The 55,121-nt window shown below is 45.5% G+C and carries 59 protein-coding genes and 2 tRNA genes; 1 reads left to right on the forward strand and 60 read right to left on the reverse strand.

The window, feature by feature from the left end; genetic code table 11:
• Positions 1–381: 381 nt before the first annotated feature.
• The 47 genes from lysS to metG all read right to left on the reverse strand — a co-directional run bounded on the left by lysS (position 382) and on the right by metG (position 44,850).
• The gene (gene lysS, locus G9F48_RS18715) at positions 382–1,881 is read right to left on the reverse strand and encodes a lysine--tRNA ligase (RefSeq protein ID WP_014416740.1); all 1,500 of its coding nucleotides are present in this window, start codon (positions 1,879–1,881) and stop codon (positions 382–384) included.
• An 89-nt stretch (positions 1,882–1,970) separates the two neighbouring features.
• On the reverse strand, positions 1,971–2,972 hold the full coding sequence (gene dusB, locus G9F48_RS18720) for a tRNA dihydrouridine synthase DusB (RefSeq protein WP_014304210.1): 1,002 nt from the start codon (positions 2,970–2,972) through the stop codon (positions 1,971–1,973).
• A gap of 21 nt (positions 2,973–2,993) precedes the next feature.
• Positions 2,994–3,203, reverse strand: coding sequence for a helix-turn-helix domain-containing protein (locus tag G9F48_RS18725; protein ID WP_003150668.1), 210 nt, complete (start codon positions 3,201–3,203; stop codon positions 2,994–2,996).
• The gene (folK, locus tag G9F48_RS18730; RefSeq protein ID WP_165409944.1) at positions 3,155–3,658 is read right to left on the reverse strand and encodes a 2-amino-4-hydroxy-6-hydroxymethyldihydropteridine diphosphokinase; all 504 of its coding nucleotides are present in this window, start codon (positions 3,656–3,658) and stop codon (positions 3,155–3,157) included. Before folK ends, G9F48_RS18725 begins: the two co-directional genes overlap by 49 nt.
• Positions 3,655–4,017 (reverse strand): dihydroneopterin aldolase, encoded by a 363-nt coding sequence (folB, locus tag G9F48_RS18735; RefSeq protein WP_094247301.1) that lies wholly within the window; start codon positions 4,015–4,017, stop codon positions 3,655–3,657. Before folB ends, folK begins: the two co-directional genes overlap by 4 nt.
• A complete protein-coding gene (folP, locus tag G9F48_RS18740) occupies positions 4,010–4,867 on the reverse strand; it encodes a dihydropteroate synthase (RefSeq protein WP_003150672.1) in 858 nt (285 codons plus the stop codon). The genes folB and folP overlap by 8 nt, the downstream gene beginning before the upstream one ends.
• A complete protein-coding gene (gene pabC / locus G9F48_RS18745) occupies positions 4,848–5,732 on the reverse strand; it encodes an aminodeoxychorismate lyase (RefSeq protein WP_165409945.1) in 885 nt (294 codons plus the stop codon). Before pabC ends, folP begins: the two co-directional genes overlap by 20 nt.
• A complete protein-coding gene (gene pabA / locus G9F48_RS18750; RefSeq protein ID WP_063637075.1) occupies positions 5,729–6,316 on the reverse strand; it encodes an aminodeoxychorismate/anthranilate synthase component II in 588 nt (195 codons plus the stop codon). Before pabA ends, pabC begins: the two co-directional genes overlap by 4 nt.
• Positions 6,317–6,322: 6 nt before the next feature.
• A complete protein-coding gene (pabB, locus tag G9F48_RS18755; RefSeq protein WP_024084798.1) occupies positions 6,323–7,744 on the reverse strand; it encodes an aminodeoxychorismate synthase, component I in 1,422 nt (473 codons plus the stop codon).
• Between the two features lie 167 nt (positions 7,745–7,911).
• The gene (cysK, locus tag G9F48_RS18760; protein ID WP_004264603.1) at positions 7,912–8,838 is read right to left on the reverse strand and encodes a cysteine synthase A; all 927 of its coding nucleotides are present in this window, start codon (positions 8,836–8,838) and stop codon (positions 7,912–7,914) included.
• A 75-nt stretch (positions 8,839–8,913) separates the two neighbouring features.
• Positions 8,914–9,804: a peptidyl-prolyl cis-trans isomerase gene (locus tag G9F48_RS18765; protein ID WP_015388785.1), complete on the reverse strand. Its 891-nt coding sequence runs from the start codon at positions 9,802–9,804 to the stop codon at positions 8,914–8,916.
• A gap of 45 nt (positions 9,805–9,849) precedes the next feature.
• Entirely contained in the window at positions 9,850–10,725 is an 876-nt protein-coding gene (hslO, locus tag G9F48_RS18770; protein WP_004264606.1) for an Hsp33 family molecular chaperone HslO, read from the reverse strand.
• A gap of 10 nt (positions 10,726–10,735) precedes the next feature.
• Positions 10,736–11,512 carry a type III pantothenate kinase gene (locus G9F48_RS18775; protein ID WP_165409946.1) on the reverse strand — a complete coding sequence of 259 codons (777 nt, stop codon included), beginning with the start codon at positions 11,510–11,512 and terminating at the stop codon, positions 10,736–10,738.
• 148 nt (positions 11,513–11,660) lie between these two features.
• On the reverse strand, positions 11,661–13,580 hold the full coding sequence (gene ftsH / locus G9F48_RS18780; protein WP_060561972.1) for an ATP-dependent zinc metalloprotease FtsH: 1,920 nt from the start codon (positions 13,578–13,580) through the stop codon (positions 11,661–11,663).
• Between the two features lie 97 nt (positions 13,581–13,677).
• On the reverse strand, positions 13,678–14,217 hold the full coding sequence (gene hpt, locus G9F48_RS18785; protein ID WP_004264611.1) for a hypoxanthine phosphoribosyltransferase: 540 nt from the start codon (positions 14,215–14,217) through the stop codon (positions 13,678–13,680).
• Positions 14,214–15,632 (reverse strand): tRNA lysidine(34) synthetase TilS, encoded by a 1,419-nt coding sequence (tilS, locus tag G9F48_RS18790; protein WP_165409947.1) that lies wholly within the window; start codon positions 15,630–15,632, stop codon positions 14,214–14,216. The genes hpt and tilS overlap by 4 nt, the downstream gene beginning before the upstream one ends.
• A gap of 104 nt (positions 15,633–15,736) precedes the next feature.
• A complete protein-coding gene (locus tag G9F48_RS18795) occupies positions 15,737–16,738 on the reverse strand; it encodes a protein kinase domain-containing protein (protein ID WP_165409948.1) in 1,002 nt (333 codons plus the stop codon).
• Positions 16,704–17,441 carry a VWA domain-containing protein gene (locus tag G9F48_RS18800; RefSeq protein ID WP_004264624.1) on the reverse strand — a complete coding sequence of 246 codons (738 nt, stop codon included), beginning with the start codon at positions 17,439–17,441 and terminating at the stop codon, positions 16,704–16,706. Before G9F48_RS18800 ends, G9F48_RS18795 begins: the two co-directional genes overlap by 35 nt.
• Before the next feature lie 67 nt (positions 17,442–17,508).
• Positions 17,509–19,998 (reverse strand): stage II sporulation protein E, encoded by a 2,490-nt coding sequence (gene spoIIE / locus G9F48_RS18805; protein ID WP_004264625.1) that lies wholly within the window; start codon positions 19,996–19,998, stop codon positions 17,509–17,511.
• Positions 19,999–20,207: 209 nt separating this feature from the next.
• A tRNA-Glu gene (locus G9F48_RS18810) sits at positions 20,208–20,279 on the reverse strand.
• 9 nt (positions 20,280–20,288) lie between these two features.
• A tRNA-Met gene (locus G9F48_RS18815) sits at positions 20,289–20,365 on the reverse strand.
• Between the two features lie 157 nt (positions 20,366–20,522).
• Positions 20,523–20,909: a S1 domain-containing RNA-binding protein gene (locus G9F48_RS18820; protein WP_004264630.1), complete on the reverse strand. Its 387-nt coding sequence runs from the start codon at positions 20,907–20,909 to the stop codon at positions 20,523–20,525.
• 80 nt (positions 20,910–20,989) lie between these two features.
• Entirely contained in the window at positions 20,990–21,367 is a 378-nt protein-coding gene (gene divIC, locus G9F48_RS18825; RefSeq protein WP_004264632.1) for a cell division protein DivIC, read from the reverse strand.
• 17 nt (positions 21,368–21,384) lie between these two features.
• The gene (gene yabQ, locus G9F48_RS18830) at positions 21,385–22,020 is read right to left on the reverse strand and encodes a spore cortex biosynthesis protein YabQ (protein ID WP_004264635.1); all 636 of its coding nucleotides are present in this window, start codon (positions 22,018–22,020) and stop codon (positions 21,385–21,387) included.
• A complete protein-coding gene (yabP, locus tag G9F48_RS18835; RefSeq protein WP_004264638.1) occupies positions 22,017–22,319 on the reverse strand; it encodes a sporulation protein YabP in 303 nt (100 codons plus the stop codon). The genes yabQ and yabP overlap by 4 nt, the downstream gene beginning before the upstream one ends.
• Before the next feature lie 78 nt (positions 22,320–22,397).
• Positions 22,398–22,658 (reverse strand): RNA-binding S4 domain-containing protein, encoded by a 261-nt coding sequence (locus tag G9F48_RS18840; RefSeq protein WP_004264639.1) that lies wholly within the window; start codon positions 22,656–22,658, stop codon positions 22,398–22,400.
• A 1-nt stretch (position 22,659) separates the two neighbouring features.
• On the reverse strand, positions 22,660–24,135 hold the full coding sequence (mazG, locus tag G9F48_RS18845; protein WP_165409949.1) for a nucleoside triphosphate pyrophosphohydrolase: 1,476 nt from the start codon (positions 24,133–24,135) through the stop codon (positions 22,660–22,662).
• On the reverse strand, positions 24,125–25,705 hold the full coding sequence (locus tag G9F48_RS18850) for a putative polysaccharide biosynthesis protein (protein WP_165409950.1): 1,581 nt from the start codon (positions 25,703–25,705) through the stop codon (positions 24,125–24,127). Before G9F48_RS18850 ends, mazG begins: the two co-directional genes overlap by 11 nt.
• A gap of 168 nt (positions 25,706–25,873) precedes the next feature.
• On the reverse strand, positions 25,874–26,410 hold the full coding sequence (gene spoVT / locus G9F48_RS18855) for a stage V sporulation protein T (RefSeq protein ID WP_004264646.1): 537 nt from the start codon (positions 26,408–26,410) through the stop codon (positions 25,874–25,876).
• A gap of 136 nt (positions 26,411–26,546) precedes the next feature.
• Positions 26,547–30,080 (reverse strand): transcription-repair coupling factor, encoded by a 3,534-nt coding sequence (gene mfd, locus G9F48_RS18860; RefSeq protein ID WP_165409951.1) that lies wholly within the window; start codon positions 30,078–30,080, stop codon positions 26,547–26,549.
• Positions 30,081–30,149: 69 nt separating this feature from the next.
• Entirely contained in the window at positions 30,150–30,380 is a 231-nt protein-coding gene (locus G9F48_RS18865) for an anti-sigma-F factor Fin family protein (RefSeq protein ID WP_004264650.1), read from the reverse strand.
• Between the two features lie 61 nt (positions 30,381–30,441).
• Positions 30,442–31,008, reverse strand: a complete 567-nt coding sequence (pth, locus tag G9F48_RS18870; RefSeq protein WP_004264652.1) for an aminoacyl-tRNA hydrolase — start codon at positions 31,006–31,008, stop codon at positions 30,442–30,444.
• 84 nt (positions 31,009–31,092) lie between these two features.
• Positions 31,093–31,701 (reverse strand): 50S ribosomal protein L25/general stress protein Ctc, encoded by a 609-nt coding sequence (locus G9F48_RS18875; RefSeq protein ID WP_165409952.1) that lies wholly within the window; start codon positions 31,699–31,701, stop codon positions 31,093–31,095.
• Positions 31,702–31,785: 84 nt separating this feature from the next.
• Positions 31,786–32,739, reverse strand: a complete 954-nt coding sequence (locus G9F48_RS18880; RefSeq protein ID WP_165409953.1) for a ribose-phosphate diphosphokinase — start codon at positions 32,737–32,739, stop codon at positions 31,786–31,788.
• Between the two features lie 21 nt (positions 32,740–32,760).
• The gene (gene glmU / locus G9F48_RS18885; protein WP_004264658.1) at positions 32,761–34,131 is read right to left on the reverse strand and encodes a bifunctional UDP-N-acetylglucosamine diphosphorylase/glucosamine-1-phosphate N-acetyltransferase GlmU; all 1,371 of its coding nucleotides are present in this window, start codon (positions 34,129–34,131) and stop codon (positions 32,761–32,763) included.
• A gap of 191 nt (positions 34,132–34,322) precedes the next feature.
• A complete protein-coding gene (gene spoVG, locus G9F48_RS18890) occupies positions 34,323–34,616 on the reverse strand; it encodes a septation regulator SpoVG (protein WP_004264660.1) in 294 nt (97 codons plus the stop codon).
• A 195-nt stretch (positions 34,617–34,811) separates the two neighbouring features.
• Entirely contained in the window at positions 34,812–35,192 is a 381-nt protein-coding gene (gene ridA / locus G9F48_RS18895; protein WP_004264663.1) for a 2-iminobutanoate/2-iminopropanoate deaminase, read from the reverse strand.
• Positions 35,189–36,046, reverse strand: a complete 858-nt coding sequence (purR, locus tag G9F48_RS18900; RefSeq protein WP_004264666.1) for a pur operon repressor — start codon at positions 36,044–36,046, stop codon at positions 35,189–35,191. Before purR ends, ridA begins: the two co-directional genes overlap by 4 nt.
• Before the next feature lie 55 nt (positions 36,047–36,101).
• On the reverse strand, positions 36,102–36,971 hold the full coding sequence (ispE, locus tag G9F48_RS18905; protein ID WP_004264668.1) for a 4-(cytidine 5'-diphospho)-2-C-methyl-D-erythritol kinase: 870 nt from the start codon (positions 36,969–36,971) through the stop codon (positions 36,102–36,104).
• A 143-nt stretch (positions 36,972–37,114) separates the two neighbouring features.
• Positions 37,115–37,303 carry a small, acid-soluble spore protein, alpha/beta type gene (locus G9F48_RS18910; protein ID WP_011996172.1) on the reverse strand — a complete coding sequence of 63 codons (189 nt, stop codon included), beginning with the start codon at positions 37,301–37,303 and terminating at the stop codon, positions 37,115–37,117.
• A gap of 162 nt (positions 37,304–37,465) precedes the next feature.
• The gene (gene veg / locus G9F48_RS18915; RefSeq protein WP_003218330.1) at positions 37,466–37,726 is read right to left on the reverse strand and encodes a biofilm formation stimulator Veg; all 261 of its coding nucleotides are present in this window, start codon (positions 37,724–37,726) and stop codon (positions 37,466–37,468) included.
• Positions 37,727–37,937: 211 nt separating this feature from the next.
• Positions 37,938–38,813, reverse strand: coding sequence for a sporulation peptidase YabG (gene yabG, locus G9F48_RS18920; RefSeq protein ID WP_070081260.1), 876 nt, complete (start codon positions 38,811–38,813; stop codon positions 37,938–37,940).
• 172 nt (positions 38,814–38,985) lie between these two features.
• Positions 38,986–39,867: a 16S rRNA (adenine(1518)-N(6)/adenine(1519)-N(6))-dimethyltransferase RsmA gene (gene rsmA, locus G9F48_RS18925; protein WP_156736131.1), complete on the reverse strand. Its 882-nt coding sequence runs from the start codon at positions 39,865–39,867 to the stop codon at positions 38,986–38,988.
• The gene (rnmV, locus tag G9F48_RS18930; protein WP_004264696.1) at positions 39,857–40,420 is read right to left on the reverse strand and encodes a ribonuclease M5; all 564 of its coding nucleotides are present in this window, start codon (positions 40,418–40,420) and stop codon (positions 39,857–39,859) included. Before rnmV ends, rsmA begins: the two co-directional genes overlap by 11 nt.
• 135 nt (positions 40,421–40,555) lie before the next feature.
• A complete protein-coding gene (locus tag G9F48_RS18935; RefSeq protein ID WP_156736130.1) occupies positions 40,556–41,881 on the reverse strand; it encodes a G5 and 3D domain-containing protein in 1,326 nt (441 codons plus the stop codon).
• A 134-nt stretch (positions 41,882–42,015) separates the two neighbouring features.
• A complete protein-coding gene (locus tag G9F48_RS18940) occupies positions 42,016–42,783 on the reverse strand; it encodes a TatD family hydrolase (protein WP_032868379.1) in 768 nt (255 codons plus the stop codon).
• Positions 42,784–42,858: 75 nt separating this feature from the next.
• Positions 42,859–44,850 (reverse strand): methionine--tRNA ligase, encoded by a 1,992-nt coding sequence (gene metG, locus G9F48_RS18945; RefSeq protein WP_053573816.1) that lies wholly within the window; start codon positions 44,848–44,850, stop codon positions 42,859–42,861.
• A 482-nt stretch (positions 44,851–45,332) separates the two neighbouring features.
• Here metG and abrB point away from each other — a divergent pair, with 482 nt between their 5' ends.
• Positions 45,333–45,623 (forward strand): transition state genes transcriptional regulator AbrB, encoded by a 291-nt coding sequence (gene abrB / locus G9F48_RS18950; protein WP_169510469.1) that lies wholly within the window; start codon positions 45,333–45,335, stop codon positions 45,621–45,623.
• Between the two features lie 49 nt (positions 45,624–45,672).
• Here the strand turns inward: abrB and rsmI are convergent, their stop codons facing one another.
• The 13 genes from rsmI to G9F48_RS19015 form a co-directional block, all read right to left on the reverse strand.
• The gene (gene rsmI / locus G9F48_RS18955; protein ID WP_165409954.1) at positions 45,673–46,554 is read right to left on the reverse strand and encodes a 16S rRNA (cytidine(1402)-2'-O)-methyltransferase; all 882 of its coding nucleotides are present in this window, start codon (positions 46,552–46,554) and stop codon (positions 45,673–45,675) included.
• The gene (locus G9F48_RS18960; protein ID WP_007409921.1) at positions 46,529–46,828 is read right to left on the reverse strand and encodes a GIY-YIG nuclease family protein; all 300 of its coding nucleotides are present in this window, start codon (positions 46,826–46,828) and stop codon (positions 46,529–46,531) included. The genes rsmI and G9F48_RS18960 overlap by 26 nt, the downstream gene beginning before the upstream one ends.
• Complete coding sequence (locus G9F48_RS18965) at positions 46,815–47,558, reverse strand: tRNA1(Val) (adenine(37)-N6)-methyltransferase (RefSeq protein ID WP_004264717.1); 744 nt, start codon at positions 47,556–47,558, stop codon at positions 46,815–46,817. The genes G9F48_RS18960 and G9F48_RS18965 overlap by 14 nt, the downstream gene beginning before the upstream one ends.
• A gap of 60 nt (positions 47,559–47,618) precedes the next feature.
• A complete protein-coding gene (gene yabA, locus G9F48_RS18970) occupies positions 47,619–47,978 on the reverse strand; it encodes a replication initiation-control protein YabA (protein ID WP_004264720.1) in 360 nt (119 codons plus the stop codon).
• Between the two features lie 14 nt (positions 47,979–47,992).
• Complete coding sequence (gene ricT, locus G9F48_RS18975; RefSeq protein WP_004264723.1) at positions 47,993–48,820, reverse strand: competence/sporulation regulator complex protein RicT; 828 nt, start codon at positions 48,818–48,820, stop codon at positions 47,993–47,995.
• 2 nt (positions 48,821–48,822) lie between these two features.
• On the reverse strand, positions 48,823–49,812 hold the full coding sequence (holB, locus tag G9F48_RS18980) for a DNA polymerase III subunit delta' (protein WP_138091485.1): 990 nt from the start codon (positions 49,810–49,812) through the stop codon (positions 48,823–48,825).
• A gap of 11 nt (positions 49,813–49,823) precedes the next feature.
• Positions 49,824–50,264 (reverse strand): YaaR family protein, encoded by a 441-nt coding sequence (locus tag G9F48_RS18985; RefSeq protein ID WP_004264730.1) that lies wholly within the window; start codon positions 50,262–50,264, stop codon positions 49,824–49,826.
• A gap of 12 nt (positions 50,265–50,276) precedes the next feature.
• The gene (gene darA / locus G9F48_RS18990) at positions 50,277–50,606 is read right to left on the reverse strand and encodes a cyclic di-AMP receptor DarA (protein ID WP_004264734.1); all 330 of its coding nucleotides are present in this window, start codon (positions 50,604–50,606) and stop codon (positions 50,277–50,279) included.
• 70 nt (positions 50,607–50,676) lie between these two features.
• Entirely contained in the window at positions 50,677–51,315 is a 639-nt protein-coding gene (gene tmk, locus G9F48_RS18995) for a dTMP kinase (protein WP_156736128.1), read from the reverse strand.
• A complete protein-coding gene (locus G9F48_RS19000) occupies positions 51,312–52,745 on the reverse strand; it encodes an aminotransferase class I/II-fold pyridoxal phosphate-dependent enzyme (protein ID WP_165409955.1) in 1,434 nt (477 codons plus the stop codon). The genes tmk and G9F48_RS19000 overlap by 4 nt, the downstream gene beginning before the upstream one ends.
• Before the next feature lie 77 nt (positions 52,746–52,822).
• On the reverse strand, positions 52,823–53,941 hold the full coding sequence (locus G9F48_RS19005) for a toxic anion resistance protein (RefSeq protein ID WP_165409956.1): 1,119 nt from the start codon (positions 53,939–53,941) through the stop codon (positions 52,823–52,825).
• Between the two features lie 15 nt (positions 53,942–53,956).
• A complete protein-coding gene (locus G9F48_RS19010; protein WP_014304187.1) occupies positions 53,957–54,571 on the reverse strand; it encodes a 5-bromo-4-chloroindolyl phosphate hydrolysis family protein in 615 nt (204 codons plus the stop codon).
• A 148-nt stretch (positions 54,572–54,719) separates the two neighbouring features.
• Positions 54,720–54,914, reverse strand: a complete 195-nt coding sequence (locus tag G9F48_RS19015; RefSeq protein ID WP_004264749.1) for a sigma factor G inhibitor Gin — start codon at positions 54,912–54,914, stop codon at positions 54,720–54,722.
• Between the last annotated feature and the right edge of the window lie 207 nt (positions 54,915–55,121).

Raw genomic sequence — 55,121 nt, forward strand, 5'->3', positions numbered from 1 at the left:
TATTAGGCACGCCGCCAGCGTTCGTCCTGAGCCAGGATCAAACTCTCCGATAAAGTAGTTTGACTGACTACGCACATTGCTGCGCGATTTATTTAAAACTTTGAATTAACAGGTACGTTTTGTCTTGTTTAGTTTTCAAAGATCATTTTACCTTTCGTTCAAGCGACTTTATTATTATATCTTATCAATCTCTTGAAGTCAACAACTTTTTAAATTTCTTTTTTCGTCAGCGCCTTGTTTAGCGGCAACGAATAATAATATACCACCTCGCAAATAATAGTGCAATAGTTTTTTTAAAAGAAAATCAAAAAAGTTTTACGAGCGGCTTGTTTCTAAAAAAGCGCCGTACTGCGATAAGCAGAAACGGCGCCTTCCCTTTTATTAGCGTTGTCTCATTTGAGGGAATAATAAAACGTCTCTGATAGACGGAGCATTTGTTAACAGCATGACAAGGCGGTCGATACCGATACCCAATCCCCCGGTCGGCGGCATGCCGTATTCAAGAGCTTCAACGAAGTCTTCATCCATCATATGCGCTTCATCGTTTCCTTCTTCTCTTTCTTTTAATTGCGCTTCAAAGCGTTCCCTCTGGTCAATAGGGTCATTCAGCTCCGTAAACGCATTAGCGTGCTCACGGCCGACGATAAACAGCTCAAAACGGTCTGTAAAGCGAGGGTCCTCCGGATTTTTCTTAGCAAGAGGAGAAATCTCTACAGGGTGGCCGTAAATAAATGTAGGCTGAATGAGTGTTTCTTCAATTTTTTGTTCGAAGAATTCATTGATGATATGACCCACCGTCATTGAGTTTGTGATCTCGATACCATGCTCTTTTGCATGACCGCGCGCTTCTTCAACAGTCATCTCATTCCAGAAATCTACGCCTGTCGCTTCTTTGACCGCATCTACCATGTGGAGTCGTTTCCACTCAGGTTTCAGATCAATCTGCTCTTCGCCGTACTGGATTGTGGTGCTTCCAAGCACTTCCTGCGCAATATGTGCTACGAGGTTTTCCGTAAGACTCATAATATCTTTATAATCGGCGTACGCTTCATACAGCTCGATCATCGTGAATTCAGGGTTATGGCGTGTAGAAACACCTTCGTTACGGAACACGCGGCCGATTTCGTAGACTTTTTCCAATCCGCCGACAATCAGGCGTTTCAGGTGCAGTTCAATCGCAATACGCATATAAAGCGGCATGTCGAGCGCGTTATGGTGCGTGATGAACGGGCGTGCAGACGCTCCTCCCGGTATGCTGTGCATCGTAGGTGTTTCAACTTCTAAGTATCCATGGTCATCTAAGTATCTTCTCATCGCTTGGATGATTTTGCTGCGTGTGATAAACGTTTGTTTGCTGTCAGGGTTTACGATGAGATCGAGATAGCGCTGGCGGTAACGCTGTTCAACGTCTTTTAACCCATGATATTTATCAGGAAGAGGACGCAGTGCTTTTGTCAGCAGTTCAAAAGATGTCGCTTTGACAGAAAGCTCGCCTACGTTTGTTTTGAAAACTTTCCCCGTGATGCCGATAACGTCTCCGAGGTCTGAAGATTTAAAGATTTCATATTGTTCTTCGCCGACACTGTCTTTTCTTACGTAAATTTGAATTTGACCTTCTAAGTCCTGCAGATGCGCAAAGCCGGCTTTCCCTTTTCCGCGCTTTGTCATCATACGGCCTGCAATGGTCACTTCGATCGCTTTTTCTTCCAGTTCTTCTTTAGAAAGCTCCTGGTAGGCGTCAATGATCTGCTGAGATTGATGCGTTCTCTCGAAACGTTCGCCGAAAGGGTCAATGCCGTTTTCTCTCAGCTGGTTCATTTTATCTCGTCTGACTTGCAGCTGGTCGTTCAATTCCTCATGATTTTGCTCTTCTTGACTCATTGGTATCACTCCGTTACATTTTGATTTCACGAAAAAGCAGAAAAACTGCCAGCGGTAAGCTGGCAGTGAGCAGCAATAGAGGGTGTATATTAACCTACTTTTGCATCTTGAAGCTCTTTTGCCTCTGCTTCGGCGGTAAATGCATCTAAAAGCTGCACAAATTCTTCACGCGTCTCACATTGGTTAATTTCATTGCGTACATTCGCATTGCCTCTGACACCTTTCAGATACCAGGCAGCGTGTTTTCTCATTTCTCTGACTGCCACATTTTCGCCTTTTAACTTAATCAGGCGGTCTAAGTGCAGTTTGCATACCGACATTTTTTCACGGACTTTCGGCTCGTCTTTTAACTCACCGGTTTCAAGGTACTGCACCGTACGGTAAATCATCCACGGGTTGCCGAGTGCGGCCCGGCCGATCATGACGCCGTCAACTCCTGTTTCCTCAAGCATGCGTTTCGCGTCCTGAGGCGTTTTGACATCACCGTTTCCGATGACGGGAATGGAGACGGATTGCTTCACTTCTTTAATGATATCCCAGTTCGCAGTGCCTTCATACATTTGCACTCTTGTGCGGCCGTGAAGGGCAACGGCTTTTCCGCCGGCACGTTCAACGGCTTGGGCGTTTTTCACGGCATAAATGTGATCTTCGTCCCAACCCATTCTCATCTTCACTGTAACCGGCTTATCAACAGCATCTACTACTGCGGATACCATTTCATAAATCTTATCAGGATCGAGAAGCCATTTGGCGCCCGCATCACATTTTGTAATCTTTGGTACGGGACATCCCATGTTAATATCAATAATATCAGCAGTCGTGTTTTGATCTACAAACTTCGCCGCTTCCACAAGGGTTTCCTTTTTTCCTCCAAAAATCTGAAGGCTGAGCGGTTTTTCACGTTCATCAATGTAAAGCATCCCCATTGTTCTTGCGTTGTTGTAAAGAATCGCTTTGTCACTGACCATTTCAGCGCATACTAATCCGGCTCCGAATTCCTTTACAGTCAATCTGAACGCTGAGTTGCAGACACCGGCCATAGGGGCAAGCACAACCCGGTTTTTCAATTGAATATCACCGATTTTAAACATTTTTCCCCTCCTTTCATTTGTCTATTTTTCAGGCGGGGCCAATTCGTCCGCACTTATATTTAAAACATCTGCCGCATCTTGAATGATGGCATCTGACGGCAATCGGTTTCCGCGTTCAATTTCACCGACAATAGAAACTGATATACCTAATGCTTTTGCAAATCCTTCTTGAGTATAACCTTTCAGCTTTCTGAATGCACGAATTCGCCTACCCCAGATTTCTGCTTCCATACTCTTACACCTTCTTGGTTTGTTTCAGCGCTTATCTTGATATGATCCGCCTGCGGACATATTTCTTTTAACGGCGCAAGGACAAATAAGCGCTCATACATTCTCGGATGCGGAACAATCAGCCGCTCTGTTTCAATATTTTCACGATTATACAGCAAAATGTCAAGGTCTGCCGTCCGCGGTCCCCAGCGAATCTCTCTCGTTCTGCCTAATTCAGCTTCAATGCTCTGCGTTACATCAAGAAGTTCAAAAGGAGATAACGACGTTTTCACTTCAACCGCCATATTGAGAAACTGATCTTGATCCTCATAACCCACGGGATCTGTTTCATATATGGAGGACACCTTTGACACCGTCACGCCATGATGCCGGCTGAGCATGGCAACTGCCTGGCGCAAATAATGTTCACGGTCGCCCATATTGGAACCGAGGCCGATATATGCCGTATTGTTCATGATTTCTTTCTCGTCATTTCTATGGCTACTGATTTATAATGGCCGGGAATCGGCGGGTCAGGCTTAACAACCTTTACCGTACATTGCCGCACCGGCTCAAATTTCTCAAGGACGGTGTCTGCGATCCGTTCCGCAAGAGTCTCGACCAAATTAACGGGCTCGCCCTCAACGATGCCGCGGCAGACACTGTACAATTCCGCATAGTTAATGGTATAAGAAAGGTCATCCGTTTTTCCCGCTTTGCTCAAATCCAGTTCGGCAGTCAGGTCTACTTTGAAGCGCTGGCCGAGTTTGTTTTCTTCTTCGAACACGCCGTGATATCCGTAAAACTCCATACCTTCCACATATACTTTATCCATAATGTGCGCCTCCTTTGTTCAGCATAGCATCCATCATCTTAGTCATTCTTGCGATCTCTTTGACATCGTGCACCCTCACAATGTCGCAGCCTTTTTGGACGCCAAGGCATACTGTCGCTCCCGTTCCCTCGGCACGTTCTTCAGGGGGAAGGTCAAGCACACGGCCGATGAACCTTTTTCTCGATGTAGCCAGGAGCAGCGGATAACCTAACCCGCTGAACACCTCCAGCTTGTTCATGACAGCCAGATTGTCCTCATAGTTTTTCGCAAAGCCGATCCCCGGATCCAGAATCATGTTTTCATCTGTGACGCCGGCTTCTGCGGCAATTTTTACGCTTTCCATTAAGTCTGCAAGCATATCAGGAATAAGATCGTTGTAGTTTCTTTCCATACGATTATGCATTAAGATAATCGGAACCCCGTGTGCGGCGGCTACTGACGCCATGTCAGGGTCACCTTTCGCCCCCCAGATGTCATTAAGGATAGAGGCTCCCGCTTTGACCGCTTCGTCTGCCACGGACGCTTTGTACGTATCGATTGAAAGCGGAATGTCCAGCTCGCTTGTGATCCGTTCTATGACGGGGATGACTCGTGACATTTCCTCATCAGCCGACACGAGTGATGCGCCGGGCCTTGTCGATTCGCCGCCGATATCTATGATATGCGCCCCTTCTTCAGCCATCTTCGCCGCATGCAGAAGCGCCCTTTCCGTACTGTCGTATTTGCCGCCGTCTGAGAAGGAGTCTGGCGTTACATTTAATATCCCCATAACGAGCGTCTTCTCTTTATAGGACAGAGCGCCTTTTTTTGTATGAATCAGTTTAGGCTGTTCAATTGTTTGCTGCGCCATTTTGTTCCTCCTCCTGTACATTCATTTTGTTTATTTCCTGCTGATACTGCTTACAGAGCAATTGCACCGTTTTTCCGCTCATTCCGGGCAGCGGAACTTCCTCTATTTTAGAAAACGGGATGATTTCAAGCACGGAGTTTGTCAACCATGCTTCATCTGCTTCAAGCATTGATTGAAAACGGAATCGGCCTTCGGTGACTTCTGTCCCCTGCCGTTTCAATTCATCAATGACAAACTGTCTTGTTACCCCATCGAGAATTCCCGTATCCAAAGATGGCGTAAAGACCTTGTCTCCTTTTCGCCAAAACACGTTGGAGACAATGCCTTCCGCGACATCTCCTTCTCCGGTCAGGAAAATCCCTTCAAGATTAGGATCATTCCCGATCTCCCGTTTAGCGTACATGTTGTTTAAATAGTGATGGGATTTTAACCGGAAATGTCCTTCAGGCGTATTTCTCCGGACAGAGAGAAGCCTGCCTTCTTTTTGAACAGGCAGAGTTTCCGGATTGAGCCGGTTGACGAAACAAAGGACGGTCGGCTTTTCATAAGTCTGCGCGGCAAACCCCTTATCGCTGACGCCTGCCGAGATGTTAAGCCGGACACGCGCGCTGCCGTCCTTTATGTCATTGAGGTGCAACAGTCTCCGAAGCATATCAAGCAGCTCCTGTTCGTTCACCTCATATGCAATCTGCAGATCCCGAAGCGCCCTGTTGAGCCTGGCGACATGCGCATCCGGCAGAAACGGCCGGCCGCTGTAAAGCCTGAACGTCTCGAACGCGCCGAGCCCGTACAGATAACCATGGTCAAAAGGAGAAAGCGCCGCTTCTTTCTCCTCTATATATTGACCATTCAAATATATAATCACACCGACACTTCCTTTTTGCGGTGTGTCTCTATAAAGTTTCTGAGCATCTCTTTGCCGAAGGAGGTCATGATGGATTCCGGATGGAACTGAACACCTTCAACAGGCAGCTCATGATGGCGGATTGCCATAATTTCTCCTTCTTTGGTTTGAGCGGATACCGTAAAACAATCCGGCAGCGTGTCCGCTTTGACAATAAGTGAATGGTACCGGGTGGCGACCAGCGGATTTTGCAGGCCTTTAAAAATCGTCTGCCCGTCATGCATAACTTCTGACGTTTTGCCGTGCATGAGCCGCTCTGCTCTGACGACATCGCCGCCGAATACTTGCGCAATCGACTGATGCCCGAGACATACGCCGAAAATAGGAATACTGCCGGCAAAATGTTTGATGGCTTCGAGGCTGATCCCCGCTTCATCAGGACTGCACGGTCCGGGAGAAATCATTAAGAAGTCCGGACCCAGCTCTTCAATCTGCTCAATCGTAATCTCGTCATTCCGTCTGACGATCAGTTCCTCCCCGAGCTCACCCAAATATTGAACCAAGTTGTACGTAAATGAATCATAATTGTCAATCATTAAAATCATCTCTGCTCACCTCGTCTGATTTTTTGTCTCTTCTTCACTCAGCTCTAACGCCTTTTTCATCGCAAAAGCTTTTTTGAACGATTCCTTGTATTCATGCTTCGGAACCGAATCAATAACCACTCCTGCTCCGGACTGCATAAAAGCATGTCCGCCGGCTGCATAGATCGTCCGGATCACAATGTTAAACTGCAAATCTCCGTTGAATCCGAACCAGCCTATAGATCCAGTATAAAGCCCCCGTCTTGTCGGCTCAAGCTCTTCTATAATTTCCATCGTTCTCACTTTGGGCGCTCCCGTGATGGTGCCCCCCGGGAACACCGCATGAATAATGTCTGTCGCGTCATATCCGTCCTGCAGCTCTCCCTGTACGTTTGACACGATATGCATGACGTGGGAATACTTTTCGATCGCCATAAACTCGTTAACCCGCACGGAACCGTAGCGCGATACGCGCCCGAGATCATTACGCTCAAGATCAACAAGCATGACGTGTTCCGCACGTTCTTTTTCGTTGTGAATTAATTCATCAGCCAAAGCCTTGTCTTCAGCATCGTCTTTTCCTCTTGAACGCGTACCCGCGATCGGTCTCGTTTCAAGCTTCTTCCCCTTCTTTGTCACCAATAGCTCCGGCGACCCGCATATCACTTGAAACCCCGGTGTCTCGAGATAGGCCATGTAAGGAGACGGATTGACGTTTCTCAAGTGTTTATACACCTCATACGGATGAACGGATAAAGACTGAGACTGCCTGATGGACAAATTAACCTGGAACACATCGCCGCTCGCGATATATTGTTTAATTTGTTCTACAGCCTGTGAAAATCCTTCCTCGGTGAACGGAGCGGCGTACGATCCGTCCCCATTCCGATTCAGCGGTGAAAAAGGCTCGTCCGCCGTTTGGAGGGAACACCACATGTCCTCTAAGCCGGACAGCTTTTCTTCCGCAAGATCCGCTTCTTCCGCTTCAGTATGGGTAATGAGCCATAACGCCTCTTCCTCATGGTCATAAACGGCCACATCATCAAAAACAAGAAAGTAAATATCGGGTGTTTCCAGATCATCTAACGACAGCATCTTAAAATTCTCAATATATCGGGCATAGTCGTAACTGATAAAACCAATCGCACCGCCCTGAAAGTCCGGAAACTCAACGTTTGTTTCCGTTCCGAGCGTTCCAAACCATTCATGAAAGGCCCGCAGCGGGTCACCTTCTTTAAACAGTGTTTCTCCCTCATGCTTGATCGTTGTAATTCCGTCTTTCCCTCTGACGGACGCAATCGGATCTAGACCGGCTATACTGAATCTTCCCCCTCTCGCGCTTTCGAGCAGAACATGCCGTTTTCTCGATTTCGAAAGGTTTTCATATCGCTGTAAAAATGCTTGTTTCGTAAAAGGTATTTTTCTTCCTGCCGGTCTGCGTTGTGCCATCATATCAATCCTCTGCTTCGTTTTACTGTAGTTTTATTTTAAAGCAATCACACTGGTGAAAAAAGTGAATTTCACTTCCAACCATAAAATTCGAAACGTTTTTTGGATTTTCGATACTTCAGGCACAAAAAAACTCCCGGATACAGCCGGGAGCCGTGTGTATGTCTCTATTCAAACTGATAAAGCGGTGTGCTTAAGTAACGTTCTCCGTTACTAGGGATGATCGCAAGCACTTTCTTGCCTTTCCCGAGTTTTTTCGCGATTTCCAGCGCCGCGTAAATGGCCGCTCCGGAAGAAATGCCGCCGAGAATCCCTTCTTCTTTTGCCGTTTTACGGGCATATTCAAATGCATCCTCATTTTTGACGGGAATGATTTGATCATAGATGTCCGTATTCAATGTTTCAGGGACAAATCCCGCTCCGATACCCTGAATTTTATGCGGGCCCGGTTTTCCGCCGGAAAGAACCGGAGAATCCGCCGGCTCTACCGCATAGATTTTGATGGATGGATATGCTTCTTTCAGCACTTCGCCCGCTCCCGTGATGGTTCCGCCGGTACCGATTCCGGCCACGAACGCATCAAGCTGGTCGTCACCAAACTGTTCTACGATTTCTTTCCCCGTCGTTTGACGGTGAATTTCCGGGTTTGCCGCATTGTTGAATTGCTGAGGCACAAAGTATCCGTGTTCCTCGGCAAGTTCTTCCGCCTTTTTAATGGCGCCCTTCATTCCTTCTGCGCCGGGAGTCAGCACAAGCTCCGCTCCGTATGCGCGCAGCAGATTGCGTCGTTCCATACTCATTGTATCAGGCATAACGAGAATGGCTCTGAGACCTTTAGCCGCTGCCACCATCGCAAGACCGATCCCTGTATTTCCGCTTGTCGGTTCAATGATTGTGTCGCCGGCTTTTAATTTTCCTTCTTTTTCAGCCGCTTCAATCATCGCCGCTCCGATACGGTCTTTTACGCTGCTGCCCGGATTCATGTATTCAAGCTTCAGATATACATCTGCACTGTTTTCATCCGTCAGGCGATTCAATTTCACAATAGGAGTATTTCCGATTAGTTCAGTAATAGAATTTGCAATACGCACCATGTTGGACACCTCAATTTCCGACTAAATTTATTGGTATTATAAATATAAGTTATCAATTTCAAAATTTTTTGTCAATCATTTAGTTCTTTTTTCCCCGTAGAACCAAGAGACCCCCGCCTCTTTCCACAGCGTTTTGACTGTCGCCTTGTCACCTAATTGATCCATCGCGATCTGGCGTCTGATTTGGCTCTTCACTTCATTGTATGAGAAAGTTCTCGCTTTAAGCTTTTCTTTCAGCTGAATGACGGCATATCCTGAAGAAACTTTAATCGGTTCAGCGGACCATTCATCTTCTTTGAGATTTTTAGCTTCTGTGATATATGCCTGCGGGATATTTTCCTGGTTTTCTGTCACAAAGCCGAGGTCTCCGCCATACTGAGACGTGTATCTGTCCGTGGAACGCTCAGCGGCGACGGCTTCAAAGCTGGAACCGCCTTTCAAATCAGCAAGCACCCTGTCCGCCTCTTCCTTGTTTTTGACGACAATGTGCCGGATTCTGTAGGAATCATCGAAATGGTACAGTTCTTTATTTTTATTATAAAATGATTGCATTTCCTTATCCGATATATCGATGTCCTTCGTCAGCAGTTCTTCAAGAAGAATGTTGTAGCGGATCTGGTCTCTCCATTCTTTTTCGGTAATATGGCTGTCTTCATAAAATGAATTATTTACCGCTTTGATTAAAAGAAATTCACGTTCCAATTCGGTGTTTGAAACTGTGAGTTTATTCTTTTTCGCAAGTTCTTCCACTACTTGTGCATTAATCATGTCTTCCAGAGTTGATTTTCCGTACTCGTCTTCCATCTTTTTCATCCAGTCCTGCCGTGTGATATGTTTATCACCGATTGTCGCGATGGATTCTTCAGATGACCCTGCAGCTTGGGATTTTGTTAACTTATACGCCACTGCTACACTGCATACCAACAGCGCCGCTACAATAATCGTCAAAAGTGTTCTCGATTTCAAAATCTACCCCATCCCTTTTACAAAATAGAACAACCCGCTAAAGAGCTAGCGGGTTGTTTCGTCACGAAGCTCTTCCAGTTCTTCTTTTGTAAATAAATATTTCTCATTACAAAAATGGCAAACCGCTTCGGCTTTTCCGTCTTCTTCTATCATATCTTGTATTTCTTTTTTGCCTAGTCCTAAAATGGCCGTTTCGAATCGATCTTTTGAACAAGAACAGTGAAATTTGACCGGCATTGTTTCGAGAACGTCCGGTTTTTGACCCAGAACTTCTTCTAAGATTTCTTCCGGTGTCAGGCCTTTTTGAATCAATTTTGAAATCGGTTCGATTTGAGATAATTGCTTTTCAATTGTTGAAATGGTTTCTTCATCAGTCCCCGGAAGAAGCTGAATGATGAATCCGCCCGCAGCGAGAATCGTGTTATCAGGATTTACTAGAACACCTACGCCGACAGATGAAGGGACTTGTTCAGAAGAAACAAGGTAATACGTGAAGTCATCACCGAGTTCACCCGAGACAATCTCTACTTGTCCCGTAAAATAATCACGCAAGCCCAAATCTTTTACGACACTGAGTGTTCCGTCAGTTCCGACCGCCCGTCTGACATCCAGTTTCCCTTGTTCATTGAGGTCAAAATGAACGTGCGGGTTTGATACGTATGCTCTTACCTCACCCTTTGCGTTCGCATCTGCGACAATGGCTCCGATCGGGCCGCCGCCTTCTATTTTGACTGTCAGCTTATCTTCACCCTTAAGCATCGCTCCGAGCATCAGAGACGCTGTCATCGTCCGGCCGATTGCGGCTGATGCCGTCGGCCACGTGTCATGCCTTCTTTGCGCTTCATTTACCATATCTGTCGTTCTGGCTGCATAAGCCCGCACTTTACCGTCATATGCAATTGCTTTAATTAAATAATCCATCGTTTACCTCCTATACGTGACCCACGCGATTTCGCTCATAAATGATTTCCAGCCCTTTTAAAGTAAGAAACGGGTCAACAATATCAATACAGTCTGATTCGTTTGCGATTAATGACGCAAGCCCCCCTGTCGCAATGACTTTCGGTTCTTGTTTGGCCTGCCATTTCATCCGCTTTACAATGCCTTCAACTTGTCCGACATAGCCGAAAAGGATGCCGGACTGCATGGCGCTTACCGTATTTTTGCCGATGATATTGTCCGGTCGGGCGATTTCAATTCTCGGAAGCTTGTCCGCGCGTGAGTACAGCGCTTCCGTTGAAATTGTAATGCCGGGAGCAATCGCGCCGCCCATGTATTGTTTGTTTTCATCGATGTAGCAATACGTCGTCGCCGTTCCGAAATCAACAACAATTAAGGGGCCGCCATACTGCTGAATCGCCGCAACGGCATTGACGATTCTGTCAGCTCCCACTTCTTTCGGATTGTCATATTTTATATTTAAACCTGTTTTCATTCCCGGGCCGACAACCTGCGGCTCGATGTGAAAGTATTTTGTGCACATTCTTTCTAAAGAGAACATAATCGGCGGCACTACGGATGAGATGATAATCCCTTCAATCTGTTCAAACATCAATCCGGAATGTTCAAATAAGGAGCGGAGCAGCATGCCGAATTCGTCTTCTGTTTTGTGCCTGCTCGTTTCTATGCGCCAATGATATTCTAGTTCCCCATCATGATATACACCAATCACGGTGTTGGTGTTCCCCACATCTATAACCAGTAACAACCTCTATCACCACTTTTGAATAGTTTCTAATCATAACATTTTCAACATTCTACAATACCATACACGATCTGCGGCTCTTTTGTAAACAAAACGAAACCAGTAAAAAAACCGCCGGTATACGCCGGCGGTTTTCATATCAGAAAGCGAACTATTCTTTCGGCTCGTCTTTCTTTTCTTCTTCTGTTTTAGACAGGATGTTTACTTTCACATCGTCTTTTTGAAGATGGTCATCTGAGAAATTGCGCTCAGGGAGTTTTCCGTGATCCACGAGATGCTTGATTTGTTCCGCATCTAATGTTTCCACATCAAGCAATGTCTGAGCAATCAATTCAAGCTTATCGCGATTTTCAGTCAGGATGGTTTTCGCACGCTCATAACATTCTTTAATGATGCGCTGAATTTCCTGATCGATTTCGTAAGCGATCTGATCACTGTAGTTTTGCTCATTGTTGAAATCCCGGCCCAAGAATACTTGACCGCCTTGAGATTGACCGAACTGAAGCGGTCCGAGTTTTTCTGACATACCGAACTCTGTCACCATTCTTCTAGCAATGTTCGTTGCCCGCTGGAAGTCATTGTGAGCCCCCGTGCTGACTTCGCCGAAGATAATTTCCTCCGCAACACGTCCGCCCAGAAGACCGACAATTTTATCGAGAAGTTCAGGTTTTGTCTGGAAGTAACGGTCTTCTCTCGGAAGCATGACCGCGTATCCGCCCGCCTGCCCCCTCGGAACGATCGTTACTTTATGAACCATATCGGCTTCATCCAGCACAAGTCCGATAACGGTGTGACCGCCCTCGTGGTACGCCACGATATTGCGTTCTTTTTTCGAGATGACGCGGCTCTTCTTCGCAGGACCCGCAATGACACGGTCCGTTGCTTCATCAATGTCGCGCATATCAATTTTCTTCTTGTTTTGACGGGCAGCAACGAGTGCCGCTTCGTTAAGAAGGTTTTCTAAATCCGCGCCTGAGAAACCGGGTGTTCTTGAAGCGATTGCTTTTAAGTTCACCGTCTCATCAAGCGGTTTGTTTCTCGCATGCACCTGCAATACGGCTTCACGGCCGATGACATCCGGACGGTCTACCGTAATCTGACGGTCAAAACGTCCCGGACGGAGCAATGCAGGGTCAAGAATATCCGCACGGTTTGTCGCAGCGATAATAATGATTCCTTCATTCGCACTGAAACCGTCCATCTCTACAAGCAGCTGGTTCAGCGTCTGTTCGCGTTCATCATGCCCGCCGCCAAGACCGGCGCCGCGCTGACGTCCTACCGCGTCGATCTCATCAATGAAGATCAGGCAAGGCGCATTCTTTTTCGCATTTTCGAATAAATCACGCACACGGGAAGCACCGACACCGACAAACATTTCAACGAAGTCAGATCCGCTGATGCTGAAGAAAGGAACGCCCGCTTCACCGGCTGAGGCTCTCGCAAGCAATGTCTTACCGGTTCCCGGAGGTCCGACCAGCAGCACGCCTTTAGGGATTCTGGCGCCAAGCTCGGCGAATTTGCGGGGATCTTTCAGAAACTCAACAACCTCAACGAGCTCCTGCTTCTCCTCATCCGCGCCGGCTACATCTTTAAACTTCACTCGTTTCTTTTCTTCCGTATACAGCTTCGCTTTGCTCTTTCCGAAGTTCATGACACGGCTTCCGCCGCCCTGAGCCTGATTGAGCAGGAAGAAAAACAGAATAAAGATGATGACAAACGGAATGATCGTCGTTAAGAACGTCACCCACCCGCTTGTTTCCTGTGCGGGATCAACTTTTACGTCCGTCTTTTTAATTGCGTCAAATATCTGGTCTGCTCCTTTTCCTTCAGGAACATGTGTTAAAAAGTACTGGTCTTTGTCGTATTTTTTCAGCTGTCCTTTTACCTCATAAACACCTCTGACAGGCTGAACCGATACGCTATCAACTTTCCCTTCATCGAGGTTCTTGATAAACGTACTGTACGACATATTTTCTGTTTTCGGGTTTGAGGTCTGGAAGTAACTCACAACCCCGATTACTACTAATAAAATAAGTAAATAAAAAATGGTATTACGGAAGACCCGATTCATTCCTTACCTCCTCCCACAGTAAGCACAACTATGTTCAATAGTACCATAGAAAATCATTCCAATACAACCGATAACCATCTCGGAAGCAGGCAGCCGATCAGCTTTCATAAATCGCCGGTTTTAATACTCCGATGTAAGGCAGATTGCGATAGCGTTCGGCATAATCAAGTCCGTAACCCACAACAAACGCGTCAGGAACTTCAAAGCCTACGAAGTCTGCTTTAATGTCCGCTTTTCTTCCGCTTGGTTTATCCAACAGGGTAACAATCTTAATTGATTTCGCTTTACGATATCGGAAGAGTTCTACGAGATAGCTCAAGGTTAACCCACTGTCGATAATATCTTCAATGATTAAGATGTCCCGGCCTTCTACAGATGTATCCAAATCTTTGATGATTTTGACTTCTCCGGAAGAAACCGTGGAATTTCCGTAGCTTGATACATCCATGAAGTCCATTTCCAAATATGTATCAATATGCTTTATAAGATCAGCCATAAAAGGGAGCGCTCCCTTTAACACACCGATTGCCAACGGAAACGTGTCGCTGTACTCGCTTGTTAATTGTTCTCCAAGCTGTTTTACTTTCTGCTGGATCTCATCTTCTGAGATCAGCACTTTTTCGATATCCTGTTTCATGTTAATGCTTGCCCCCTACACTTTTCATGCTGTCTATATTGTAATACAATGCGGTCACTGTTTGAAATCACAAGATCGTCAAAGATGGATTTTTTCAAGCCAGGCAGCCAGATAATTTCACCGCTCGCATCCGTTACAATCGGCCATTCGTCCCGATCCCGCAGAGGCAGTTTATGATCAATAAATATATCTTTTACCTTTTTCGAGCCATTCATCCCTTTAAGTTTAATCCGGTCGCCGATTTTTCTCGTCCGGATTGTTAAAGGAAATTGCACCTTATTTCTGCTTGTCATAAAAACAGCATTCCCATTTTTGATATGAGGGTCAGCCTGATCGGCCACCTCTATCATAAAGCCGTTGGGGAGAACAGCAGTCTCGCCTTCCGCTCCTTGCAGCTGCAGCTCAAAGGGAACCTTTTCACATTGCCATTGTTCAAATGTAAACAAACATGTCTGATATGATTTGACCACCTTCAGCCCTTTCGGAAAATCAAGCACTCCCGAGGCGCTTCCATTTTCCGCCCATTCCAGAAACTGCTGTATGTGGCGGGCGGAAAACGACGATGGAACGTTTTCATAAAGATAGTTTAATATTAGTTGAACTCCTCTTCTTTGTAAAGGTATCGGAAGGGCAAGCAATAGAGAGGAATCGACTTCAACCGATGTGTCAGACTTGCTTGTAATAACCTTATTCATTCGTTCTTTCGTTAATGACTGCAAGTATTGTTCGTCTTCTGTCAGTGCTTCACTCACCTTTTGAAACATTTTATGAACGTCAGGTGATTCTTGTTTTAAAAAAGGAAGCACGGTCTTTCTGAATCTGTTTCTTGTATAATCGTCTTTTGCATTGCTCTCATCCGTTCTGTAGCTGAGCCCTTCTTGACGGCAGTATTCTAGGATTTCATCCTTTTCCGCATAGAGGAAAGGCCTGATCAGCCAGCCGGATGCAAATTCGCGGACGGGCTGCATTCCCGCGAGCCCTGCCCCGAGCGTACCTTTCGCAAGCCTCATGAGCATTGTCTCAACCTGGTCATCGCCGTGATGAGCCAGCGCCAAAAACTTCGCTTGGTGTTTTGCCATCAGATCTTCGAAAAACTGATATCTGCAATCACGCGCGGCAGCCTGCTTGTTCAGCTTATTCTTCTTTGCGTATGCAGAAACATCAATCTGTACCGTTTCGCAGAGGATGTGTTCCGCTTCGCAATATGACTGCACAAACTTCATATCTTCTTCAGATTCAGGACCCCTGAACTGATGGTCGACATGCGCCGCTATGATAACGGAAGAATGCCCGAAGTGCTTATTCAGCATACTGAGAAGCGCCATTGAATCAGGGCCTCCGGAGACCCCGGCAATAATCGTTTCTCCCTCCGCCTGAAGATGATATGTTTTGAAAAAATCTTCCACGCTTTTCACAATGTCCCCCTCACAATGAGCAGGTTTTTTAAAGATATACATATCCTATCACTTTCATTCCCTCCAAGCAAAGAAGAAGCATGAGCGCAGGCGTCCGGCCGGCATTAAATGAGAAAAAAGACGATGTAAGCGAAATAAAGGGCGAGAACGCTGATTAAAATAAGTGTTGTTTCAAACAAACCATTGTGCTTTGCGGGTTTTTGTTTAGGTTTATATCGCGTTTGAGATACAGCGCCCTGCCGCGGTTTTGATTGCGGCGGCTTAGGCTTGGCGGCGGCTTTCCTTTTACTCCCGGCGCTCTGCCCCGCCGTCAGGATGTCATGCTTCATGGCTTCCGCAGACGGATATTGGCCGTTTAAAGCAGAAAACAGAACCTTCTTATACTTATTCAGAAACGGGTGGCCTTCAATGATAGAACGAAGCTGTTCTTTCGGCTGTCCTGACTTTTTGCACTCTTTCTTCTGGACACAGTGGATCATGATCATTGCGACAGCAAACAGGTCATAGGATGGTTCTGCTTTTCTTGTTCCATACCCCCAATAGCCCCTGTCGTAAAACTCCGTATACTCTTTAATCGCGCGGCCTTGTTTTGTCGTTCCCCCTACATCAATGCAGCGGATGGCAGCCGGCGGTCCGGTTACAATAAGATTTTCCGGTTTGAGGTCGCCAAACACCCATCCCTGCTGATGAAGGACTGACAGGCTGGAAAGAAGCTGCACCATCAGCACCGGAATCCACTCCGCTCCCTTACTGCTGATATATTGCGGAAGAAGCGGCCCTTCTATGTACTCCATCACGTAAAAAGAGACATTTTTATTCAGCTGCGGAATAAACGCATCGTCCGCATCAAAAAAAGAAGGCCCCATCGTTTGCGACCGGGCCTTTGAAAAGGATTTTAAGACATTCACTTCAGAGGTAACAGACATGCTGTCGCTGCTTATTTTCAAAGCGACCTGTCCGCCTGATGCTTCTGCCAGATATACAATACCGTTAGCCCCTTTTCCAAGCTGTTTGAGCAATCTGTAGGATTTGCCGTTCCATTTGCCCTGAATTGCCGTCCCCGGTGCCAGACTACATGCCAAACTCGTTAAAGCGTCGTTCATCATCTGCCAACATGCTCCTTCTTGAGCGGATTCTCTCAAACTGCTGCGTCGCTTCCCGGATAGCGGGGCCCGTAGGGGTGATACCGCCGGTCGACAGCTTCGCAAAGAGTGCAGAAAGGGATTCAAGCTTCGGCGTCCAATTCAGCACAAGCTCAACTTCCTGGCTTTTCCCGGGAAATATACACATGGCAAATTCATTTTGTCCGGCCCGGGAATTTAAACTGATGGAAAGATCGATCAGCGCTTCTTTCACCGTCGGCAGTTTCGGCGCCATACTCGCACTCGTATCAACCAGCACAAGCACCTGCAGATGAACTGTTTCTCCGAGTTCATCAACCACTTCCATCACTTCGCCTCGTTTTTCAGGAGAAAGCTCTTCCATTTCAACGTTTTTCCCTAAGATTTGTTTAAGCTCTTGATTGACGACACCTTGCAGCGTCTGGGTCATTGCTTTTTTCGTTACCATTTGAACCGTCTGAGACAATTGTGACGCGTACACAACTTGATGGACGCCGCCTCCGGCCATGGCGATGCCTTCAACTTCCTTCATTGCCTCTTGGTCAATCGCGTTTTCTTCCATAATTCCTATAACATTCACCGTAATCCCCTGCTCCTTGGCGAAAGCCGCCATTGCAATCGGGTCTTCACCATGATTGGAGCAGCCATCTGTAATCAGCAGAACTTGATTTAAATGTCCCTTATTCACATACATTCCTCCCGGTGATACGATTAGTCCCATCTTCGCCAGAAGGAAAGTGATTTATACGAAACGATTAAGAAATCTCCTTTTTATTTTGGAATACCGCCGGCACCGGTATGGAAGCCCATTTCGGCGTGTTGTGATCAATCCGGACAACAACCACCGTCATATCGTCTTCGATTTGGCCGGAACGCGTTCTGATGACCTCTTCCATTAATATATCAGCGATTTCCTGCGGATCTTCGGTTTTCAGCCCTTTCATTTTCCGTTTCATCCACAGGTCATGGTTTTCAACGTGCTTCGGTCCTTCAAAAATACCGTCACTCATCATGACGAGCAGATCTCCCGCTTTTAACTGTTCACTTACAACCTCCACATCAAATTCATTGATGATACCGATCGGCAGATTGCTGGCCTGCACTTTCATGACTTGATCTCCCCGCTTGATAAAACTCGGCGTTGAACCGACCTTCAAGAATTTACAGCTTGCATCCTGAAGATCAATGATAGAAAGATCGAGAGTTGAGTAGATTTCATCTGTCGTCCGTAAAGACAGAATACTGTTGATCGTTTTGATCGCTATTTTTTCATCAATACCTGATTCGAGAATTTTTTCGAGCAGCTTAATCGTTTCATTGCTCTCATAATGGGCCCTCGCCCCATTGCCCATGCCGTCACTGATCGCGGCCGCATACTTTCTCGCCCCCAGTTCCATCATGCTGTAGCTGTCGCCGGAGACAAGGCCGCCGCCTTTTGCCGCATGAGCCGCGCCTGTCGATACCCGGTACGATTTGGTCGAACCGAACGCAACATGGCTGTAGCCATTCGGATGAGCCGAGTGCTGTTCGCTTTTGACAAGTATCTGCTCCTCAAGAATGTCAGACAGCATCGGGGCGATAATTTTCTCACTCTCGCCGTGTCCTCCGCTGAACGGGATTGTCATTTCGATATCAATATTGCCCTGCTCCAAGCTGTATATCTCGACATGCTGAATCTCGATTCCGAAATGCTGAAGCGCCTCTATCATTTGTTCTTCCTGAATAAAATGCTGCTCCCTCTCCCGTTTTATTTCCCGAGAAAAGTCCGCCATGACCTCAGAAACCCCCAACAGCTGCTCGGCAACAAGCCTCCTGCTGTCCTGAACTTTTCTCTTCAGTGTCAGATGGGCGTGATGGTGGGCAAGTTCGTCCTCAATCAGCTCTTCCACCTGTCTGGATTTGGAACAGTGCTGTTGAAACTCTTTTTTTAATCTGCGGTTTGAGGCATACTGTTTTTCCTCTGTTTCATGCATAACTTGTTTCATTAAGTCATATGTTTTATCAAAGTTTTGAACCCAGCATTTGCTTTTCTTATAGCAGGATTGGCAGGAATGCTCGGTGATTTTGCTTAAAAAGAGATCCACTTCCCCTTCTTCCGCCTGCTCATCGGAAGACGTCTGATGAAAGGTGGCGAAGCTCTCCGACAAGGCATGAAACACATTGGAGAACTGGTCTACTTTCTGGGCGGTGACATCTCTGATTTTCCTCGCGTACTGCTGCTGTTCCTGACTGTGCTCAGCAGTGCCCGGTATGTATCGCGCCACCTTTTTCGTAATCGATTGGGGCGTAATCAAAAACAAAACAACGGCAATCAAAGATTCATAAAGAGTGGTCATTAATCCGGCAGACCCTTCTCCATATAATGAAATCAGCAGTGAGCCGATCACCAATCCGACTGCGGCGCCGGCTTTCTTTCCTTCTTTCAGCAGCCCGCCAAGAAGCCCGGAAAACGCAAGCAGACTCATTTGATAGAGATTCCCGATATTCGCAAGCCCGAGGATCAGTCCGGTCACAACACCGACCGTACAGCCGATGCTTGCCCCGCCGACAAAGGAAAAACTCAGCACGACATAGCGGGCCAGGATATGCTCAGCCTGCATTCCCTGAAATGAAACACCGGCAAGCCCGGTTAAAACAGATGCGATCAAGATCATAAAACAGATGATTTCTTCTATTTTTAACGATTGCTTCACTTTTTTAATCGTGAAAATCGGCAGGCTTTGTAAAAAGATCAGCGTCAAAATAAAGGCCAGGCCCGCCTCGACAACAGCCATCACATAATCATAGGTTGTAAAAGCGCCGCTTTCAAAATAAACAAATCCGATTCTCGCGGCAGCCATTGAGAAAAACACCACGATCGGCAGCATCTTCACCCGGTCCTGCACGATATATGTACCGATTTTTGAAAATAGAGTGAAGACGGCCAAAGCTGTGAGAATCAATAAAGAGTGTTTCGGCGAAATGGTTAAAGCGCCCGCAAGCAAAGACAGACAAGCATAGAAGGCTTTATCTCTTCTGATCAAAAGCATCGCTCCGAAAAACGGCAGTGCAAACGGAAGAACCTCAGATAATATGAAAGCCCGTCCAAGTAAAAAACCGATCACGACATAAATGAAACCCTTATAGAAAAAAAGTGAATGCGCTTGATGGACTGTAAGCTTTGCCGCCTTTTCAAAAAACGATTGCAGTTTTTCCAGAGCTTGTCCCGCCATCGGCCCGTTCACTCTTCTTTCCGCTTTTTCCATTGCTCTCATCCCCCACCTGTTTTATTCGTTGCTTGTCATTATAAATGAAAGCCCAGATAGGATTTTGTCAAAAGAAGGTAACAATTCCAAAGAACTCTTCGACGCTTTCTCCCTTGTTCCCCTTTCCTTTCGTATTTCCTCCGACATTTCTCAAAAAGTTGTCTAAATATGAAAAAATCGGCTTCTGCAACAGAAGCCGATTCGCTTGATGACCCGTACGGGATTCGAACCCGTGTTACCGCCGTGAAAGGGCGGTGTCTTAACCGCTTGACCAACGGGCCAGATATATATGGTAGCGGCGGAGGGGATCGAACCCCCGACCTCACGGGTATGAACCGTACGCTCTAGCCAGCTGAGCTACACCGCCATATAGGTGCTTATAAGCACAAGTTATATAATACAAAGGTTTCTTCATTCCGTCAACAGAAACTTCAAAGTTTTAATTTTCTGACTATAAAGACGCATACAAAAAAAGCACCCGCTGGGATAGACGGATGCTCCATGTATTTATAGAAAGCAGCAAGTTATCCTCTTCTTGCTCCGCGCCCTCCACGTTTTGATTCCGTGTTTCGTTTTAAAGATGATAAGCGGTCTTCGCTATCTTTAAGAAACTTGTTCATTTTCTGTTCAAAAGATTCTTTCGGACGGAAATCATTTCTAGGTCTGGCTTGCGGACGGTCTTTAGCTTTTTTAATTGATAAACCAATTTTCCCGTCTTTTTCAACGTTGATGACTTTCACTTCAACTTGATCGCCGACTTTTAAATGCTCGTTAATGTCTTTTACATAATTATCGGCTACCTCACTGATATGAACGAGACCGGTTGAGCCTCCAGGCAATTCAACAAATGCTCCGAAATTTGTAATACCTGTTATTTTCCCTTGCAACTTGCTGCCAACTTCAATCGACATAAAAAAAGTGCTCCTCCTTAGGCTTATAAAAAGATCGTTTGTTTAATTATACCTAAATAAAAATTTAAGTGTCAACAAGGCTACTTGCTCTTCTTTTCTACATTAAAGAGAATCTCACCATTTCCTGACATAAACAAGTCTCTTCTGGCAAGCTCTGTGACGTAATCCTCATCCTTTAATTTGGAAATTTCATCTTTTAAATCAGCCTGTTTCGCATTCAATTCTTTTACTTGTTTTTCCAGCTGAGCCTTTTTTTCTTCGTTTGCGCTAAGGGAAGAGGTCTGTGACCACAGAGAACCCGCTAAGACAATAGCCGTCAACAACACAAGGGCGCCGAATACGATCAACCGTCTGAAAAGCCCTTTCCGTCTTCTTTTCATAAGCTGGGATTGCCGTTCAACCTGCTCTTTATAGTCGTTTTGAATTTCAGTTATTGTACGTTCCCTAGATAGATTCAAACCAGACGGTCCTCCTTTCACCTTTTCAAAATACGTATCATGGTCGATCTGATTGTTATGATTAGTTTCTTGCTCTTTTGTAAAAATCCTGCACTTTTTTGAAAATATCGTTTGAAAGTAAGACGCCACTTTTCAGGAAGAAGTTTCAATAATTGTTTTAACAGGAAAAACAGCGGATACAGCAAAAACGCTACGATCTTAAAAAGACACTTCGCAAAAAAGGCACTCACCCGATAGGAGTATAAAGAAATAACCGTGATCAGCCCGATGAGCAGCTTAAAGAGCAGAAGCACCGGACGGAACAGCACGTGCTGAATGAGCTTTTTTGCGAATTGGTAAAGAGACACCGCAAGATGAATGGCAAATTTCAGTATTTTTATATACATTCGTTTAAACAGGCTTTGGTACGTCGCAATACCCAGTAAGACAGCCAAGAAAATGTATACCCTGAGTTCTCCTTCATTCACGTTGAGCAGCACATAGAAAAACAGCAGACCTTGTACAATCCAAAAGAGAATGTCATGAATGAATAACAGCCATCTGGCCGTTTTGGCGCGGCTGACAAACAGCCTGTATGTATCAAGCGACGCTCCGAGCCAGGCGCCCATACCGGTCATTGCCAGCATCGTATAAAATTGGGTCGTCAGCGTCATTTAAACAACTTGCTAAAAAACCCTTTAGCTTTATCCCCTTGCTGCTCGTCTAAATATACAAGGTCAAACACCCTGCCTTTTATAGATACAATCCCTTTTTCCACATCAAGGTTTTTCATCTGCAGGTTCTCGCCTCTGACGGAAAGCATTCCCATAACCGTTTCCAGCAAAAACTCTTCGTTATCAAAACTTTCCACATGCTTGACGCCCGAAATGTCTAAATGCTTTCTCCCTTTCATCGTTACATCATGCTGTTCCGGAACAGAAGAAGAACCTTTTTGCTCATAATATGAATTCATCTATTCAGCCCCCATATCCTCGATACTTTTAGCATTATTACTGCATTGTATGAGGCGGGAGCCTTGTTTAGAACAAGCCTATTCGCCGAGTTTTTCTTCTTTGACGATTGTATACATGCCCGCGGCTTCTTCTTTTTTCGTTGTTTCTTTCAATTCATTTACCTTCACGGTGACAAGCTTCTGCCCGAAGCGGACCTTCAGTTCATCACCGGCTTTTACGTCTGAGCTGGCTTTCGCCTGATTCCCGTTAACGGTGATTCTCCCTTGATCGGCGACCTCTTTCGCCAATGTGCGGCGTTTAATTAATCTGGATACTTTTAAAAACTTATCAAGTCTCATATCAGGATCTCCTCTCCATTTCTTTTGCTTCATCCCACAATTTGTCCATTTCCTCAAGTGACATTGCGGTCAATTCAAGCCCCTTTGCTGCCGCTTCTTTCTCAATATAAGCAAAGCGTCTGCGGAATTTGTCATTTGTCATGGCGAGCGCTTCCTCAGGCTCAATTTTATAGTATCGGCCGATATTGACCAATGCAAATAAAACATCGCCGAATTCAGCTTTTAAGCTGATTTCATCTGCTGATTCGGCGGAAGCCTCTGCAGAAAATTCCTTCAGCTCTTCATTTACTTTATCCCATATATCCTGAACGTCATCCCAGTCAAAGCCGGTTTTGGCGGCTTTTTTCTGAAGCTTGGCGGCTTTCGCAAGAGAAGGCAGGGTTTTCGGTACGGCATCCAGCAATGAAGAGGATGTTGTTTGCTTTTCCGCCTTTTTGATTTCTTCCCAGTTGGCGACGACATCATGTTCATCCTGAACCTTAACATCCTTAAACACGTGCGGGTGCCGTCTGACCATCTTTGCACTGATGTCTCTGATGACATCATCAATTGAGAAATACCCCTCGTCTTCTCCGATCTGGGCGTGCAGCATAACCTGAAGCATGACGTCCCCGAGTTCTTCTATCATGTGATCCGTGTCCTCTTCGTCAATGGCCTCAAGCAGTTCGTAGCATTCCTCAATCATATATTTCTTTAATGACTGGTGTGTCTGCTTTTGATCCCACGGACAGCCGTTCGGCCCGCGAAGCTCGCGAATAATACTTCGGAATGCAGAAAATTCCTGGTAAAGGAGTTCTTCTTTTTTAATCGGCGGAACATACACGCTTGTTAAGTTATTTATTTCTACATTGCGGTCAAGTTCAAACAAAGGCACCTTGGTCATCTTTTCTCCCTTGCTTCCGGCTGCCGTAACGATGACCACTTCATAGTCGTCAGGCAATTTCTCCATGAGCGTCAGCTTCACCTCAGAGGCCGTCATTTGGTCATAAACCTGGCAGATGATCAGGTGATGGCGGAGTTCGATTTCATCCGGCGTCATTGTTTGCGCATCCGTAAATTGAAACCCTTCAATCGGATCAATTCGCAATGCATTAAAAGTGGCATCCAGAAAGCTTTGCCCTCCGGCAGTATGAACAGCTATCTGTTGTTCTTCCCGGCGTTCGAATAACAGCTGAACGGTTTTCTCAGCGACAAACGGATGCCCGGGTACAGCGTAGACGACATCTTCTTGCTTCGCTTTTTCAAACAGAATGTCCGTGATCTCTTCATAGACCGCTTCAAACTGATCATGTTTTTCATAAATATCATCAAAATACCGGATGTCCGCTTCCGTCTCTTGCTCTAATTCCGAAATCAAAGGGTGGTCTTTCGTTCTTATATATAAATGCTTCGCCTGAGTCAGCAGCTTATGTACGCCCACTGTCAACTGATCCATGTCTCCGGCGCCGAGGCCGACGACCGTAATATTACCTGCCATGTTTTTCTCTCCTCTTTTTCAATTTGCTTAAAGCACTGCCGAAAGGAAGGCCGCTCAGCTCTTCGTCCGTGAAAATTTTCATTCTTATCATACAATAAATAAACAATAGCCCTCCGATGACTGACGCAGACAGACTCTCACATACAGCTCCGGCCCTGCTGACAGGAACAAATAACTGCCAAAGCTTCATATATACGAGCAAAAAGAAGACCATCAGCAGACTGCACCAGCACAGACGGACAATCACGCCGCCGATATTCGTCAGCCAGCCCTTCGACCAAATTTTCCGGAGATTCAAGCACGCAACTGCGGCAAATGCCAAGACGGTCGCCAGTGCCGCTCCTGTAATACCCCAGCCGGGGACCAGCCAAACATTCAGCACCCATTTCAGCGCCCCTCCCGCCAAAACAGATACAGCGGGGAAAACGGTATGTCCCGCTCCTTGCAGAATCGCGGCTGCCGTAAGCGCAATTGAGGCAAAAAAGATAGATAAGCTGAATATTTGTAAGGTCTGCGTCCCCTCACTGTTTTGGAAAAGCATGATATTCACCGGTTCTAAAATGCAAAAAAGCCCGGCCGATGCGCCGATCCCTACCGCAAGGCAGAGCTTGACGGCTGATGTCGCTTTCTCTTTTATGATAAACGGCTTGTTCCCATGCACCGCTTTTGAAATGGAAGGAACAAGAGATGCGGCGATACTGACGGCAAACACGGTTCCCAGCTGAAGGAGCGGCTGTCCGCGGTCATATATGCCTTTCAGCTGTTTCGCAGCATGGCTCTCCGTCCCGTCTGAAAGCAGCGAATATAAGTTTAAGGCGTCTACAAGCTGAATCAAAAGCATGAGTACACTGCTGATACAGATGGTGACTGAATAAAGCAGCAGCTTTTTTACAATGACGGCCGTTTCGATATGTCCGCCATCTTTCTTTGTTTCTTCCCGCTTATACCAGAAAACAGCCAATACACAAAGGGCCGCAAAGCTCCCGGCTATTGATCCCGAGGCCGCCCCCGCACCCGCCGCGTATAATGAACGGCCGCTTTTCAAAAGCCATAAGGATAAACCGAGAAGCACCGCCACCCGAAGAAGCTGTTCCGTAATCTGGGATAAGGCTGACGGCATCATATCATGCACGCCTTGGAAATACCCCCGGATAACCGCCGTAAACGGAAACAGTATGAAAGCGAACGCCGCGACCCTTATCAGCATCACAAGGCGGGCGTCACCCATAAAACCGGCCAACGGCGCCGCGCCGGCATACATGAGCGCAAACAGAACAAGTCCGGCCGCCGTGACATAAAGGGCGGAAATTTTCATTATTTTTTGTTTATGATCGCTATAATCGTTCATTAATTTTGAGATGATCACCGGAAAACCGGATGTTGACAGCATGACCGCGATCCCTAAAAACGGATACACCTGCTGATAAATGTAAAATCCGACGTCACCGACAATATTCTGAAAAGGAACCCTGTACACGGCGCTTAATATCTTCGTCACGATGCCCGCAACGACGAGCACAAAAGCACCTTTCCATGCCGATTGCCGCTTGGCGCCAACTGAATCGTTCATCCAAAAGCTCCTTCCAGCCGCTAGAAAATTACGTCTATAAAACGAGCTTATTATATCACAATCCTAACAGCCGAACCGATAGAGAGCACATATGAATATGAAAAAGAACAGCACTTGTATAAGAGCTGCTCTTTCTCCGTTTTCTTATTTCAATAATGGTAATAAGACCTACTGCTCCATTTGTCTCGCCAAAAAACTGGCTGCCGTTTCTACCGCTTTATGTTCTACTTCTCCAAGTGCCTGTTCCTTGGAAAAGATGACCACGGCGCCGATAGGATCGCCATTTGCCACGATCGGAGCGATTGTATAGGAGCTCATATCTTCATCAATGTCATTCACAAGCTGCGCGGACTTCACGTCGTTTTCTACCACAGAGCTGCGCTGATCCATCGTTTTTTCGAGCAAATCGCTGATGGCTTTGTTCAGAAATTCTTTTTTCGAACTGCCTGAAACGGCAATATACGCGTCACGGTCGCAAATCAAGACGGAATGGCCGAGACTGTCATACAATGCATCTGCATATTCTTTCGCAAAATCGCCAAGCTCACTGATAGGAGAATATTTTTTCAGTATAACTTCTCCGTCGCGGTCAACGAATATTTCAAGCGGGTCTCCTTCCCTGATCCGCAGTGTTCTCCGAATTTCTTTAGGAATGACGACCCGTCCTAGATCATCAATACGACGTACGATACCTGTAGCTTTCATCTCTCTGGTGCCTCTCTTTCATGTGATGATATTTAAGGGAAAGTACTAAAGCTCTTTACTTTATGTAGCTTCCGCCACTCGCTTGAAATTAGTATCCGTCACATCAAATGTAATATACACCAGAGAGTAACAATTTTTATGAAGATGCGATTGTTTCTTTCTTCACATTCTGAAGGCCTTTCAGCATGCCGAGAACGGTCTCCAGCCACTCTTCCGTTTTGCGGCCTTTCGTCTGTACTGAGATTTTCAGCTTTTTCCCTTCCATTCCCAGTCCGATCTGCCGGCCGTATTTATTGCCGAGTTCGAATAATTTCTGGCCGTCAATCTGTGCGCTGGCCTCTTCAGAAATGGTAAATCTGATCGCGTCTTTATCCTGCTTGATGAGTTCGACGCGTTCATATTTTCCGTATACCTTCATCTCAGCAACCGTAAACAGCCATTCAACTTCTTTAGGGTAGCTGCCGAACCTGTCGATGATTTCATCTTGGAGCTCATTTTTCTCCTCAATTGTGGTGATTGACCTGAAGCGTTTATACATGTCGATTTTTTGCTTGCCGTCTTGTATATAGTTTTCGGGAATATACGCGTCAAGCTCGATATCGATTTCTGTCTCAAACTGTTCGCTTTTTGGAATATCGCCTTTCCGCTCTTCAATCGCTTCCTTGAGCATTTGCGAGTACAGGTCAAAACCGACTGAGTCGATAAAGCCGTGCTGCTGGGCGCCGAGAAGGTTCCCCGCTCCCCTGATCGTCAAGTCACGCATGGCAATTTTAAAGCCTGATCCCAGCTCGGTAAATTCTTTAATCGCCTGCAGCCGTTTTTCCGCCACCTCAGTAAGCACTTTGTCTCTGCGGTACGTAAAATACGCGTAAGCGACGCGGTTGGAACGGCCGACCCGTCCTCTCAGCTGATACAGCTGAGACAGCCCCATTTTGTCTCCGTCGAACACAATCAAGGTATTGACATTTGGTATATCTACGCCTGTCTCAATAATAGTCGTGCTGACAAGGACGTCTGATTCCCCTTCCAGAAAATTGAGCATGACGCTTTCCAATTCATTTTCAGTCATTTTTCCGTGGGCATATGCCACTTTCGCATCGGGAACAAGCATGGAAATTTCATCAGCCTTCCGCTCGATGTCATCCACGCGGTTGTACAAGAAATATACCTGTCCTCCGCGCGCCAGTTCTCTTTCGATAGCTTCTCGTACAAGCGCGCCGTTGTATTCCACGACATATGTCTGAACAGGGAAACGGTTTTCCGGCGGCGTTTCAATAACGGATAAATCCCGCACACCGAGCATGGACATATGAAGCGTACGCGGAATCGGCGTCGCCGTCAGAGTCAGCACATCGACATTGGCTTTGATCTGTTTGATTTTTTCCTTATGCGTAACGCCGAAGCGCTGCTCTTCGTCGATGATGAGCAAGCCGAGATCTTTATAGACGACATCTTTAGATAAGAGCCTGTGGGTTCCGATCACGATATCTACCGTTCCGTTTTTCAGGCCTTTAATCGTTTCATTGGACTCTTTTCTCGTTCTGAATCGGCTGAGAAGACCGATGTTAATCGGATAGTCCTGAAAACGCTCCGTAATGGTTTCATAATGCTGCTGCGCGAGTATTGTCGTCGGCACAAGAAGCGCGACCTGCTTTCCGTCTGCGATCGCTTTAAAGGCCGCTCGGATGGCTACCTCCGTCTTCCCGTATCCCACATCACCGCAAAGCAAACGGTCCATCGGGCGCTCTCTTTCCATATCCTTTTTAATCTCCTGAATGGAACGGAGCTGGTCCTCTGTTTCCTGATAAGGGAAAGCAGATTCGAACTGCCGCTGCATTTCATGATCGGGCGAGAACGCATAGCCTTTGCTTGCTTCCCGTTCCGCATAAAGCTTAATCAGATCATCGGCAATATCCTGAACGGAGTTTTCAACTTTTTTCTTCACCCGTTTCCATTCACTGCCGCCCAGTTTATAAAGCTTCGGTTCTTTTCCTTCAGAGCCGACGTACTTCTGCACCTGATCGATTTGTTCTACAGGGACGTACAGCTTATCGCTGCCCTGATAATGAATGTTGAGGTAATCTTTATGAATGCCTTTGATTTCTAGTGTTTCGATCCCCAAATACTTACCGATCCCGTGGTTGACGTGGACGACATAGTCACCGACCTGAAGCTCGGAATAGCTTTTGATCCGTTCGGCATTTGTCAGCTTCTGCTTTCTCGGCTTTTTCTTGATCCGGTTTTTGAACAGCTCTTCCTCCGTAATGACGGCCAGCTTCATCAGCGGCAGTTCAAAACCGGATTGCAGCTCGCCTTCCATGACATAGACCTGTCCTTGCACAAGCGCTTTGGAGCTGTCCGTTTTTGCGGCTTCAATTTCGTAATCAGCCAGCACGGATGCCAATCTGTCGGTTCTGTCCTTATTTGCGCCTAAAAAGACGACGGTGAAGTTTGATTTCTTAAAGCGCTCCATTTCACCTGCGAGCACATTCATCTGCCCGTGAAAACTCTGCATCTGCCGGCTTGTCACATTCACGATATTCTGAGGGCTTGTATGCTGGACATGACGCAAAAATAATGAATAATAAATAGCCGGGCGCCGCTTTTCGCTCATAAGCTCCTGAAAGCTGAAGGATAAATGAATGTCGTGCAGAATTTTCCCTTCCTCGAGCAGACTTGTCGTAAATTCGGCCTCTTCTTTTTGCAGCTGATCCTCCATTTCATGAATGCGGCTGACCTCGTCTAACAGTAACAACGTGTCTGCCGGTGTATAATCTAGCAAACTAGCAGGCTTTTCGTAAAAGTACGAGAGATACTTCACAAGTTCCTGATCAGTCTGTCCCGTTGATAACCGTTCTTTATCATGTGAGATATTGATATGAAGCATTTCCTTTTGTTTGTCCTGCTTCAGCTTTTTCAGACTGTCGGCAAGCCCTTTATCGAGCCTTTCCATCGCACGGGCTTTTTCCTCCGCCCTGATGATCAATTCCTTCGCCGGTCCGATCGCCACATGTTTGAGCGTCTCGATTGATCTCTGGTCATCAGAATTGAAGCTTCTGATGGAATCGACCTCCGTATCAAACAGTTCAATTCGCACCGGATGCTCCGACGTCAGCGGATAAATGTCGATAATTCCGCCGCGAATACTGAATTCACCGGGTGCAGAAACCATATCGGAACGCTCATACCCCACCTCTACAAGGCGCGCGGACAGCTGATCCGGTTCTATATCGTCTCCGAGTGAAATGACGAGCTGGCTGCTTTTCCACAGCTCCTTCGGCGGAAGCATTCTTCTCACTGCCGCAACGGGCGCCACAACGACCGGCGCTTCTCCGTTTGTTAATCTATTAATGACATCAAGCCGCTGAGCGCGCAGTTCAGGACTGGCTACCGCAATTTCTGAAGAAATCAATTCATTCACGGGGTATAAAAAAACAGATTGATCCCCGAGAAGCGCCGTCAGATCTTCCGTCACTTTTTGGGCCTGATATAAATTATGGGTGATAAAGAAAATCGGCCTTTTCGTTTCTTGTGCAAGGGCGGAGGTAAAAACAGAACGCGCGGAACCTGACAGACCCGCAAGCAGCTGTTCCTTCAGCCCCTCATGTAAACCGTTGACAATGGATTTAAAATCATCGCTTTCTTTAATAAAGGTTTGAATGTTGTCCATATGGGCCCTCCTCTCTATTTTCTGCAAGAACAGAAAAACGCTTTGGTCTAGAATCTACACCAAAGCTTCTTATTGAATAAATGTGTTGTGTTCATGGTAGTGCGGATTGCGTTCCAGCGCCTCTTGGCAGTCTTCACAAATTGTAAGAACATGGACATCTCCATTGTCTTTATATGAAATCATATCGTTTCTTTCCTCATTTGTTAAGTGCTGAAATCCAAGTGACTGTGTCGGCACCGTCGAATATTCCAGGCTCCCTACCTTAAAGCCGCAGTGGCGGCAGAAATAATGCAAAGCCATACGTTGGACCTCCTGATGTGAAAAAATCATTTTTCCCTAGTATGGTCTCCCATTATTTATCTTATACATTTGCATTAAATTCGTTCATGACTTCTAAAAATGGTTTCGTTAAGGAAGCTTCGCAGGCTTTTACGGTTTTTGAGACGGCATCGTTGATATGCGGCGCTTCTTCCTTCGTAAAAGCTCCCAGTACATAGTCAACGACTTTCATCCCGTTAACGGGGCGGCCGATTCCGATTCTGACCCGGTCAAATTCAGGGGTTCCGAGGTGCTGTATAAGCGATTTAATCCCGTTATGTCCGCCTGCGCTCCCCTTCGTCCGGAGCCTGATTTTTCCCGTCGGAAGATCAAGGTCATCGTATATGACTTTCAGATCTTCATGATCGGCATCATAATAATCCAGCAGCGGCCGCAAACATTCCCCTGATAAATTCATATATGTAAGCGGTTTAACAAGTAGAACTTTTTTTCCGGAAACAAACCCCATTCCGTAAAGTCCGTTGAATTTCGTTTTATTCAGTTCAATATTCCATTCTTTAGAAAGCTCGTCAATGGCCATAAAGCCGACATTATGTCTCGTGTTCTCATAGGTTTTTCCCGGGTTACCGAGACCGGCAATCACAAGCATCGTAAATCCTCCCTCAACATCGCTGTAATTCTTCTCATTCTAGCACAAAAGACGTAACCTCGGGCGGGTTACGTCTTAAAGCGCTTATTGATTTTCTCCTTCGGGCTCTTCCTCAGGAGACGGTTCTGCATCTTCTTCGAATGCTTCCTGCTTAGGAGGAAGGATGGAAGCCACGACTTCTTCCGGGTCGTTTGTAAATGTATAATTGCCGTCAGCAGTCAGATCTGCGATGGTCAGCACATCATTCATTTCAAGCCCGGAAATATCAACATTGATTGTCTGAGGGATGTCCTTCGGCTTAGCCTTAATCGAAAGTTCATGCAGCGGCTGCTGGATGACGCCTCCGTCTTTGACTCCTTGCGCCTCTCCCGTCAGCTGAATCGGCACCTCGGCCTCCAGCTCCTCACTCATATTCACGACTTGAAAATCGGCGTGCGTCAATTCGTTTTTGAGCGGGTCTGTCTGAAGATCGGTCACCATAACCGATTGCTGATTTCCGTTGACATCAATTGTGATAATCGTGTTTTTTCCTTCGTCCCGCAATGTTTTAAGCAATTCGACACTGTCTAAAGAGACAGGCGTATTCGTTATTTCTTTACCGTATATAATCCCTGGAACATGTCCTGAATGACGGATTTTCCGAAGCGTCGAACGTTTAAAATCTGTTCTTTCATTTGCTTTTAAAGTTGCCATATTCAGCACCATCCTAATTATCGTTTTATCGTCCTATTAGAACAATACCCACAATAACTGGGATTTAAACCTTAAAGTTTCGGTTTAGCTGAATAAATAGCTGACAGATTGTTTCTCGTGAACGCGGATAATCGCTTCAGCCAGAAGCGGTCCGACAGAAAGCTGCTTAAAGCAGTCGATTTTTTTCTCATCAGGAAGCTTAATGCTGTTCGTTACGACAAGCTCCTTGATTTTAGAGTTATTGATCCGCTCAACGGCAGGCCCTGACAATACAGGGTGCGTACAGCATGCATACACTTCTGCAGCTCCGTTTTCAACCAGCGCGTTAGCGGCAAGTGTGATTGTGCCGGCCGTATCAATAATATCATCGATCAGAATCGCTGTTTTTCCTTCCACGTTACCGACGATGTTCATCACTTCTACCTCATTCGGTCTAGGACGGCGTTTGTCGATAATCGCGATCGGCGCTTTCAGACGGTCCGCAAGTTTGCGGGCGCGCGTCACACCGCCGTGGTCAGGAGAAACAATAACGATATCTTTCAAGTCTTTACCTTCAAAGTAATGGCCTAAAATCGGAACACCCATTAAGTGGTCAATCGGAATATCAAAGAAACCTTGAATTTGCGGCGCGTGTAAATCAAGCGCGATCACGCGTGTCGCACCCGCTGTTTCAAGCAGGTTTGCAAAAAGTTTTGCCGTAATCGGTTCACGTGATCTTGCTTTTCTGTCCTGGCGCGCATAACCGTAGTACGGAATCACAATGTTGATTGTTTTCGCGGAAGCGCGCTTTAAAGCGTCAACCATAATCAGCAATTCCATAATGTGCTCATTAACCGGCGCACTTGTAGACTGAATGATATAGCAATCACAGCCGCGAATACTTTCTTCTATGTTGATCTGGACCTCTCCGTCACTGAATCTTGTAACAGAGCACTTTCCTAATTGAACCCCTACATTATCCGCGATTTCTTTTGCAAGTTCTGGATTTGAATTCAAAGAAAAAATCTTTAAATTCTTATCTCCGTATTCGTTAGACATGGTAAACCTCCGATTTTAGGATTATTTTTTATGAATATTTTTCACATAATCTTCTTTATTTACTTGTCTTGCTCTGGCAATGGCAAGCGCTTCGCCCGGCACATCTTCAGTTACGGTTGAACCCGCAGCGACGTACGCGCCTTCTCCCACTGTGACAGGAGCGACCAGATTGGAGTTGCAGCCTATAAAAGCGCCGTCTTCAATCTTGGTTAAATATTTTTTCTTCCCATCATAATTGACCGTGATGGAGCCGCAGCCCAGATTCACATCCGTGCCCACTTCGGCATCACCGATATAGCTTAAATGAGATGCTTTGCTTCGGTCGCCGAATTGTGTTTTCTTGATTTCAACAAAGTTTCCGATCTTCACTTCATTGCCGATTGCGGAATCGGGTCTGATGTGAGCAAAAGGACCGATATTTACATCATTCCCAACTTTGCTGCGGTTGACAACGGATTGTTTAATCACAGTGCGGCTGCCGATTGAACTGTCCTCTATCTCAGTGTGAGGGCCGATGACACATTCATCGCCGATTTCAGCTTGTCCCTTTAACACAGTTCCGGGATAAATAACTGTATCTTGTCCGATACGCGCGTCAGGTGAGATGTACGTATTCATCGGATCGATTAAAGTGACACCGTTCTGCATATGCCGTTTGTTAATTCGCTCTTTCATATACATTTCAGCCTGAGAAAGAGCGACTCTATCATTCACTCCGAGCGTCTCTTGGAAGTTACCAGTCTGGTAAGCGGCAACAGTTTCGCCTTCGTCTTTGAGGATTTCGATCACATCCGGCAGATAATACTCGCCTTGGGCATTTTCATTCGAAACCTGTTCGATGACACGAAAAAGAGCCTCGTTATCAAAACAGTACGTTCCCGTGTTGATTTCTTTCACAAGACGTTCTTGCTCCGAAGCATCCTTGTGCTCCACGATTTTTTGAACGGCGCCGTCTTCACTGCGGATGATTCTTCCGTATCCGGCGGGATCGTCGGCAACGGCCGTTAACACCGTGGCTTTTGCACCTTTGTCTGTATGTTCATTCAGCATGGCTTCCATCGTCTCCGCCGTCAGAAGCGGTGTATCGCCGCAAATAACGATCGTGACACCCTTTTCTCCGTGAAGAAATGGTTTTGCCTGCTTGACCGCATGAGCCGTACCGAGCTGTTCTGCTTGGAGAGCGTAATCGCTTTTCTGTCCGAGCTGCTTCTTCACATCTTCGGCGCCGTGTCCTACGATGGTGACAAGCTTCGCTAAAGATAATTTCAGAGCTTCGTCTGCGACGTGCTCTACCATAGGCTTTCCGCATACCGGATGAAGGACCTTATAAAGCTTCGATTTCATTCTCGTTCCTTTTCCGGCAGCTAAAATCACTGCAAACCGCTTATCCATTTAATGGCCTCCAATATCCCTTTTATCCATAGAAAAATATATCCTAAATAGCTGTTGATTTCAAGAAGACATCAAAAAGTGCAAGAATTTTCTATGTAATCGCTTTATTACTGAAAAATCAGATTTAAAAAAGGACTGCCGGAAAAGGCCTTGTGTCAGCCTTTATCAGCAGTCCTTACATTTTGTTATGTTTAAGAAGCCCCGGCTTCTTCATATTCTAATGCTTCAGAATCACCCAAACGATGATACTCATTTAAAACAGCATCCTGGATCTTTCCCCGCGTGCTGGAATTAATAGGATGAGCAATATCGCGGAATTCTCCATCAGGGGTGCGTTTACTCGGCATCGCAACGAAAAGACCATTGTTTCCATCAATCACACGAATATCATGTACGACAAATTCGTGATCCAGCGTGATGGATGCAATCGCTCTCATGCGACCATCGGTATTCACGCGGCGTAATCTTACGTCAGTAACTTCCACAGTAGTTCACCACCTTTTCCCTATATAAAAGCATTAGTCTAACAATTCCACGATTCTTTTTAAATTCCTGCACGTTTCAAAAAGTTTTTTTGAAAATATAGGATATACATACACAATTAGGTGATAAACCATATTTGGGGATCATATACTGCATAAAAAAAGTGATCCCGGAGACCGGAACCACTTTTCTGAGATTTAAGATTTCACCAGCGCAATGACTTCAATTTCCACGAGAGCGTCTTTCGGCAGTCTCGCCACTTCCACACAAGACCTTGCCGGCTTATGTACATCAAAGTATTGTCCGTACACTTCATTCACTTCCGCAAACTGCTCCATATCAGCAATAAATACCGTGGCTTTGACAACCGTCTCGAGAGAAGCGCCCGCTTCTTTCAGCACAGCTTTTAAATTGCTGAACACCTGATGCGTTTGTTCTGTGATATCACCGTTTACCATTTCTCCTTCAGCAGTAAGAGGAATCTGGCCTGAGCTGTAAAACATGTTGTTTACGATGATTCCCTGTGAATATGGCCCGATCGCTGCCGGCGCGTGTTTCGTATGGATTGCTTTTGTCATTTTTCTGTCTCCCCATTCTTTAAATGCTGTTCTTTAAAAAATCGCAGAAAATTGCCGTTTTGAATCTCAATCGTTTTGTCTTTCATGTTGATGGTTGAAAGCGTGAGCAGTGACATGTATTCATCGACAAGCCGTTCATTCACTCCCTCGGCTTCAACCAAGACGCCTATTCCCGCGACGTTTGCATTAAACTCATCAAGCAGGCTGATCATGCCGTTAATGGTGCCGCCGGCTTTCATAAAGTCGTCAATAATCAAAACGTTCGAACCCGTAGCCAAACTTCTTTTCGCAAGCGACATTGTTTGAATGCGGTTAGACGATCCTGATACATAATTGATGCTCACCGTGGAGCCTTCAGTCACTTTATTGTCCTTTCGCACGATGACAACCGGAACGTTCAGATAACTGGCCGCTGCGTAAGCAAGAGGGATTCCTTTTGTCGCAACGGTCATCACCACATCAATCTCCCGCTCCGCAAAAACGGAAGCAAAAAGCCTGCCTACATGAGAGAGGACAGATGGTTTTCCTAAGATATCCGTTAAATATACATAACCGCCCGGAAGGATACGCTCAGGATTTACTAAAGACTGTCCCAGCTCCTGTATAAACGCTTCTGCTTCAGCCTGTTTCACTTTCGGAATGTATTTGACGCCTCCGGCAGCTCCCGGCACTGTAAGCAGCGTCCCAATGCCTTGCTGTTCAAAGGTCTGTTTAATAATCGTTAAATCTTCACTGATTGATGACTTTGCTGATTGATACCGTTCTGAGAAAAACGTTAACGGTATTAATTCATGCGGATGGGTTAACAAATAATTTGTTAAGTCCACCAATCTGCCGCTGCGACGAAACTTCATGAACTTACCCCCAAAATCCGAATAATTTAAAAATAATATAACTTAACATACGGATTTAATCAAGAGCATTCTGTTCGCCGATCATCCGCACCGCGTACACTTGATCACAGAAACCTCTTAACCCGTTATAAATCCGCTGCACCTTAGATTCGTATTGAACCAAACCGAATACAGTCGGTCCGCTTCCGCTCATTAACACCGCATCAGCGCCGAAGCGTTTCATTTGATTTTTAATCATCGCCACCTCGGGATGGAGGCTGAGCGTAACCGACTCCAATACGTTCCCTAATTGTCCGCATACCTTTTGGAAGCTTTTTTCTTCAATCGCGTCAATCATCGCCTGCACATCAGGATGCCGAACCTGCTGTAAGTTCAGCCGGCGGTACACTTCGGCAGTCGATACCCCGATCGTCGGTTTGGCGAGCATGACCCAGCAATGAGGCGGAGCACTGATGTGCCTGATCTTCTCACCGCGTCCGGTTGCCAGGGCAGTGCCTCCGTATACACAGAAGGACACGTCTGAACCGATTTCAGCTCCAAGCTCTGCAAGCTCTTCGACAGAAAGCTTTAAATCCCAAAGCCTGTTCAGCCCTCTGAGCGTGGCTGCCGCATCGCTGCTTCCGCCGGCAAGCCCTGCCGCTACAGGGATCACCTTTGTAATCATAATCGAAACGCCTTTTTTGACTTGAAACCGTTCTTTAAGCAGTTTGGCTGCCTGATAAGCCAGATTCCTTTGATCATCCGGAACAAAGCGATTATGCGACGCCACTCTGATAACGTTTTCGGGCAGTTCTGTCAGTTCAATCCGATCTGCCAAATCAATTGTCGTCATGATCATCTCCACTTCGTGATAACCATCCGGGCGTTTACTCGTCACATCGAGGGACAGATTGATTTTGGCCGGCGCTTTTTCTAAAATACGCATAGCTTTCACCTACTTCTCCATCTAAACATAAGTATGAACATTGTATCACATTTGGAGACCCGGAGGTACTTATCCGAAATTGACGCCGGTTTTGACAGCCGATAGAAAAAACCGGGGAACGGATTGTCCCCCGGGCCACTGCATTATCGGTTATTTTGGTTCTGAGCCGCCATCTGCTGTTCGGCAATCTCGATCGCACGCTTTACCATATTCCCGGCGTCACGCGCCCGAATGCCTCCCCAGCCCTCGTTTTTCACCGTATCGTAAAAACCAAGGTCCTTCGCCAGCTCATATTTGAACTCATCTGACATAACTCCACGACGTCTGCCCAAACGAAACAACCCCTTTTATAGAATTGATCACCATTCGTGCACGCCACGATAAAACATGTGACACCTATAGCTTCCGTTTAATCGGCTGAAACTTTCGAGGGAATAATTAGAAGAGCTTTAGAAGGCAAAACAAAAAGCAGTAAACAAAAGGTTCACTGCCCATTAAAATGCTACTGAGCTTGCCGCATCGTCATTGAATGTCAATTCAACAGTCTCAGTCAGAATATCAGCATAACTGTATGAAACTCTTTCAAACGAATTCTCGTCTTGATCTAGTTGTATCACAAAAACAGAAGGGTACGTCTCAGCTAAAATGCCCGAACGCTCAATCGTTTTTCGGCGGCCGCCGTTTGCTTTTAACGTAAGCCGTTTACCTAAATTCCCATCAAGCGATCTTTTTATATCGGACAACGTCTTCGCCATTGCATCCACCTCACTACATTTATTGTACAACAAGAGCCCAATTTTGTCAAATAAAATTTAAATTATATCAACGTTAATAAGTCATTGTCAACAAAATTATTTTGACAAAATTCTATTGATTTCTGCGTTATTTTTCACAAGTTCCGGAAATTTATGTATCAATATGTAAAATAATTAACCCGCATAGCGAAATATATGCGGGTTTTATCACTCATCCATTTGATTTATACGGCATACCGACACGCAGCACACCCTTCGTTTCAATTCCTCCCAGCCCTTTCTCTCTCGTCAGCGTATTTCTCAGGACATCCCATACATTGATCCGCTCCATAAACGGAGTGAAGCTGATTTTCGCGACAATATATACCGGGTCAAGCGCATGAATATTGACGCGTGACGGCGAACTTGCGAAATTCGCGCCCGCTCTGATTAAAGACTCGAAATGAGATTGGCAGGCCCCCGCGAATATGACCAGCTGATCCAAATGAGGGACTTTACGCCTCGCTCTCTGAACGGTTTCGACAAAGTGTTTGGAATGCCTGTAGGCGCTTAAATCGTTCACGTCTCCCTTATGCTTGGAATATGCATCATGGCCGGTGATGACTAAAATATCCGGCCTGTATTTATCAAGCAGCTCGTCAATTGACGCCGGCATTTTTTTCTCATGGCAATGAATTCCGTATACCGGCACACCGATTTTTTCATAAAAGTTCAGGCACTTTTTCAAATAGGCCTCATCGCCGTCCAGATGCAATACCTTTCCGGGCATATGAAAGTAGTGCTCCTGATGCTGATATTGATTTGTCGCATAATATTCCTGTTTTTCCCGAAGCAGCTTATAATCCTGGCGGAGCAGCTCGAGAGATTCATTCATCCTGCTTTCATCTCTTTTCTTTCTCATGGCCTGTTCGTCTTTTCTGACAGGCTCCAAATCAGAAAAATCAGCATCCGCAATCAATCTGACTTCGTCACCATGCAGGATGGCAATTGAATTTCCGTTGCTTGTTTGCTCTATACCGATAATGCGAAATAAAACATCCATTTGATAGGATTTCCTGGCTACCATATCTCCTATTTGAAATTGCACGTTACCCACTCCACAAATAGACTAAGCCTCATCATGAAAGAAGTCTTGGCAAATGCACCTCTTTCCGCTGCGGCGCTTGATGTTTCAAGCTTTTCTTGCAGTTGAATGAATAAGGTTCTCCTCTAGCCTATGTAGCGGCAGTCCAAGTGGTGACGCAAAACAAAAAGCCCTCTTAGAAAAGGGCTTTATGCAATCCGTTGGACAAGAGCGCGAATTCTTCTATGGACAGGGATTCACCGCGCCGCTTTCCGTCAATATTCGTTTCTTGAAGAACTTCTTCAATTTGAGCTTTTTTCTCTTTTCCGCCCGGAAGATTGTTCACAAGGTTGTTCAGCAAGGTTTTCCGGCGCTGTGCGAAGCTTGCTTTAATCAGCTGGAAGAAAAACAGTTCATTATCGACGTCAACCGCCGGGCCGTCACGAAGCAAGAGACGGATGACAGCGGAATCGACATTAGGCTGAGGCACAAACACTGTTTTCGGGACGGTCATGACGGTTTTGGCCTCCGTATAGAACTGAACCGCAATGGAAAGCGATCCGTACTCCTTAGAGGAAGGATCAGCGGCCATCCGCTCAGCGACCTCTTTTTGCAGCATCACGACAATTCCTTTTAACGGAAGATGTTCTTCCAAAAGCTTCATGATGATCGGCGTCGTCACATAATATGGGAGATTCGCCGTCACCATAATTTCATCACAATCCTGAAACTGCTCTTCAATGACGGATTTGACGTCTGCTTTCAGCACATCTTGATGGATGATCGTTACATTGTCATATGGAGACAGCGTATCATTGAGAATGGGCAGCAGGCGCTGATCAATTTCAAACGCGACGACCTTTTTCGCCCGTTTGGCAAGCTGCTCTGTCAGCGCGCCGATTCCGGGCCCGATTTCAATGACTCCGGTCCGATCCGTAATTTCCGCATGGTCCACAATTCTGTCCAATATATTTGTATCAATTAAGAAATTCTGTCCCAGACTCTTTTTAAAAGAGAAACCGTACTTTTTCAGAATTTCCTTCGTTCTGATAGGTGTCGCGATATCTTTATTGTTCATCCTGTTCCTCCTGCCTCATAGCATCGAGCGCATCAATAAAATCACTTCTTTTGATTTGAAACATTTGCAGCCGTTTTTGAAGTTGCTTGCCGTTTGTATAGCCGATCTTCAGCAGGTCGCCCAATCGTTCGCGGCGTCTTTTGGCAGCCGGTCCGCCGATCAGACCGGCCTGTATGACATCTTCAGCTGAAATCTCACTCGGCTTTGCCTCCATCTCTTCATGCACATTTTCCAGACATGCTCTGATGCTTTCAATGGATGCGTGCTCAACGCCAATGCCGCGCTTGTTTTTCGGTTTGGCAAGATGTTTGGGCAGAAATGCGTGTTTACAGCCGGGTACTGCTTCAGAAATGGTTTTCCGGATCTTTTCCCCCGGAAAATCCGGGTCCGTCAGTACGATGACCCCTCTCGTTTCCTGCGCCAGCCGAATCTGCCTGATGACTTCGTCTCCGATTGCGGAACCGTTTGTCTCGATCGTATCCGCATCAACGGCAAGTTTTATGCGCGCAGTGTCATCGCGTCCCTCGACTACAATAATTTCTTTAATTTTCATTACTTCCTCCAAAAAAAACTTTTTATATCCAAAACGAAACCTTTGCTTGCATGTCACGTCTAATATACTGAAAATACACTTTACCTATTATAACGAAAAAAACAGAGGGCGCAAAACCCTCTGAGTGAATCGGAATTAATTTAAGATTTTTATTTTGACCTGTTTCTTTCCCCAGCGGTAAGCTGAAGATTTTTCAGGGAAAAAGACATCAATCCGTCTTCCTTTAATGGCTGAGCCTGTATCAGCAGCCACGGCATCCCCGTATCCGTCTACGTGGACTCTTGTGCCGAGCGGGATGACGCTTGGGTCTACCGCAATGACTTTGGCATTCGGATTGCTTGTCAGGTTAACGCCTGTAGCCGTTTGGCCGGAACAGCCGCTGCAGCTTGCGGTATAAGCCGTGGAAGACACGGTGATCACTTTACCGGAAGATCCGTTTTCGTCCGAAGATGCTTTCACAGGTGCACTGAGCTGCTCAATCTTGGGACTGTGCCGCTTTGTGCCGACCGCAATGATCTGATCTTTGCTTTTTTCAGATGTTTCTTCTTTGACAAGCTTTCTTGATACTTCTTTTCCATTTTCTTTGACAACATGAAAATGCTTTTTAAGTTTGCCTTCTTTTCCTTTTTGAACGATCTTTTCTTTCCCGCTGTCGAGAGACGCATCTTCTTTTTCTTTCACTTGATACGCTATTTTTTCCTCAACTACATCGGTGACTTTTTCGATACGAGTGATTTGTATGCCGGCCTGATTTTTTGTGAGCTTTTCGTGTAATGCCGGTTTTACTTTATCTTCGTCTTTCATGTCCATCTTATGCTGCGTTAAAAAGTCAGCGACCGTAGTCGAAGTCGTCCATATTTTCTTTTTCTTTCCCGCATCATTTACAGTGACCTGAAAAGCCGGGTCGACCGTGACTTTCATGCCGTTTGTCACTTTCGTATCTGCTGCTGGATCTATTTTATCGTGCTGATTCACAGGTGTATGCTGTTCGTTCAGAAATGCGCCGACTGTTTTTGCCGTTGACCATAAAGTCTTTTCTTCTCCGCCTCTTGTCACACGGATCTGCTTTGCAGCATCATACACGACATTCATGTTGTCTGCCAATGCTGTCTGCTTAGACGGGGTAATCCGGTCTTCATTTCTCGTCTCTATATGTAAATCTTCCAGAAGTTCCCCAACCGTTTTTGCATGAGTGCGTATTTGCTTTTTCTTGCCGTTGATGGAAACAGAAACTGATTGTTTTGAGAGCTCATGTGCCCCGTATGCAGTCCCGGTTCCGCCCAGCAGAATAATAGCTGCAATAAGAATAACCTTGCTTTTACCAAGCTTTACGGAAAACAGTTTTTTCATTTTTTGTGTGATGAAAAACGCCTCCTTCTCCTCGGAGAGATTATATAGAGTATCTAAAATGCTGTCAACCCTCCCATCTCGAAGATGAAAAACCTTCAGCGTATCCCTCATTATGCAAAAACAAAGCAAAAAAAGGAAGAGAGACATATCGACAACCTATCTTATGAGGAGAAGGAAGCTTGTAGAACCGTTATACATATCCACTGAATCGGACAAGCTTTTACACGTTATGACAGCGCATTCTGTCAGTTCATGCGGAAAAGTCTTTTTGCGTTTTCGGTTGTAATTGAGGCAATTTCTTCATATGTCAGCCCTTTTAATTCAGCGAGCTGTTCAGCAACATATTTTACGTAGCTTGGCTCATTTCGTTTGCCACGGAAAGGATGCGGTGTCAGGAAAGGACAGTCCGTTTCAATCAGCAAACGGTCATTCGGAATTTCCTTTGCTACTTCTTTCGGTTTCTTCGCGTTTTTGAAGGTAACCGGTCCGCCGAATGAAATATAGAAATTCATATCCATACACTGCCGCGCAACCTCCGCGCTCCCCGTAAAGCAGTGCATAATGCCGCCGACTTCTTCCGCTCCCTCTTCTTTCAAAATTGTGACAACATCTTCCGTTGCATCACGATTATGAATGATAATTGGAAGGTTCACTTCTTTGGCGAGAGCGATTTGTTTCCGAAATACTTCTTTCTGAATGTCTTTTGGTGATTTATCCCAGTGGTAATCAAGGCCCATCTCTCCGATTGCCACGACTTTTTCGTGAGAGGACAGTTCCTTAATCCATGATAAATCTTCCTCTGTCATGTCAATTGCGTCTACCGGATGCCAGCCGATCGCAGCGTATATAAAGTCATATTCCTCAATCAGCTCCATCGCACGCGTGATAGTGGGTTTGTCGAACCCGACAACGACGATTCGTTCAACTTTTTCAGCCTTTGCACGCGCAATGACTTCCTCTAAGTCTGTGTCAAATTGCTCGGCATTTAAGTGCGCATGTGTATCAAAAAGCATCATAAAAACTCCTTTCTTGTTGAAAAACAAAAGGTGTTCGACGGAATGTTACACGTGAAACACCTTTTGCCCCTATTATTTAATTCGAGTGCCTTTCGGTAATGACTGGTCGACAGCTACAACTTTGAGAACGCCGTCCGATTCTCCTGCCAGTATCATTCCTTGAGAAAGCTCGCCTCTCAGTTTTACCGGTTTTAAATTCGTTACACAAATGATCTTCATTCCCACAAGCTGATCCGGTGTGTAATGCTTCGCGATACCTGATACAACTTGGCGCTGTTCAAAGCCCAGATCAATTTGCAATTTCAGCAGCCGATCTGCTTTTTTCACCGGCTCTGCGGACAAGACTTCTGCGACGCGAAGTTCTGTATCCATAAATTGATCAAACGTAATTTCAGGAAGACGCTCTGCTTCTTGCGGCTCTTCCGCCTTTTCTTCTTTAGCAGGAGCAGTTCCTTGCATTTTTTGCTTGATGTAAGCCACTTCTTCTTCAGCTTCAAGACGAGGGAAAAGCGGTTCCCCTTTTTTCACTTTCGCATTCTTCAATTGGCCGAATGTCTGAATGCTGTCCCAAGCTTTAAGAGACTGATCCTCAACCCCGAGCTGGGCAAACATTTTTTCAGGCGTCTGCGTCAAGAAAGGCTGAAGCAATACGGCCGAAATACGCAATGATTCAGCTAAATGATACATGACAGAACGTAATTCTTTTTCTTTTTCCTGATCTTTAGCAAGCACCCACGGAGCAGTTTCATCAATATATTTGTTCGTACGGCTGATTAATTGCCATAGCGTTGATAAAGCGACTGAAAACTCCATGTTTTCCATTGCCTTTTCATAAGCTTTAACCGTTTCACCGGCTACAGAAGAAAGCTCTGAATCAAAATCGGTCACATTTCCTTCATATGAACCAATCTCGCCGTCAAAATATTTTTGGATCATTGCGACTGTACGATTCAGAAGGTTTCCTAAGTCGTTCGCCAAGTCATAATTAATCCGTTCTACGAAACCTTCCGGCGTAAAGACACCGTCTGAACCGAACGGTACTTCGCGAAGCAGGTAATAACGAAGTTCATCCAAACCGTAGCGTTCAATTAACGTTACCGGATCAACGACATTTCCTTTTGATTTCGACATTTTTCCGTCTTTCATCAATAACCAGCCATGCGCGAATACTTGCTTAGGCAGCGGGAGATCAAGCGCCATCAGCATAATCGGCCAGTAAATGGTATGAAAACGGACAATTTCTTTACCGACAAGGTGAACGTCAGCCGGCCAGTACTTTTTGTAAAGCTCATCATTTTCCGTATCGTAACCGAGCGCTGTTATATAGTTGAACAGTGCGTCAATCCATACATATACGACATGCTTCGGATTTCCCGGCACTTTTACGCCCCAGTCGAATGTCGTTCTGGAAACGGCCAAATCTTCAAGCCCCGGTTTAATGAAGTTGTTAATCATTTCATTTTTGCGTGATTCAGGCTGGATGAAAGAAGGATTGTCCTCATAAAACTTCAGCAGGCGATCTGCATATTTGCTCATGCGGAAGAAGTATGACTCCTCTTTGATTAATTCGACCGGGTGGCCGCTGTCAGGGCTTTTTCCGCCGACAACCTCACCCTTCTCATTTCGTTCCACATCCACCAGCTGTGTTTCCGTATAGAATGTTTCATCAGGGATGCTGTACCAGCCCTCATACTCATCCAGGTAAATGTCACCATTATCAAGAAGTTTTTGAAACACTTTCTCGATAATTTCTTTGTGCCGGCTTTCCGTCGTCCGGATGAAATCATCGTGAGAAATGTCGAGCTGCTTCCATAGTTTTTGGATTTCAGCAACTGCGCGATCCACATAAGCTTGAGGCGTGATATTCTCTTCCTCCGCTTTCTGCTGGATTTTCTGTCCGTGCTCATCCGTTCCGGTTAAGTAGCGTACGTCAAATCCCTTTAATCTTTTGTAACGCGCCATCGCATCGCCGGCCACGGTAGTATAAGCATGGCCGATATGTAATTTTCCGCTCGGATAATATATCGGGGTCGTAATATAAAAAGTATTATTGTCTTGCGGCATGTTGCAACCTCCCATTCAGAATGTCGAAAAGCTCACGCCCAAAGGACGAGAGCGGTTTTATTTGATATACAATATTGATATTTGTCCTCTATCTATGATACCATCTTAGCCTTTAAGATCAAGGATATATACGTACTGCGTGTAAAAGAGTAAATAAAATTAAAAATTTTTATTGAAATTAAAAAAAGTCTTAACATGTCGAAATTTGTCGTATATAATCTACTAATATAAAACATCTTGGTTCGAAAGTCTTGATTTAAAAGGATTTTCAGTAGGATAATAGGTTCGAAAAAGCAGTCAAAAAGCCTGTTATTTCAGGATTTCCAAGGCTTTACTTACTATAAGAACTAATTCTTACAAACAATAGCAAACAAAAAGATTGACGATTATTGGAAACCTTGTTATGCTAGGAATGTAAGGAATTTTGTCGAATAATGACGAAGAAAAATATAAACTACAAATAATTATCTCTCGGGAGGAGACTGTTAATGAAATCTACTGGTATCGTACGTAAAGTTGATGAACTTGGACGCGTCGTTATCCCTATCGAACTTCGCCGTACACTGGGCATCGCAGAAAAAGACGCTCTTGAAATTTATGTTGATGATGAAAAAATCATCCTTAAAAAATATAAACCAAACATGACTTGCCAAGTAACTGGTGAAGTTTCTGATGATAACCTTAAACTTGCCGGCGGCAAATTGGTACTCAGCAAAGAAGGCGCTGAGCAAATCATCTCTGAAATTCAAAACCAGCTTCAAAACCAAAAATAAGCTATTTCATACAAAAACCGTTCTTGTTACGACACAAGAACGGTTTTTTTTATGATTGAATGTGATAAGCGTCATAAATCTCGCGTTTCGGTACGTCCCGATCTACCGCTGTTTGTTTTATGGCCTGTTTGGAAGAGGATCCTTCATTTATGTAATGCTCCACATGTTCTTTCTCAGAAAGCTCCGTCCACCAAGGCTTTTCCTCTTCATCCGGTTCATCGCCTTGATTGCCTTCGACAACGAGACAGAACTCACCGCGGATTTGATCTTCATTTGCCCATTCAATCACCTCGGCGATGGTTCCTCTGATGAATTCCTCATACTTTTTCGTTAATTCCCTCGTGACGGCGATGGTTCGATTCCCCAAAACGTCATGCATTGCTGTTAATGTTTCTTTTAATCTGTGCGGCGCTTCGTAAAATATCATCGTTTCCTGCCTTTTTTTCAGGAGTTCGAGTTCTTTCTTCTTTTCTTTTTTCTGTCTGTTTAAGAATCCGTAGAAGAAAAACGGCTGCGGGGTGATCCCTGATGCGGTCAGCGCGGTTAATGCCGCATTTGCACCCGGAAGCGGAACGACATATCCGCCGATTTGGGTGAAATCTCTCACAATCTCAGCCCCCGGGTCGGAAATTGTCGGCATACCGGCATCACTGACCAATGCCACATTCTTTCCGCTTTTCAGCCATTCAATGATTTTATGGCCGCTGCTTTCTTTATTATGTTCATGATAGCTGATGAGAGATGTTTCTATGTCATAAACATGGCACAGCTTTTTCGTCTGTCTCGTATCTTCGGCAGCTATGACATCGGCCGATTTCAGCGTCTCTACTGCACGAAAGGTCATGTCCTCCAAATTGCCGATCGGTGTAGGAACAAGGTACAGAGTTCCCATTTCAGATTTTCCGTTAAAACTCATCTGGCGTCTTAACATATACAGCCTCCTTGCTGCGTCGTTTTTCTTCTATATATTGCTCTTTTTTCTTTCGGGTCAGCTGTTTAAAACGGTATTCCGCCTGCATCGCTTCCCGTTTTGTTTCAAATGATTCCGCATGGCATAACGAAACCGGCCTTCTCGCCCTTGTATATTTCGCGCCCTTTCCCTCATTGTGGGTTTTCAGCCGTTTTTGCAGATCATTTGTATAACCGGCATACAGACTGTTGTCATTGCACAGGAGCACATAAAAGAAATGGCTATTTGTCTCCATATAAAATCGTGCGGATCTCTTTCGTATATTCATTTTGTTCATTGTATACAAAGAGCGGGGGAAGAATTTTGAGATCAGGGCGGCCGCCTTTAATTCCTTCAACCAAAATGGTATTCGCTTCTTTACCTTGTTTCGGATAAATAAACTGAACCCGTTTCGGTTCTATTCGGTACGCTTTCATTAGTTCAAAGATTTCCAAAAGCCTCCCCGGCCGATGAACGAGAGCCGCTTTTCCGCCTTGCTTCAGCAGTTTGCTGCTGACGGAAATCACATCTTCAAGCGTGCAAAGGATTTCGTGCCTTGCGATTCTGAGATGCTCGTTCAGGTTCTGCTCCGCCTCTTTCGGTGTTTTAAAATAAGGCGGATTGCAGGTGACAACATCGTATTTATTATGTCCGAGTCTTTCCGGCATATTTTTCAGATCATCATGAATGAGACTGATCTGACCGCCAAGCCCGTTGTATTCCACGCTTCTGAGCGCCATATCATACAAGCGTTCCTGAATTTCAACCCCGGTGATATCGGCTTTTGACCTTGTGCTGAGCAAAAGCGGCACAATGCCGTTCCCCGTGCATAAATCAACGATGTTCCCCTTTTGAATCGGAACGTATGCAAACTTAGACAGCAGCACGGCATCTAATGAAAAAGCGAAAACCGTCGGACTCTGTACTATTTTCATATCCTCTGCTAATAAATAATCCAATCTTTCATCATCACGTAATGAAACCATAATCTTATTCCTTTCGGCACTCTTTGAAAAAGGCTTCCGACATCAGCGGAAGCCTTTTTCTTATTTTTTATTTAAGAAGGACAGACAAAAAAGGCAATCTCCCTTGCGGACGCTCCCATAATGGACGTTGCAAATATGAAAGCCTTCTTGATACAGCCGGGCCAGATTGTCGTACCCTTCTCCTATATCACTCTGCTCTGCCTTCTGTGTTTTTGTTTCTTTCTGATCGGCTTTGAATTTCTCAATTTGCTCCGTCGTGTCATCAAGCCTCTTACGCAAATGCTTATTTTCAAGCTGAAGATGGTGATTCTCTTCAATCATTTCGCCGATATGCTGCTTTAAGTCACCCAGCTGACGGTACAGCGAACCGATTTGTTCCTCCAGGTTTATGACAGTATCAAATAACTCTTTTTTATCCAAGGTTCCACACCTCGTTAATCTGTGGTTTGTGCGGATACGACGCCCTCTTCCAAGAGCTCTTCCCAAGTATATTCTATCACTTTTTCACGATTCTTCAGTTCCACCTGAAGCACCCGTTCCAGAATATTAAGACCGACAACCTTTGCGGGGCCGTTTGCCGTCGTAATCATTTCGCCTAAATCCGGCAGCTGTTCTTTTGCCGTCTCATACTCATCATTTTCGTACTTCAAACAGCACATCAAACGGCCGCACAGACCGGAAATCTTCGTTGGGTTCAACGATAAATTTTGATCCTTCGCCATTTTGATGGACACCGGTTCAAAATCACCGAGGAACGTGGAGCAGCAAAGCATTCTCCCGCATGGTCCGATACCGCCGAGCATTTTCGCCTCGTCCCTTACCCCGATTTGGCGCAATTCGATTCTCGTTTTAAAGATAGAAGCCAAGTCTTTGACCAATTCCCTGAAATCAACCCGTCCGTCTGCCGTAAAGTAAAAAATGACTTTATTGCGGTCAAACGTAAATTCAACATCAACCAGCTTCATATCTAAGCCGTGGTCAGCCACTTTTTTCTGACAGACTTCAAAAGCGGACAGGGCCTCCTGTTTGTTTTCTTCTACAATGAGAAGATCGCGTTCATCAGCAACGCGAATGACCTTTCGAAGCGGAAGCACAACATCATGCTCGTCCACTTGTTTATTTGCGATGACAACCTGCCCGTATTCGACACCTCTTACGGTTTCAACAATGACGCAGCTGTCTTGTTCTATATCAAATCCGTTCGGATCAAAATAATAAATTTTCCCCGCTTTTTTAAAGCGGACGCCTATTACGTTGTACAAGCTTATCCCTCCTGCAACGTTAACACCAAGTGCTCCATTAATCCCTGCACATTCACATTGGAATGAAGCCGTTTTTTTGCTTCTAAAACAGCGAGAATTTGGTTCGTAACGCTTTGTTGTGTAAATTGCAGCGCATGCTGTTTTATTGATTGGAATAAGTCTTGATAAATCAGTTTATCTTCATTTCCAATTTGGATGGATAATACATCACGGTATATCAATAAGAGCATATCAAGACCCATTTCTTGATGGGTTTTTTCTTTGAAAAAGGGCACCCACTGATCCTGAATGAAGAAAAAGGCATGTCCTTTCCGCTGATGTAAGACTTCATACAATTTTATCACTTTCGCTCTGGACTCTGCAAACTCATCATTTCGACTTAATTCGACTGCTTCCGCAATATTATTTGTCATATTTGCTAAGAGCCGGGCCATGTGAGGGCTCACTTCCTGTTCAATCAGTCTTTCTTCTATGGCTTTCGGCTGAAGCGGCTGGAACGGAAGAACCTGACATCTGGAAACGATGGTATCCAATATTCGGTGGAGCTGCTCAGTAAGCAGAATTGCGATGGTGTCTTGACTCGGCTCCTCTAAAAATTTCAGCAGACTGTTTGCCGCATTTGTCGTCATTTGATCCGCATGGGATATAATGTACAGCTTTTTATGCGATTCCAGTCCTGTTTTAGAAAACTCTTCCTGAAGCGATTGGATCTGAGCCTTTTTAATGGATAATCCGTCGGGCTGAACCACATGCAGGTCGGGATGGTTTCCGGATTCGATACGCTTACAGTTCCGGCACTCTCCGCAAGGCTCAGTCCCGCCTTCAAGGCAAAAAAAGCTTTTTGCGAGAAGCAGTGCGGCATCCAATTTGCCCGTACCTTTTTTGCCTTCAAACAGATATGCGTGAGAAAGCCTTTTCTTTTCAATGCTGTTACGCAAAAGCCTCATCACTCTGGGCTGCTGCCCGGTCATTTCCTTCCATGATATTGCCATTGTATCACTCTCTATGTGTAAAGGTTAATCAATAAACCTTTTATTTCTCCGATTCGATCCAGCAAATCAATTGCCGGTTTTTCCTGATCTAACATTTCTTCCGTCAGCTGAAGCAGTTTTTCATCTATTTCTTTCACAAGCCCCAGGGTCCGGCTGCTGCCGTACAGGTCAAAGCTTTTCTCCGTCTCATGCGATAATCCGCTGTCTACGGCCTCTTTTACAAAACGTTTTACCAATCCTTTGAATTTCGCTAAGTCTTTGAAGTTTCTCGACTTTGTCAGCCTTTTCCCAAACGTTTCTATATCCGTTAAGAACCTGCTCAGCTGATCAAATTTCAGCTTGCTGCTTTGGCTGTCCATTGAACTTTTAAACGTTCCGGAAAGCTCTGCCGCTTTATAAGCAGGCTGCTGCTTTTTCTCAATAAATGTACGTAAGTCAGAATTTATTTTCACGTCGTCAAATCCTTAAAATTGATGAAATTCATCGACCGGGAGGACAAAGACCGTCGCTCCGCCGACTTCCACTTCGACGGGATATGGAACGTAGGAATCCGCATTCCCGCCCATCGGGGATACCGGGGCAATCATCTGATCACGTTTACAGCCATTTTCTTTAATGAGGCTGAGCGCCTTATCGACACGGATATCTTCCACGCCGATCATAAACGTCGTATTGCCTGATTTAAGGAAACCGCCTGTTGTCGCAAGCTTCGTCACCCTGAAGTTGTGGTCGGTTAATACTTTCAAAAGCCTGTTGCTGTCCTGATCCTGCACCACTGCCACTATTAATTTCATTCTCTAGGCCCCCTTTAGGTTGGAAAGAACATTATCGTTACATTCATTATAGCAACTTATGAGAAACAGGTCACAACTGAATTTTTTTCAATGCTTCATTTATCACTTGAAGTGCGTCCTGAATGACGAGTTCCTTCTTTTTCGATGCGTCGATTGTATGGAATCTTTCCGGAAAACGCTGCATAACCTTTTGGTATCCTTCCCGTACTTTCGTGTGAAAGTGCAGGGCCTCAAGATCGAGACGATTCTTTTCTCTTGAATCATTCGACGTAATCCGTTTCAACCCTTCTTCCGGCTCAATAGAAAAATAGATGGTGACATCAGGCATCGTATCGCCGATTGCAAACTGGTTGATAGAAAGAACTTCATCAATGCCGAGCCCTCTCGCATAGCCTTGATAAGCCAGCGAACTGTCGATGAAACGATCGCACAGCACAATGCGCCCTTCTTTCAATGCAGGCTGCACCTTTTCGGTTAAATGCTGTCTTCTCGCCGCGGCGTAAAGCAGCGCCTCCGTTTTTGCATCCATCAGTGTATTGTTTTTATTTAAAATCACTTCTCTGATCTGTTCCGCAATGTCGATGCCGCCCGGTTCTCTTGTCGCTGTCACCGGGAGCCCCTCTGCCGACAGAATCTCTTTCAGTTCATGAAGCACAGTCGTTTTCCCTGCACCTTCAGGACCTTCAAATGTTATAAATAAACCGCTCATGATTTCTCCTCTTCTATATAGACAAGTAATTGTTCCCCGTTTAACAAGCCTTGAATATGCGCGTCCATGCCGATTAAACGGGAAAGCTTCTGTACGATCTCTTCTGTTATCCGTTCGCCGTCCATGATCAGCGGAATTCCCGGCGGATAAGGAATAATGTTCCCCGCATGCAAGCGCCCGGCCGCCTTATTTATATCAGCAGGCTCTTTTGTAAACTTCCGCATCTCATTTTGCGGATATTCAAGTGTCGAAATGGACGGAAATGTCCAATTCACGGCATCCGGCAATTTATCGGGCGGTGTATTCTCCAGTTTCTGCTGTATGTTTCTTACGGCTGCCTGTTCTATCATCCGCCGGCCGCCTATCGGCAGTACGAGCAATACTTGGTACTCGTCAGCCAGCTCGGCAACAATGCCTTCACTCTCCAAAATGCGTTGTAATGAATAGCCGGAATGTCCGAGCTTTGACCGAAGTATTAATTTTAACGGGTCCGCCCGCAGCCCATATCCGGAAGGCTCGATTATTTCAATAGAAGAAATTGATGCGAACCTTCGTTTGATTTTCTCAATGTGCTCCATATGGACGGGAAGTTTCCCTTTTTCAGCAATGTCCTGCACATAAGCACGCGCCGTATCTAAAGATGCCATAATCGGGTATGACGGGCTGCTGCTTTGCAAACTGCTTACATAATAAGTTAATCGATCTCTGTCAATTCGGGTGCTGTTTAAATGAAAGTAAGATCCCATCGTCATAGCCGGAAGCGTTTTGTGAGCCGATTGAACAACGGCGTCCGCCCCCATAGCCAATGATGAAGGCGGGAAAGGCTGCCCTAACACAAAGTGAGCCCCATGAGCCTCATCCACCAGTACAGGAACACCGTATGAATGGGCTTTTTTAACTGCCGCAGTCAAATCGGCGGCGTGTCCGTAATAAGTCGGATTGGTCAAAACAAGTCCTTTCGCGTTCGGATATGACGCCAGCGCTTTTTCGATGACTGGAAGGGATACATGTGCCGGCACATGCATGTTTTCATCGATTTCCGGCGCCAAATAAACCGGCTTGGCACCGGCCAATGCCACCGCATGGAAAACAGACTTGTGACAATTACGCTGGATCAGAATGGGTTCACCCGGTTCACAAACAGCTAAAATCATCGCCAGATTGCCGGCGGTCGTTCCATTGACGAGAAAGAAGCTTTCCTGAGAGCCGTACAATCTGCTCACCAAATCCTGCGCTTCCTTAATGACCCCCGTCGGGTGATGCAAGTCATCAAGACCCGTGATCTCAGTCATATCTATAGATAAAAGAGATTGATATACAGATTTGGCTTCATCAAAAAAGACATCTCCATTGTGATGTCCCGGAACATGAAAAGAATACGTATTTCGGTGCGCATGCTTCATCAGCGCTGTATATAAAGGTGTGTCCATTTTTAAACAAATCCTTTGCCTGTCTTTCTTATTATATCGTGCCTGCGAGCCAACTTAAAGCTAAGACTTTTTGCCATCTAGCCGTTATCCCGGCCGGACCTCATATCAAGCAGCTTCTTTTTTAGTCCACCTTCCATGATAACAAGCTCCTCCTCGGCACGCCTGCGTTTCATCCTGCCTTCTTCTTGAATAGACATGATTTCTTCAAGTGTGCTGACTAAGCTTTCCTGCACTTTTTTGAGGGTGTCTGCCTCAACAAGTCCGCGCTCATTGGCTTTGGCGGTCTCGACTGTGCTTGTTTTCAGAAGTTCGGCGTTTTTCAGCAGCAATTGATTTGTCGTATCCGCCGCCTTCTGCTGCACATCTGCCGCACTCCGCTGCCTCATAAGCGTCAGCGCGATGGCGACTTGATTCTTCCATAAAGGAATAGCCGTAACAATGGAGGACTGAATTTTCTCTGCCAGTGCCTGATTCGTGTTTTGAATCAGACGGATTTGCGGCGCACTCTGAAGCGTAATCTGCCTGCTCAGCAGCAGATCATGCACCCTCTTATCCAGACGGTCGGCAAACTGGCGAAGATCATTCACTTCCTGCGCGTCCATTTGATTGTGTTCTCGTAATTCGGCTTTTCTTGCCGCTTCGGGAATAAGCTTTGTTTTCAGCTCATCTAATTTTAATTCACCCGCTGCTATATACATAGTTAAATCAGAAAAGTATTGTTTATTTTGGGCGTACAGCTGATCTAACCATTTATTGTCACTCAACAGCACATTTTTAGAATGTTCCAGCCTTCTGCTGATACGGTCAATCTGCACACTTGTCTTTTGATATTTCGAAAGCACTTCCTGCACAGATCCGGATACCCTTTTAAACAGCCGGGCGAAAAATCCTTTGTTCTTTACCTGCAGATCATCGGGGTTTACCTGGTCAAGCTTCAGCATCAGATCAGCCAATATCTGTCCCATCTCTCCTGCATCTTTTCTTTGCACGTGCTCTATCATCGTGTGGGAAAATTCCAGAAGATTCGCCTGCGCCTGTGAACCAAACAGAACAATGCTTTGCATGTTCCCAGGATCCAGTTTTTCAGCGAGCTGAAGTGCCGCTTCTCTTTTTTCTTCCGGCAGCGTATCTGCAAGCTTTAGATGAGTCTGGTCATTTTGGGCGCCCATACTGTCGTCGGAACGGTCTTTGGCCATTTCCTTCTTCCTTTCTTATTTTCTCAGTGAATGCTTTGCCATATCTAATTCAAAGTGCAGGTCGTCGATGTCCTCCTTCATCAGTTCATGAAGATCTTCTTCCAGCCTTCTGGAAAGCTCCGCCAGAGTCATCCTCGTCTCACTCAAGGACATTGATAAATCTTTATTTTTTCGCGGCTGTGATGAGAGCAAAGCATACTTTTCCGTCAGTTCCACAACAGAATCAAGCGTTTGATAATAGAAACGCTCTGCCTGATAAAAACGCTTCGGCTCCTGCTTGGTGAGCAGATATATTCGTCGGGTTATCCGCAGTATCTCTGCATTCTGCTTCAGCATTTGTATACTTTTAGAGCGGAAAAGCGCCCTGCGTAATCGGATGATTTTACCCTTTGCTTCCTCAAGATTTTCCTTGATATAAGCATATTCTTTTCTTGTCAGCCGGTGTTTTTTTAAAAAGAGACGCTTCGCATTCCACAAGCCGGACGCACTGACTGCGGCTCCGCCGGCTGCCCCGTATAAAAGCGAATACAGAAAAGGCTGATGCCCTATCGTAAAGAAGGTTATCCCCGCTAATACAAAAACTGTGCTACCGCAAAACGTCCATTTCATATATTGAATAAACGGTTTCATACTTGATCGACTCCTATTTATTCACTTTTATCAGTATTATCTATTACATTCCATGTCTAAACAAGTTCCTCTTCTTATCGTATCAGTTCTTTTATAAAAAGTGAAAAAACTCCTCTGATTTCAGGCAAAAAAAAGACCCTTTTCAGGGTTAAGAATATAACGTCGGTGTATGAAGGCTTTTCAGTTTACGAACGAAAAATTCATAATTCGGATCAGAGGTCGGAGTGGAAACTACTTTCTTCTCACACTCTAAACATATAAATTTCGTATAAATATGGATTCCCCTGCTTTTCTTGGTTTCACACACAATACATGTTTCTTCATGGCCGGACGTTTCATTCATTTTGCCCACCTCCGTATGAATAGCCTTCCCTTAAGTTGTTGATTGTATACACAATTTGGATCTTTTTGAAGTTTGCAATTAGTATATGGGCGTTCCCGTATTTCGGTGTTTGTTTTGTTTTTATTCAAAAACAAAAAAGGCAGCTCATGATGAGCTGCCTTTACCGTAATGATAGCTTGGCGGCGTCCTACTCTCACAGGGGGAAAC

Origin of the sequence: Bacillus sp. EKM420B, from assembly GCF_011065565.1 — a bacterium.
Classification (GTDB): domain Bacteria; phylum Bacillota; class Bacilli; order Bacillales; family Bacillaceae; genus Bacillus; species Bacillus velezensis.

What these genes read in the sequence shown, in the direction of transcription:
- lysS (WP_014416740.1), bottom strand. Translation starts at nt 1,881, where the DNA reads ATGAGTCAAGAAGAGCAAAATCATGAGGAATTGAACGACCAGCTGCAA.
- dusB (WP_014304210.1), bottom strand. Translation starts at nt 2,972, where the DNA reads ATGTTTAAAATCGGTGATATTCAATTGAAAAACCGGGTTGTGCTTGCC.
- G9F48_RS18725 (WP_003150668.1), bottom strand. Translation starts at nt 3,203, where the DNA reads ATGGAAGCAGAAATCTGGGGTAGGCGAATTCGTGCATTCAGAAAGCTG.
- folK (WP_165409944.1), bottom strand. Translation starts at nt 3,658, where the DNA reads ATGAACAATACGGCATATATCGGCCTCGGTTCCAATATGGGCGACCGT.
- folB (WP_094247301.1), bottom strand. Translation starts at nt 4,017, where the DNA reads ATGGATAAAGTATATGTGGAAGGTATGGAGTTTTACGGATATCACGGC.
- folP (WP_003150672.1), bottom strand. Translation starts at nt 4,867, where the DNA reads ATGGCGCAGCAAACAATTGAACAGCCTAAACTGATTCATACAAAAAAA.
- pabA (WP_063637075.1), bottom strand. Translation starts at nt 6,316, where the DNA reads ATGATTTTAATGATTGACAATTATGATTCATTTACGTACAACTTGGTT.
- pabB (WP_024084798.1), bottom strand. Translation starts at nt 7,744, where the DNA reads ATGGCACAACGCAGACCGGCAGGAAGAAAAATACCTTTTACGAAACAA.
- cysK (WP_004264603.1), bottom strand. Translation starts at nt 8,838, where the DNA reads ATGGTGCGTATTGCAAATTCTATTACTGAACTAATCGGAAATACTCCT.
- hslO (WP_004264606.1), bottom strand. Translation starts at nt 10,725, where the DNA reads ATGGATTATTTAATTAAAGCAATTGCATATGACGGTAAAGTGCGGGCT.
- ftsH (WP_060561972.1), bottom strand. Translation starts at nt 13,580, where the DNA reads ATGAATCGGGTCTTCCGTAATACCATTTTTTATTTACTTATTTTATTA.
- hpt (WP_004264611.1), bottom strand. Translation starts at nt 14,217, where the DNA reads ATGAAACAGGATATCGAAAAAGTGCTGATCTCAGAAGATGAGATCCAG.
- G9F48_RS18795 (WP_165409948.1), bottom strand. Translation starts at nt 16,738, where the DNA reads ATGATGAACGACGCTTTAACGAGTTTGGCATGTAGTCTGGCACCGGGG.
- spoIIE (WP_004264625.1), bottom strand. Translation starts at nt 19,998, where the DNA reads ATGGAAAAAGCGGAAAGAAGAGTGAACGGGCCGATGGCGGGACAAGCT.
- G9F48_RS18820 (WP_004264630.1), bottom strand. Translation starts at nt 20,909, where the DNA reads ATGTCGATTGAAGTTGGCAGCAAGTTGCAAGGGAAAATAACAGGTATT.
- yabQ (WP_004264635.1), bottom strand. Translation starts at nt 22,020, where the DNA reads ATGACGCTGACGACCCAATTTTATACGATGCTGGCAATGACCGGTATG.
- yabP (WP_004264638.1), bottom strand. Translation starts at nt 22,319, where the DNA reads ATGAATTCATATTATGAGCAAAAAGGTTCTTCTTCTGTTCCGGAACAG.
- G9F48_RS18840 (WP_004264639.1), bottom strand. Translation starts at nt 22,658, where the DNA reads ATGAGACTTGATAAGTTTTTAAAAGTATCCAGATTAATTAAACGCCGC.
- mazG (WP_165409949.1), bottom strand. Translation starts at nt 24,135, where the DNA reads ATGGCAGGTAATATTACGGTCGTCGGCCTCGGCGCCGGAGACATGGAT.
- G9F48_RS18850 (WP_165409950.1), bottom strand. Translation starts at nt 25,705, where the DNA reads ATGAACGATTCAGTTGGCGCCAAGCGGCAATCGGCATGGAAAGGTGCT.
- spoVT (WP_004264646.1), bottom strand. Translation starts at nt 26,410, where the DNA reads ATGAAAGCTACAGGTATCGTACGTCGTATTGATGATCTAGGACGGGTC.
- mfd (WP_165409951.1), bottom strand. Translation starts at nt 30,080, where the DNA reads ATGGACAACATTCAAACCTTTATTAAAGAAAGCGATGATTTTAAATCC.
- G9F48_RS18865 (WP_004264650.1), bottom strand. Translation starts at nt 30,380, where the DNA reads ATGGCTTTGCATTATTTCTGCCGCCACTGCGGCTTTAAGGTAGGGAGC.
- pth (WP_004264652.1), bottom strand. Translation starts at nt 31,008, where the DNA reads ATGCTTGTGATTGCCGGTCTCGGTAACCCGGGAAAAACCTATGAGAAC.
- G9F48_RS18875 (WP_165409952.1), bottom strand. Translation starts at nt 31,701, where the DNA reads ATGGCAACTTTAAAAGCAAATGAAAGAACAGATTTTAAACGTTCGACG.
- G9F48_RS18880 (WP_165409953.1), bottom strand. Translation starts at nt 32,739, where the DNA reads ATGTCTAACGAATACGGAGATAAGAATTTAAAGATTTTTTCTTTGAAT.
- glmU (WP_004264658.1), bottom strand. Translation starts at nt 34,131, where the DNA reads ATGGATAAGCGGTTTGCAGTGATTTTAGCTGCCGGAAAAGGAACGAGA.
- ridA (WP_004264663.1), bottom strand. Translation starts at nt 35,192, where the DNA reads ATGACAAAAGCAATCCATACGAAACACGCGCCGGCAGCGATCGGGCCA.
- purR (WP_004264666.1), bottom strand. Translation starts at nt 36,046, where the DNA reads ATGAAGTTTCGTCGCAGCGGCAGATTGGTGGACTTAACAAATTATTTG.
- ispE (WP_004264668.1), bottom strand. Translation starts at nt 36,971, where the DNA reads ATGCGTATTTTAGAAAAAGCGCCGGCCAAAATCAATCTGTCCCTCGAT.
- veg (WP_003218330.1), bottom strand. Translation starts at nt 37,726, where the DNA reads ATGGCGAAGACGTTGTCCGATATAAAAAGATCGCTTGATGGGAATTTA.
- rsmA (WP_156736131.1), bottom strand. Translation starts at nt 39,867, where the DNA reads ATGAACAATAAAGATATCGCGACACCTATCAGAACGAAGGAAATTCTG.
- rnmV (WP_004264696.1), bottom strand. Translation starts at nt 40,420, where the DNA reads ATGAAAATTAAAGAAATTATTGTAGTCGAGGGACGCGATGACACTGCG.
- G9F48_RS18935 (WP_156736130.1), bottom strand. Translation starts at nt 41,881, where the DNA reads ATGAGGGATACGCTGAAGGTTTTTCATCTTCGAGATGGGAGGGTTGAC.
- G9F48_RS18940 (WP_032868379.1), bottom strand. Translation starts at nt 42,783, where the DNA reads ATGCTTTTTGATACACATGCGCACTTAAATGCCGAGCAATTTGACACA.
- metG (WP_053573816.1), bottom strand. Translation starts at nt 44,850, where the DNA reads ATGCCGCAAGACAATAATACTTTTTATATTACGACCCCGATATATTAT.
- rsmI (WP_165409954.1), bottom strand. Translation starts at nt 46,554, where the DNA reads ATGTTAAGACGCCAGATGAGTTTTAACGGAAAATCTGAAATGGGAACT.
- G9F48_RS18960 (WP_007409921.1), bottom strand. Translation starts at nt 46,828, where the DNA reads ATGGAGACAAATAGCCATTTCTTTTATGTGCTCCTGTGCAATGACAAC.
- G9F48_RS18965 (WP_004264717.1), bottom strand. Translation starts at nt 47,558, where the DNA reads ATGGTTTCATTACGTGATGATGAAAGATTGGATTATTTATTAGCAGAG.
- holB (WP_138091485.1), bottom strand. Translation starts at nt 49,812, where the DNA reads ATGGCAATATCATGGAAGGAAATGACCGGGCAGCAGCCCAGAGTGATG.
- darA (WP_004264734.1), bottom strand. Translation starts at nt 50,606, where the DNA reads ATGAAATTAATAGTGGCAGTGGTGCAGGATCAGGACAGCAACAGGCTT.
- tmk (WP_156736128.1), bottom strand. Translation starts at nt 51,315, where the DNA reads ATGAGCGGTTTATTTATAACATTTGAAGGTCCTGAAGGTGCAGGGAAA.
- G9F48_RS19000 (WP_165409955.1), bottom strand. Translation starts at nt 52,745, where the DNA reads ATGGACACACCTTTATATACAGCGCTGATGAAGCATGCGCACCGAAAT.
- G9F48_RS19005 (WP_165409956.1), bottom strand. Translation starts at nt 53,941, where the DNA reads ATGGCCAAAGACCGTTCCGACGACAGTATGGGCGCCCAAAATGACCAG.
- G9F48_RS19010 (WP_014304187.1), bottom strand. Translation starts at nt 54,571, where the DNA reads ATGAAACCGTTTATTCAATATATGAAATGGACGTTTTGCGGTAGCACA.
- G9F48_RS19015 (WP_004264749.1), bottom strand. Translation starts at nt 54,914, where the DNA reads ATGAATGAAACGTCCGGCCATGAAGAAACATGTATTGTGTGTGAAACC.